This is a genomic window from Pseudomonas sp. ADPe (genome assembly GCF_014843515.1).
Taxonomy (GTDB): Bacteria; Pseudomonadota; Gammaproteobacteria; order Pseudomonadales; family Pseudomonadaceae; genus Pseudomonas; species Pseudomonas citronellolis.
On record NZ_CP062122.1, the window covers coordinates 1245569 to 1300745 of the forward strand.

At 66.8% G+C, this 55177-nt stretch carries 53 protein-coding genes, 1 tRNA gene and 2 pseudogenes (2 of these 56 cut by a window edge); 23 read left to right on the forward strand and 33 right to left on the reverse strand.

What is annotated here, in order from left to right; genetic code table 11:
* On the reverse strand, positions 1 to 406 hold the start of the coding sequence (locus IG194_RS05665) for an ABC transporter ATP-binding protein (protein WP_058490833.1). 422 nt of this gene lie to the left of the window's left edge; the window shows 406 of its 828 coding nt (coding positions 1–406); it begins with the start codon at positions 404 to 406; its stop codon lies off the left edge, out of view.
* Positions 403 to 2007, reverse strand: coding sequence for an ABC transporter permease (locus IG194_RS05670; RefSeq protein ID WP_058490835.1), 1605 nt, complete (start codon positions 2005 to 2007; stop codon positions 403 to 405). The genes IG194_RS05665 and IG194_RS05670 overlap by 4 nt, the downstream gene beginning before the upstream one ends.
* Before the next feature lie 241 nt (positions 2008 to 2248).
* Here IG194_RS05670 and IG194_RS05675 point away from each other — a divergent pair, with 241 nt between their 5' ends.
* Positions 2249 to 3310, forward strand: coding sequence for an ABC transporter substrate-binding protein (locus tag IG194_RS05675; protein WP_058490837.1), 1062 nt, complete (start codon positions 2249 to 2251; stop codon positions 3308 to 3310).
* A 184-nt stretch (positions 3311 to 3494) separates the two neighbouring features.
* Here IG194_RS05675 and IG194_RS05680 read toward each other — a convergent pair whose 3' ends face one another.
* A complete protein-coding gene (locus IG194_RS05680) occupies positions 3495 to 4415 on the reverse strand; it encodes a LysR family transcriptional regulator (protein ID WP_043267523.1) in 921 nt (306 codons plus the stop codon).
* Positions 4416 to 4761: 346 nt separating this feature from the next.
* On the opposite strand from IG194_RS05680, the gene IG194_RS05685 reads away from it, so the two are divergent.
* The 3 genes from IG194_RS05685 (at position 4762) to IG194_RS05695 (ending at position 9214) form a co-directional block, all read left to right on the forward strand.
* On the forward strand, positions 4762 to 7158 hold the full coding sequence (locus tag IG194_RS05685; protein ID WP_141679791.1) for a TonB-dependent receptor: 2397 nt from the start codon (positions 4762 to 4764) through the stop codon (positions 7156 to 7158).
* 70 nt (positions 7159 to 7228) lie between these two features.
* Positions 7229 to 8131 (forward strand): TauD/TfdA dioxygenase family protein, encoded by a 903-nt coding sequence (locus IG194_RS05690; RefSeq protein ID WP_058490839.1) that lies wholly within the window; start codon positions 7229 to 7231, stop codon positions 8129 to 8131.
* 198 nt (positions 8132 to 8329) lie between these two features.
* The gene (locus IG194_RS05695; protein WP_192353642.1) at positions 8330 to 9214 is read left to right on the forward strand and encodes a TauD/TfdA dioxygenase family protein; all 885 of its coding nucleotides are present in this window, start codon (positions 8330 to 8332) and stop codon (positions 9212 to 9214) included.
* A gap of 54 nt (positions 9215 to 9268) precedes the next feature.
* Here IG194_RS05695 and IG194_RS05700 read toward each other — a convergent pair.
* From IG194_RS05700 to queE, 3 genes are all read right to left on the reverse strand, one after another.
* Positions 9269 to 9344, reverse strand: a tRNA-Lys gene (locus tag IG194_RS05700).
* A gap of 59 nt (positions 9345 to 9403) precedes the next feature.
* Positions 9404 to 10078 carry a 7-cyano-7-deazaguanine synthase QueC gene (queC, locus tag IG194_RS05705; protein WP_058490843.1) on the reverse strand — a complete coding sequence of 225 codons (675 nt, stop codon included), beginning with the start codon at positions 10076 to 10078 and terminating at the stop codon, positions 9404 to 9406.
* A 24-nt stretch (positions 10079 to 10102) separates the two neighbouring features.
* Entirely contained in the window at positions 10103 to 10750 is a 648-nt protein-coding gene (gene queE, locus IG194_RS05710) for a 7-carboxy-7-deazaguanine synthase QueE (protein ID WP_024128550.1), read from the reverse strand.
* A 488-nt stretch (positions 10751 to 11238) separates the two neighbouring features.
* Between queE and IG194_RS05715 the strand changes: the two genes are divergently transcribed.
* Entirely contained in the window at positions 11239 to 12255 is a 1017-nt protein-coding gene (locus tag IG194_RS05715; protein WP_153010646.1) for an IS4 family transposase, read from the forward strand.
* A gap of 722 nt (positions 12256 to 12977) precedes the next feature.
* On the opposite strand, the gene ybgF is transcribed toward IG194_RS05715, so the two are convergent.
* The 13 genes and pseudogenes from ybgF to IG194_RS05780 all read right to left on the reverse strand — a co-directional run bounded on the left by ybgF (position 12978) and on the right by IG194_RS05780 (position 23535).
* Positions 12978 to 13802 (reverse strand): tol-pal system protein YbgF, encoded by an 825-nt coding sequence (ybgF, locus tag IG194_RS05720; protein ID WP_009616944.1) that lies wholly within the window; start codon positions 13800 to 13802, stop codon positions 12978 to 12980.
* 6 nt (positions 13803 to 13808) lie between these two features.
* Positions 13809 to 14315, reverse strand: coding sequence for a peptidoglycan-associated lipoprotein Pal (gene pal, locus IG194_RS05725; RefSeq protein ID WP_009616943.1), 507 nt, complete (start codon positions 14313 to 14315; stop codon positions 13809 to 13811).
* Between the two features lie 52 nt (positions 14316 to 14367).
* Positions 14368 to 15612, reverse strand: a complete 1245-nt coding sequence (tolB, locus tag IG194_RS05730; protein WP_218585322.1) for a Tol-Pal system beta propeller repeat protein TolB — start codon at positions 15610 to 15612, stop codon at positions 14368 to 14370.
* Positions 15613 to 15665: 53 nt separating this feature from the next.
* Positions 15666 to 16641, reverse strand: a pseudogene (gene tolA / locus IG194_RS05735) (cell envelope integrity protein TolA).
* A 1-nt stretch (position 16642) separates the two neighbouring features.
* The gene (gene tolR / locus IG194_RS05740) at positions 16643 to 17107 is read right to left on the reverse strand and encodes a protein TolR (protein ID WP_009616940.1); all 465 of its coding nucleotides are present in this window, start codon (positions 17105 to 17107) and stop codon (positions 16643 to 16645) included.
* 18 nt (positions 17108 to 17125) lie between these two features.
* A complete protein-coding gene (gene tolQ / locus IG194_RS05745; protein ID WP_009616939.1) occupies positions 17126 to 17821 on the reverse strand; it encodes a protein TolQ in 696 nt (231 codons plus the stop codon).
* Position 17822: 1 nt separating this feature from the next.
* Positions 17823 to 18269: a tol-pal system-associated acyl-CoA thioesterase gene (ybgC, locus tag IG194_RS05750; protein WP_009616938.1), complete on the reverse strand. Its 447-nt coding sequence runs from the start codon at positions 18267 to 18269 to the stop codon at positions 17823 to 17825.
* Positions 18270 to 18321: 52 nt separating this feature from the next.
* Complete coding sequence (ruvB, locus tag IG194_RS05755) at positions 18322 to 19386, reverse strand: Holliday junction branch migration DNA helicase RuvB (RefSeq protein ID WP_009616937.1); 1065 nt, start codon at positions 19384 to 19386, stop codon at positions 18322 to 18324.
* A gap of 10 nt (positions 19387 to 19396) precedes the next feature.
* Positions 19397 to 20002, reverse strand: coding sequence for a Holliday junction branch migration protein RuvA (ruvA, locus tag IG194_RS05760; RefSeq protein WP_009616936.1), 606 nt, complete (start codon positions 20000 to 20002; stop codon positions 19397 to 19399).
* A gap of 26 nt (positions 20003 to 20028) precedes the next feature.
* The gene (gene ruvC, locus IG194_RS05765) at positions 20029 to 20553 is read right to left on the reverse strand and encodes a crossover junction endodeoxyribonuclease RuvC (protein ID WP_009616931.1); all 525 of its coding nucleotides are present in this window, start codon (positions 20551 to 20553) and stop codon (positions 20029 to 20031) included.
* An 84-nt stretch (positions 20554 to 20637) separates the two neighbouring features.
* The gene (locus tag IG194_RS05770) at positions 20638 to 21384 is read right to left on the reverse strand and encodes a YebC/PmpR family DNA-binding transcriptional regulator (RefSeq protein WP_009616929.1); all 747 of its coding nucleotides are present in this window, start codon (positions 21382 to 21384) and stop codon (positions 20638 to 20640) included.
* 65 nt (positions 21385 to 21449) lie between these two features.
* On the reverse strand, positions 21450 to 23228 hold the full coding sequence (aspS, locus tag IG194_RS05775; RefSeq protein ID WP_099049038.1) for an aspartate--tRNA ligase: 1779 nt from the start codon (positions 23226 to 23228) through the stop codon (positions 21450 to 21452).
* 43 nt (positions 23229 to 23271) lie between these two features.
* Complete coding sequence (locus tag IG194_RS05780; protein ID WP_043267539.1) at positions 23272 to 23535, reverse strand: FmdB family zinc ribbon protein; 264 nt, start codon at positions 23533 to 23535, stop codon at positions 23272 to 23274.
* A gap of 216 nt (positions 23536 to 23751) precedes the next feature.
* On the opposite strand from IG194_RS05780, the gene IG194_RS05785 reads away from it, so the two are divergent.
* The 3 genes and pseudogenes from IG194_RS05785 to IG194_RS05790 all read left to right on the forward strand — a co-directional run bounded on the left by IG194_RS05785 (position 23752) and on the right by IG194_RS05790 (position 25036).
* Entirely contained in the window at positions 23752 to 24222 is a 471-nt protein-coding gene (locus IG194_RS05785; protein WP_009616923.1) for a Dps family protein, read from the forward strand.
* Between the two features lie 217 nt (positions 24223 to 24439).
* A pseudogene (locus tag IG194_RS33145) lies at positions 24440 to 24697 on the forward strand (cold shock domain-containing protein membrane protein); the annotation flags it as partial.
* Between the two features lie 108 nt (positions 24698 to 24805).
* Positions 24806 to 25036, forward strand: coding sequence for a cold-shock protein (locus IG194_RS05790; protein WP_134163507.1), 231 nt, complete (start codon positions 24806 to 24808; stop codon positions 25034 to 25036).
* A 632-nt stretch (positions 25037 to 25668) separates the two neighbouring features.
* Here IG194_RS05790 and IG194_RS05795 read toward each other — a convergent pair.
* Together IG194_RS05795 and IG194_RS05800 are read right to left on the reverse strand one after the other, a co-directional pair.
* Positions 25669 to 25875: a SlyX family protein gene (locus tag IG194_RS05795; protein WP_009616920.1), complete on the reverse strand. Its 207-nt coding sequence runs from the start codon at positions 25873 to 25875 to the stop codon at positions 25669 to 25671.
* Positions 25876 to 25880: 5 nt separating this feature from the next.
* Positions 25881 to 26303, reverse strand: a complete 423-nt coding sequence (locus IG194_RS05800; RefSeq protein WP_009616918.1) for an HIT family protein — start codon at positions 26301 to 26303, stop codon at positions 25881 to 25883.
* Between the two features lie 708 nt (positions 26304 to 27011).
* Here IG194_RS05800 and IG194_RS05805 point away from each other — a divergent pair.
* The 3 genes from IG194_RS05805 to IG194_RS05815 all read left to right on the forward strand — a co-directional run bounded on the left by IG194_RS05805 (position 27012) and on the right by IG194_RS05815 (position 31172).
* Complete coding sequence (locus IG194_RS05805; protein WP_009616916.1) at positions 27012 to 28334, forward strand: OprD family porin; 1323 nt, start codon at positions 27012 to 27014, stop codon at positions 28332 to 28334.
* Positions 28335 to 28494: 160 nt separating this feature from the next.
* Positions 28495 to 30210, forward strand: a complete 1716-nt coding sequence (locus IG194_RS05810) for a proline--tRNA ligase (RefSeq protein ID WP_043317744.1) — start codon at positions 28495 to 28497, stop codon at positions 30208 to 30210.
* 8 nt (positions 30211 to 30218) lie between these two features.
* Positions 30219 to 31172 (forward strand): hypothetical protein, encoded by a 954-nt coding sequence (locus IG194_RS05815; protein ID WP_043317746.1) that lies wholly within the window; start codon positions 30219 to 30221, stop codon positions 31170 to 31172.
* A gap of 23 nt (positions 31173 to 31195) precedes the next feature.
* Here IG194_RS05815 and IG194_RS05820 read toward each other — a convergent pair whose 3' ends face one another.
* Entirely contained in the window at positions 31196 to 31471 is a 276-nt protein-coding gene (locus IG194_RS05820; protein ID WP_043317748.1) for an acylphosphatase, read from the reverse strand.
* Entirely contained in the window at positions 31471 to 31941 is a 471-nt protein-coding gene (locus IG194_RS05825) for a TlpA disulfide reductase family protein (RefSeq protein ID WP_043317750.1), read from the reverse strand. Before IG194_RS05825 ends, IG194_RS05820 begins: the two co-directional genes overlap by 1 nt.
* Before the next feature lie 30 nt (positions 31942 to 31971).
* On the opposite strand from IG194_RS05825, the gene IG194_RS05830 reads away from it, so the two are divergent.
* Positions 31972 to 33384: a PilZ domain-containing protein gene (locus IG194_RS05830; RefSeq protein ID WP_043267549.1), complete on the forward strand. Its 1413-nt coding sequence runs from the start codon at positions 31972 to 31974 to the stop codon at positions 33382 to 33384.
* A gap of 177 nt (positions 33385 to 33561) precedes the next feature.
* The gene (locus IG194_RS05835; protein ID WP_009616910.1) at positions 33562 to 33960 is read left to right on the forward strand and encodes a hypothetical protein; all 399 of its coding nucleotides are present in this window, start codon (positions 33562 to 33564) and stop codon (positions 33958 to 33960) included.
* Between the two features lie 3 nt (positions 33961 to 33963).
* Here IG194_RS05835 and IG194_RS05840 read toward each other — a convergent pair whose 3' ends face one another.
* Entirely contained in the window at positions 33964 to 34161 is a 198-nt protein-coding gene (locus IG194_RS05840; RefSeq protein ID WP_024128548.1) for a hypothetical protein, read from the reverse strand.
* A gap of 158 nt (positions 34162 to 34319) precedes the next feature.
* Positions 34320 to 35549, reverse strand: coding sequence for a YihY family inner membrane protein (locus IG194_RS05845; RefSeq protein WP_009616908.1), 1230 nt, complete (start codon positions 35547 to 35549; stop codon positions 34320 to 34322).
* Positions 35550 to 35662: 113 nt separating this feature from the next.
* On the opposite strand from IG194_RS05845, the gene arsC reads away from it, so the two are divergent.
* The 4 genes from arsC to IG194_RS05865 all read left to right on the forward strand — a co-directional run bounded on the left by arsC (position 35663) and on the right by IG194_RS05865 (position 38677).
* Positions 35663 to 36016: an arsenate reductase (glutaredoxin) gene (gene arsC / locus IG194_RS05850; RefSeq protein WP_043267555.1), complete on the forward strand. Its 354-nt coding sequence runs from the start codon at positions 35663 to 35665 to the stop codon at positions 36014 to 36016.
* Positions 36013 to 36609, forward strand: a complete 597-nt coding sequence (gene wrbA, locus IG194_RS05855; protein WP_058490847.1) for an NAD(P)H:quinone oxidoreductase — start codon at positions 36013 to 36015, stop codon at positions 36607 to 36609. Before arsC ends, wrbA begins: the two co-directional genes overlap by 4 nt.
* Positions 36610 to 37029, forward strand: a complete 420-nt coding sequence (locus IG194_RS05860) for a DUF2069 domain-containing protein (protein ID WP_009616905.1) — start codon at positions 36610 to 36612, stop codon at positions 37027 to 37029.
* A gap of 562 nt (positions 37030 to 37591) precedes the next feature.
* A complete protein-coding gene (locus IG194_RS05865) occupies positions 37592 to 38677 on the forward strand; it encodes an IS110 family transposase (protein WP_083540414.1) in 1086 nt (361 codons plus the stop codon).
* A gap of 294 nt (positions 38678 to 38971) precedes the next feature.
* Here the strand turns inward: IG194_RS05865 and IG194_RS05870 are convergent, their stop codons facing one another.
* Positions 38972 to 39832 (reverse strand): AraC family transcriptional regulator, encoded by an 861-nt coding sequence (locus IG194_RS05870; RefSeq protein ID WP_058490851.1) that lies wholly within the window; start codon positions 39830 to 39832, stop codon positions 38972 to 38974.
* Between the two features lie 9 nt (positions 39833 to 39841).
* The gene (locus tag IG194_RS05875) at positions 39842 to 40411 is read right to left on the reverse strand and encodes a GNAT family N-acetyltransferase (protein ID WP_009620564.1); all 570 of its coding nucleotides are present in this window, start codon (positions 40409 to 40411) and stop codon (positions 39842 to 39844) included.
* A 250-nt stretch (positions 40412 to 40661) separates the two neighbouring features.
* On the opposite strand from IG194_RS05875, the gene IG194_RS05880 reads away from it, so the two are divergent.
* The gene (locus IG194_RS05880) at positions 40662 to 44138 is read left to right on the forward strand and encodes a hybrid sensor histidine kinase/response regulator (protein ID WP_058490853.1); all 3477 of its coding nucleotides are present in this window, start codon (positions 40662 to 40664) and stop codon (positions 44136 to 44138) included.
* Between the two features lie 479 nt (positions 44139 to 44617).
* Positions 44618 to 45877 (forward strand): MgtC/SapB family protein, encoded by a 1260-nt coding sequence (locus tag IG194_RS05885; RefSeq protein ID WP_058490855.1) that lies wholly within the window; start codon positions 44618 to 44620, stop codon positions 45875 to 45877.
* Positions 45878 to 45996: 119 nt separating this feature from the next.
* On the opposite strand, the gene IG194_RS05890 is transcribed toward IG194_RS05885, so the two are convergent.
* Positions 45997 to 46752 (reverse strand): MerR family transcriptional regulator, encoded by a 756-nt coding sequence (locus tag IG194_RS05890; RefSeq protein ID WP_141679741.1) that lies wholly within the window; start codon positions 46750 to 46752, stop codon positions 45997 to 45999.
* Between the two features lie 403 nt (positions 46753 to 47155).
* Here IG194_RS05890 and IG194_RS05895 point away from each other — a divergent pair, with 403 nt between their 5' ends.
* Positions 47156 to 48943: an SDR family oxidoreductase gene (locus IG194_RS05895; protein ID WP_058490857.1), complete on the forward strand. Its 1788-nt coding sequence runs from the start codon at positions 47156 to 47158 to the stop codon at positions 48941 to 48943.
* Positions 48940 to 49827 carry a metal-dependent hydrolase gene (locus tag IG194_RS05900; protein WP_009620572.1) on the forward strand — a complete coding sequence of 296 codons (888 nt, stop codon included), beginning with the start codon at positions 48940 to 48942 and terminating at the stop codon, positions 49825 to 49827. Before IG194_RS05895 ends, IG194_RS05900 begins: the two co-directional genes overlap by 4 nt.
* Before the next feature lie 314 nt (positions 49828 to 50141).
* Here IG194_RS05900 and rmuC read toward each other — a convergent pair whose 3' ends face one another.
* The 4 genes from rmuC to IG194_RS05920 all read right to left on the reverse strand — a co-directional run bounded on the left by rmuC (position 50142) and on the right by IG194_RS05920 (position 53452).
* The gene (rmuC, locus tag IG194_RS05905; protein WP_176707153.1) at positions 50142 to 51506 is read right to left on the reverse strand and encodes a DNA recombination protein RmuC; all 1365 of its coding nucleotides are present in this window, start codon (positions 51504 to 51506) and stop codon (positions 50142 to 50144) included.
* Positions 51507 to 52030: 524 nt separating this feature from the next.
* Positions 52031 to 52237 (reverse strand): hypothetical protein, encoded by a 207-nt coding sequence (locus IG194_RS05910; protein ID WP_058490861.1) that lies wholly within the window; start codon positions 52235 to 52237, stop codon positions 52031 to 52033.
* A gap of 75 nt (positions 52238 to 52312) precedes the next feature.
* Positions 52313 to 53083: an RES family NAD+ phosphorylase gene (locus IG194_RS05915; protein ID WP_058490863.1), complete on the reverse strand. Its 771-nt coding sequence runs from the start codon at positions 53081 to 53083 to the stop codon at positions 52313 to 52315.
* Positions 53084 to 53452, reverse strand: a complete 369-nt coding sequence (locus IG194_RS05920) for an antitoxin Xre/MbcA/ParS toxin-binding domain-containing protein (protein ID WP_043271094.1) — start codon at positions 53450 to 53452, stop codon at positions 53084 to 53086.
* Positions 53453 to 53730: 278 nt separating this feature from the next.
* Between IG194_RS05920 and IG194_RS05925 the strand changes: the two genes are divergently transcribed.
* Complete coding sequence (locus IG194_RS05925) at positions 53731 to 54165, forward strand: RcnB family protein (RefSeq protein WP_043315712.1); 435 nt, start codon at positions 53731 to 53733, stop codon at positions 54163 to 54165.
* Between the two features lie 6 nt (positions 54166 to 54171).
* Here the strand turns inward: IG194_RS05925 and IG194_RS05930 are convergent, their stop codons facing one another.
* Positions 54172 to 54603 carry a hypothetical protein gene (locus tag IG194_RS05930; RefSeq protein WP_058490864.1) on the reverse strand — a complete coding sequence of 144 codons (432 nt, stop codon included), beginning with the start codon at positions 54601 to 54603 and terminating at the stop codon, positions 54172 to 54174.
* A gap of 128 nt (positions 54604 to 54731) precedes the next feature.
* On the opposite strand from IG194_RS05930, the gene IG194_RS05935 reads away from it, so the two are divergent.
* Positions 54732 to 55177, forward strand: the 5' portion of a protein-coding gene (locus IG194_RS05935) for a GreA/GreB family elongation factor (protein ID WP_058490866.1). It continues 37 nt past the right edge of the window; only the first 446 of its 483 coding nucleotides appear in the window; it begins with the start codon at positions 54732 to 54734; the stop codon falls past the right edge of the window.

Sequence of the window (55177 nt, forward strand, 5' to 3'; positions counted from 1 at the left end):
CGCGGTTGAACGCGGACAGGCCGACCAGTTCGAGGTACTCGGCGACCTTGCGCGCCCTGCCCGCCTCGCTCAGCGGCTCGTTGACCAGGCCCAGGGCGACGTTCTGCTCCACCGTCAGCCAGGGGAACAGGCGGTGTTCCTGGAACACGATGCCACGCTCGCCGCCGATGCCGTCGATGGCCTTGTCGCCGATGCGGATCTCGCCGCGGTACTCGCGGTCCAGGCCCACCAGCAGGCGCAGCAGGGTGGACTTGCCGCAGCCGCTGGCGCCGACGATGGCGATGAACTCGCCCGTGGCGATGTCCAGGTCGAAGCGCTGGATGGCCTCCAGTTGCCGGCCGTCCACCGGGAAGCTCTTGCCGACCTGGCGGAAGCTCACCAGCGGCACGGAAGTGAAAGCGTTCATGTGTGTCTCCAGCGCGTGGCGCGCGCTTCGATGCGTTGTCCGAGGGCGCCGAGCAGGGCGCCGGTGAGGCCGACCAGGAGCATCCCGGCGCTGACCAGGTCCATGCGGAACAGCTGCTGGGCGCCAATCATCAGGCTGCCGATGCCGCCGTCCGAGGGCATGAAGTACTCGGCGCCGATGGTGCCCAGCCAGGCGTAGATCAGGCCCAGGCGCAGGCCGGCGAAGATCGACGGCGCCGCGCCCGGCAGGACCAGGCGGCGCAGGCGCTGCCAGGGCGACAGGCGCAGCACGCGGGCGGCCTCGCCCAGTTGCGCCGGCAGGCTGGCGATGCCGCGCTGGGTGGCCAGCAGCAGCGGGAAGAAACTGGCCAGGGCGACGAACACCACCTTGGCCGCCTCGCCCAGGCCGAACCAGGCGGTGAGCAGCGGCACCCAGGCGAAGATTGCCACCTGGCGCAGGGCCGAGAACGACGGGCCGAGCAGGCGCTCCGCCGGGCGCCACAGCCCCAGGGCCAGGCCCAGCAGGAAGCCGGCGCCGCCGCCCAGCAGCAGGCCCAGCAGGGAACGCTGCAGGCTGGCCAGCAGGGCCGTCGGCAGGCTGCCGTCGAGCAAGCCGTGCCAGGTAGCCTCGACCACCGCGGCGGGGCTGGCGAGGATCGCCGGGTCGACCCACTGGCCGACGCTCACCGCCTGCCACAGGCCGACCAGCGCCAGCGGCAACAACCACGGCTGCAGGCGCTGCCAGCCCTGGCCACGGACGCCACGGCGGAACTCGCCGACGGCCTGCTGCGGCCAGTGCACCAGGCGCCGCTCCAGGGCCTGGATGCCCTGGTCCATGGCCGCGCCCACCAGGCCGATGACGAGGATGCAGACGAACACCACGTCGAGCATGAACAGTTGGCGGCTCTGCACCATCAGGTAGCCGATGCCTTCGCTGGAGGCCAGCAGCTCCACCGCCAGCAGCGAGGTCCAACCCTGGGCCAGGGCCAGGCGCACGCCGGTGAGGAAGGCCGGCAGCGCCGCCGGCAACAGCAACCGGCGCACCAGCAGCGGCGGCGGCAGGCGCAGCACGGCGGCGGCCTCGCGCAGCCTGGGCTGGGCATCGCGCACGCCGACCAGGGTATGCAGCGCCACCGGGACTATCACCGCCTTGACCAGCACCACCAGCTTGAGCAGTTCGCCGATGCCGAAGAACAGCATGAACAGCGGAATCCAGGCCAGCGTGGGGACCTGCGCCAGGGCCAGGAAGGTCGGCAGCACGAAGCGCTCGGCGCGGCGGCTGAAGCCCAGCCAGGCGCCCAGCGCCGCGCCGCTGGCGATGCCGGCGAGCAGGCCCCAGAACAGCCGCTGCAGGCTGATCCACAGCTGCTGCCAGAGTTCGCCGGCGAACAGCTCGCGAGCGCTCTGCCAGACCAGCGACGGCGCCGGCAGTATCTGCGCCGACATCCAGTGCTGGTCGGCAGCCAGCCACCAGAGGACGAACAGGGCCACCGGAAACAGCCAGGGCAGCAAGCGCGGAGCGATCAGCGCCAGCCGCTGCGAGGCGGCGGCGCTTGCGGTGGGGTACACAGGCAAGGCGAGTGCCTTAGAAATATTCTTCATTGGAATATGAAAAAATCTATCAATGCATTTATGAGCTAAGAGTCCCCATTTAAGGGAAGCCTCCCCAGCGCAGCCAATGCATTCGACGAATATTTTTTATGCCTTGCATGCATTCGCCCGGCAGCACGGATGCGGGCTGACTTATCTCTATAAATTATTAAAAAATAAATTTTTATTATTTTATTAATCAGCCATGACCTGCCTTAGTGCCTTTTCCATTCCCCCGCAGGAGGCAGGCGCCATGAAGGCCCTCACCCACCAGTTGCTGTCGCTCTTCGCCGCCCCGGTGCTCGCCGGGCTGCTCGGCGCTTATGCTCCGTTCACCAGCGCCGCCGAAGCGCCGAAGGAAATCCGCATCGCCGTGCCCGACGTGGGCGCCGGGCAGAACCATTCCGGCGGCGGCCTCGTCGACGTGCTCTACACCCGCAAGCTGCTGGAGAAGGAGTTCGCCAACGACGGCATCCAGATCAAGTGGACCTACTTCAAGGGCGCCGGCCCGGTGATCAACGAGGCCTTCGCCAACGGCCAGGTGGACTTCGCCTACCTCGGCGACCTGGCGGCCATCATCGGCAAGGCCAGCGGCCTGGACACCCGCCTGCTGGCCGCCACCGGGCGCGGCGTCAACCACTACCTGGGCGTGCAGCCGGGCTCGGGGATCAAGACCCTGGCCGACCTCAAGGGCAAGCGCGTGGGCATCTTCCGCGGCACCGCCAGCCAACTGTCGTTCGACAACGCCCTGGCCAGCGTGGGCCTGAACGAGAAGGACCTGAAAGTCATCAGCCTGGACTTCAACGCCGCCCTGGCGGCTCTGGCAGCCAAGCAGATCGACGCCACCTGGGGCCTGGCCGGCCTCTTCGCCCTGCGCGAGAAGGGCCTGGCGGAAATCCCCCTGAGCACCCGCGACCTCGGCGGCGCCGGCACCCTGCAAGCCGTGCTGGTAGGCAACGGCGCCTTCGTCGACGCCCACCCGGAAATCACCCAGCGCCTGCTCAAGGTGGAACTGCAGGCCCTGGCCTGGGCCGGCGCCGAGGAAAACCACGCGGCCTTCATCGACCTGGTGTCGAACCAGGCCGGCTACCCGCCGATCATCCTGCAGACCGAATACAAGGACCGCCCGCTGGCCGAGGCCCTGTCGCCGCAACTGGACGCCGGCTTCCTCGGCAAGCTCGACGCCTCGATCCAGGCGGCCAGGCAGTACGGCCTGATCCGCCGCGACTTCAAGGCCGCCGACTGGGCCAAGCCGGACTACCTGGCGGCCGCCGCCAAGCTGGCTGCGGCGCAGCCGGTGGCGCAGGTGCAGTGATTGAGCCCGTAGCAGCCTGCGAACTCGATCGCGGATAACGCCCAGGTCAACCCCGGCGCCGCCTGGAACCAAGGCCAAACGGCGGATAACGCGGAGCGTTATTCGCCCTACGCCAAGCCCACCGTAGGGCGTATAACCGTTCGCGGTTATCCGCCGCCTCACCCAACCCCCTCCCCGCAAACCTTCACGCCACCGCACTCCGCTCTTCCTCATCCAACTCCACCAACATCTCGATCAACGCCCGCGCCGCCGCCGAAAGGCGATAGCCGGTACGGCTGACGATCCCACAGCGCGCCTGCAGACTGTCGATGTTATGCGGCAGGTTACGCAGATGCAGGCGCGCCACCTCGCCATTGGCCAGCGCATGGCGCAAACCATCCTCGCTGCCCACGCCAATGGCATCGGTCTGGCTGACGATGCGCACCAGCGAGCCCAGGTGCTCGCACTGGATGTTCGCCTGCAGGTCGCTCTTGCCGCTGAGGTTGGCCAGCAACTTGCGGATGCCCGGCGGCATCCGCGCCGAGGCCAGCGGGTAGGCGAACAGGTCGTTGGTGGACAGGCTCTCCTTGGCCAGCAACGGGTGCCCGCTGCGGCAGAAGAAGAAGCCCCGGCGCGGGCTCAGCGGCCGCGTCTGGAAGCCGGGGTCGGCCTCGAAGTGGCGGATGTCGGCGATGAAGAATTCGATCTCGTCGCGCAGCAGGCTGCGCGACAGGCGCTCCCAGTTGTCCACCTGGAAATCGATCTGCAGCCGCGGGTGGCGCCGGATCAGCCGCGCCACCGCATCGGGCACCAGTTTCTGCGCCGGCGCCGGCCCGCAGCCGAAGTGCAGCTCGCCGGCATCCAGCTTGTTCAGTTGGGTGATTTCCTGGGTCAGGTTGGCCGCGCCCTGCACCAGGCGCAGCGCGTGCTGCAGCACCACCTGGCCTTCCGGCGTGGGGCGCAGCTCCTTGCTGCCGCGGTCCACCAGCTGGCAGCCCAGCTCCTGCTCCAGGCCCTGGATGCTGCGGCTGAAGGCCGGCTGGGTGATGCCCATGGCATCGGCCGCGCGGACGAAACTGCGGTGTTCGGTGAGGGCGATGAAGTAACGCAGTTGGCGCAGATCCATGATGCTTTACCGGCATTGAAAATATTGGACAAAGGCATTTGCCCTCGGGGATGCGCTGGTTTTAAATGCAAGCTCTTATTCCGTCAACGAAGAATAAAACTTAAATTTATTCTTTTAAGAAATAAGAATATGCCCCTCGACCAGGAGCCCCCAATGGCCTTGCACCCTTTCGCCCCACGCCTGTTGCCGGCACGAATGCTTCCCTCTCGCGGCTGTAGCCGCTGAGCCCCGGCGTCGCCGGACGACGCCCACCGATTAGAAGAGAGCCGTTTTCGCCATGCCCCGCATGGCGCGGCCCCCTGTTGCCCGCGATCCGCCGGGCAGTGCCTGATGCAAGGAAAAGACGATGAGCCAGAGTGCTTCGCTGCAAACCCCGTTCACGCTGCGCCCCAGCCGATCCCGGCCCGGAGCCCCCGATTATGCCCTGGCCCTGCTGCTCGCCCTGGGCGGCGCGCTGCCGCTGCAGGCCGCCGAGCAGGACGAGGCCAGCGCCACGCCCGAGGCCGCCAGCGCCGCCGACAAGGGCACCAGCACCCAGGCCACCGCCCTGGGCAAGGTCACGGTCACCGCCCGGCGCCGCGAGGAAGACTCGCAGAAGGTGCCCACGCCGATCACCGTGCTCGACGGCGCCACCCTGGAGAACCAACGCATCACCAAGGTGCAGGACCTGCAGCAGGTGCTGCCCAGCGTCAACGTCGCCTACATCCACGCCCGCCAGTCGAGCATCGCCGTGCGCGGCATCGGCAACAACCCGGCCAGCGACGGCCTGGAGGGCTCCGCCGGGGTCTACCTGGACAACGTCTACCTGGGCCGCCCGGGCATGGCGGTGTTCGACCTGCTGGACATCGAGCAGCTGGAGCTGCTGCGCGGCCCGCAGGGCACGCTGTTCGGCAAGAACACCACCGCCGGCGTGCTGAACATCAGCACCCGCGCGCCGACCTTCACCCCCGAGCGCACGGTGGAGGTCTCCGGCGGCCAGGAAGGCTACTTCCAGGGCCGCGGCACGGTCTCCGGGCCACTCACCGACGAACTGGCCGGGCGCGTTTCCGCCTACCGCACGCGCAGCGACGGCTACATCACCAACATCCACGACGACAACAAGCTCAACGGCGGCGAGCGCCAGGGCATCCGCGGCCAGCTGCTGTACAAGCCCGGCGAGGACTTCAGCCTGCGCTGGATCAGCGAGTACAACGAGGAGGACTCCAGCAACGGCAGCATGGTGGTCTACGGCGCCGCCCCGCGCTTCTGGCAGCGTGCCGCGCTGGTCGGCGCCTCGCCGATCGCCGATCCGGACCGGCACAAGGTCAACATCGACAGCCGCCAGCACGTCAGCGTGCACCAGGGCGGCAGCTCGGTGGAGGCCAACTGGAAGCTGGCCAACGACTTCACCCTGACCTCCATCAGCGCCTACCGCTTCTGGAACTTCACCCCGGCCAACGACGAGCAGCTGAACGTCTCGGCGATCCGCAATACCGGGGTGGCGGTGCGCGACCGCCAGTTCTCCCAGGAAATCCGCCTGGCCTCGCCCACCGGCGGCGCCTTCGACTACGTGGTCGGCGCCTACGCGTTCACCCAGAACCTGGGCAACAAGACCTTCACCGACTATGGCCCGCTGGCCGACAGCTACCTGCTGGGGAACAACCTCAACGCCCTGAACGACACCTCCAGCAAGGCCAACGGCAAGATCGAGACGGACAGCTTCGCGCTTTTCTCCCAGGGCACCTGGCACCTCACCGACAAGCTCGACTTCACCGCCGGCCTGCGCGGCACCTATGAGGAAAAGGACGCCAAGGTGAAGCGCTACGCGCCGGTGGGCGGCGCGCCCGTGAGCGGCGCTGGCGCGGTGGTACGCAACGGGCAGCTGGGCGCCTACGATTCCGGCGACCTCAGCGTCTACAGCTTCGCCCCCTCGGCGCTGCTCAGCCTGAGCTACCAGTTCAGCGACGAGCTGCTGGGCTATGCCTCGCTGTCCCACGGCGAGAAGTCCGGCGGGGTGAACCTGGCGGTGGCCAGCGCGCCGAGCGCCGGCGCCGACTCGCTGCTGGTCGGCCCGGAACGCGCCAACGATGCCGAACTGGGGATCAAGTCGACGCTGCTCGACCGCCGCCTGCAACTCAATGCCAACATTTTCTGGACCGGCATCCACGGCTACCAGGCCACCACCCTGTACCAGCCGGCCGGCTCCACCCAACTGGTGCAGGTGCTGTCCAACGCCGGCAGCGTGCGCTCCCGCGGCCTGGAGCTGGAGGCCACCGCCCTGCCGCTGCGCGGCCTGACGCTGAACTTCAACGGCTCCTACAACGACGTCAGCTACCTGTCGTTCAAGGACGCCCCGTGCCCGGCCGAGATCAGCACCCAGCCCGGCGCCCCGGCCAGCTGCGACCTCACCGGCAAGCGCGTGGTCGGCGCCTCGAAATGGATCGCCAACCTCAACGGCGAATACAAGTGGCAGTTGGCCAACCGCTTCGAGCCCTACGTCAACGCCAGCTATTCGTACCGCTCCGAGGCCGAGGGCACCCTGGACGATTCCGATCTCTCGAAGATCCCCGGCTACGGCCTGGCGAACTTCTCCGTGGGCGTGCGCCACGACCTGGGCGACGGCCAGCTGGACGCCTCGGTCTGGCTGAAGAACGCCTTCGACAAGGACTACTACCTGGCCGCCTTCGCCAGCATCAACGGCTCCTACACCGCCTCGGTGGGCCAGCCGCGCACCCTGGGCGCCTCGGTCCGCTACGACTTCTGATCCCACTCGCCGCGCGGCGCAGTCCCGCGCGGCCCCTTGCAGTACCACCTACAGCAATGAGGAACACGAGATGAGCAACGCAGCACAAGCCATTCGACCCGCCGTACAACTCGACATCCACCCGGTGGCCGGGCGCATCGGCGCCGAGATCCGCGGGGTGACGCTTTCCGGCCAGCTGGACGCGGCCCCGGTCGAGGCCATCCAGGCCGCCCTGGTGAAGCACAAGGTGATCTTCTTCCGCGGCCAGAGCCAGCTCGACGACCAGGGCCAGGAAGCCTTCGCCAAGCTGCTCGGCGAGCCGGTGGCGCACCCGACGGTGCCGGTGCGCGACGGCACCGAATACCTGCTCGAACTGGACGGCGCCGAAGGCCGCCGGGCCAACTCCTGGCACACCGACGTGACCTTCGTCGAGGCCTACCCGAAGGCCTCGATCCTGCGCAACGTGGTGGCCCCGGAGGCCGGCGGCGACACCGTCTGGGCCAACACCGCGACCGCCTACGACGACCTCAGCGACGAACTCAAGGCCCTGGCCGACAAGCTCTGGGCGGTGCACAGCAACGAATACGACTACGCCGCCATCAAACCCAACGCCGACCCGGCGCGCCTGGAGCAGTACCGCAAGGTGTTCACCTCCACCGTCTACGAGACCGAGCACCCGGTGGTGCGCGTGCACCCCGTCAGCGGCGAACGCAACCTGCTGCTGGGGCACTTCGTGAAGCGCCTGAAAGGCCTGTCGCAACACGACTCCCAGCATCTCTTCGCGGTGCTGCAGAGCCACGTCACCCGCCTGGAAAACACCGTGCGCTGGCGCTGGCAGGCCGGCGACGTGGCCATCTGGGACAACCGCGCCACCCAGCACTACGCGGTGGACGACTACGGCACCCAGCCGCGCATCGTGCGGCGCGTGACGCTGGCCGGTGAGGTACCGGTGGGGGTGGATGGGCAGCGGAGTCGGACTGTCAGGAAAGCCTGAAAGCACAGCAAGAGCCCCTCTCCCTAACCCTCTCCCTGAAGGGAGAGGGGACTGGATCGGCATCAAGCGGAACAACCTCTCTCGCCTGCAAGCATGCAGCAGGAAGACAGCAAGGTCCGCTTCACACGGATACCCCCTCTCCCTTCAGGGAGAGGGCTGGGGAGAAGGCAACCCAAACCCGATACGGAGCACCCAAGCATGAGCCAATCCACCGCCCTGAAGATCGCCCCCGAACCCTTCGCCATCATCCCCCTCGACGCCCCGCTGGGCGCCGAGGTGCGCGGCCTGGACGCCCGCCAGCCGCTGACGCCCGAGCAGATCCTGGCGATCAAGCAGGCCCACCGCGACCACCACATCCTCATCTTCAGGAACCAGCAACTGGACGATCGGCAGTACCTGAATTTCGCCACCCTGTTCGGCGCGGTGTTCCAGCCGCCGGCGGACGTGCCGGTGCTGTCTTCCGGCGTCGACGGCAGGGCTCCGGACATCGTCAAGGTGGCCAATACCGGCGATGGCGAACTGGGCAACTTCGCCCTGCCCGCGCACATCGACCACCAGTGGACGCCGCTGCCCTCCTCCGGCTCCTTCCTCTACGCGCTGGAAGTGCCGAGCCAGGGCGGCGAAACCCTGTTCACCAACCTGGCGCTCGCCTACCAGAGCCTGGACGCAGCCACGCGCAAGGAAATCGACGACCTGCGGCTGATCAGCTACAACCCCTTCGCGCGCCTGAAGAACGGCTATTCGGGCGGCTTCGTCACCTACCGCACCCCCGACATCGAGCCGATCCAGGGCACCGAGCACCCGCTGGTGCGCACCCATCCGGAAAGCGGCAAGCGCGTGCTCTACCTCAGCGTCCACACCGAAGTGGAAATCCCCGGCCATGAGCCGCAGCAGGGCAAGGCCCTGGTCGAGCGCCTGCGCGCCCACCTGCAGAAGCCGGAGCTGATCTACAGCCACAAATGGCAGGTCGGCGACATCGTCTGGTGGGACAACCAGGCCACCCTGCACGGCCGCAACGCCTTCCCGGCCAGCGAGCGGCGCCGCCTGAAGCGCATCAGCCTGGGCGGCAGCCGGCCGTTCTGAGTTTCCCGCGGGCAAAGAAAAAGCCCCTGGCCGATGGCCAGGGGCTTTGCGAAGTGGTGGGTCGTGTAGGATTCGAACCTACGACCAATTGGTTAAAAGCCAACTGCTCTACCGACTGAGCTAACGACCCAACGCGAGGCGTATAATACTGATTTCTAACGCAAAAACAACACCTTTACGAAAAATTTTTCAGAAATATCGCGTAGGGTCTGAAATTCCCGCCGCGGCGAAGCCTTCGGCGCGCAGGCGGCAACTGTCGCACTTGCCGCAGGCGCGGCCTGCGTCGTCCGCCTGGTAGCAGCTCACGGTGAGCGCGTAGTCCACGCCGCGGGCCACGCCGGCCTGGATGATCTGCGCCTTGGAGAGGAACTGCAGCGGCGCCTGGATGCGGAAACCATCACCTTCCACCCCGGCCTTGGTGGCCAGGTTGGCCATGCGCTCGAAGGCCTCGACGAAGTCGGGGCGGCAGTCCGGGTAGCCGGAATAGTCCACGGCGTTGACGCCGATGAAGATGTCCCGCGCACCGAGCACCTCGGCCCAGCCCAGGGCCAGGGAAAGGAATACGGTGTTGCGCGCTGGCACATAGGTCACCGGGATGCCCTCACTGGGCGCCTCGGGCACGGCGATGCTGCTGTCGGTCAGCGCCGAGCCGCCGATGCCGTCGAGGTTCAGGCCGATGACCTTGTGCTCGACCACGCCCAGCTGGCGGGCCACGCGTTCGGCGGCCTGGAGTTCGGCGCGGTGGCGCTGGCCATAGTCGAAGCTCATGCTGTAGCAGGCGTAGCCCTCGGCCTTGGCCATGGCTACCACGGTGGCGGAGTCGAGCCCGCCGGAGAGCAGGATGACGGCTTTCTTCTGAGTCATGTGGTTACCCTTCCCGTCCGCGTCTCAGCGGCCCGGTTCGTCGTTCCAGAGGATCTTGTGCAGTTGCATCTGGAAGCGCACCGGCAGGTTGTCGGCGACTATCCAGTCGGCCAGCTCGCGCGGCGCCAGCTGGTGATGGCTCGGCGAGAACAGCACTTCGCCGGCGCGCTCGTCGAGGCGGTATTCGATCAGCTTGGACACCGCCCAGTCGTAGTCCTCGCGGGAGCAGAGGACGAACTTGACCTGGTCGTTGCCGGTGAGCTCGGCGATGTTCTCGTAGCGGTTGCGGCGCACCTCGCCGGAGCCCGGGGTCTTCAGGTCGAGCACCCGGCTGACGCGGCGGTCGGTGGCGGAGATGTCCAGCGCGCCGCTGGTCTCCAGGGATACCGAGTAACCGGCGTCGCACAGGCGCTGCAGCAGCGGCAGGCAGTTGGGCTGCGCCAGCGGCTCGCCGCCGGTGACGCAGACGTAGCGCGGCCGGTAGCCGGCGACGGTTTCGAGGATGCTGTCCAGGCTGCGGATCTCGCCGCCACTGAAGGCGTAGGCGGAGTCGCAGTACTGGCAACGCAGGGGGCAGCCGGTCAGGCGCACGAACACGGTCGGCAATCCGACGGTGCGCGCTTCCCCCTGCAACGAGTAGAAGATCTCGGTGATTCGCAGGGTCTGTTGCATATCAGCCACGGGCGTGACGGCTACACAGGCCATCCGCCTCCGTTGCGGTGTAATCGAACGAACGCCAGGCGTTCGGGAATTCCCGGGCGGGCAGACATCAGCCGAGCTGAAACCGCTCCGCGGCTCCGGGTGGCGGCGATTCTAACGGAAAACCAGGTGTTCGGCGCGTGGTGTCGTTCGTTCGGGCGGTAGCTGGGTGGGCGCGGCTTTTCGTAGGAGCGAGCTTGCTCGCGAACAGTAGTTACCGGTGACGTAGGTGTTGGGTTCAAGAGCGCCCTCTCCCCAGCCCTCTCCCTGAAGGGAGAGGGGGCTGTTCTGAGCTGCTGGAGAGTTCGGAGTCATCCTGATACTCCTAATCCCACCCTGTCATTCCCGCGAACGCGCACTACTGTCCGGAATATTTTCGAGGGGGCGTCTGGAGGGCTTGCGGGGGCTGAAGGCACGGGTTAAACCGTTGAGCGCCAACTCAACCTCACAGCCCCCGCAAGATGTTCAGGATAAGCCGTTTTCACGATGTACTAAAAGCGCTGCCTCGCGGCGTCTTCGATCGACTGGTCGCCGAACACGGCGCCGACAAGCACAGCAAGCGCTTTGGCAGTTGGGATCACCTGGTCGCCATGGTGTATGCCCAACTGGCCGGCGTGAGCAGCCTGCGGGCGCTTGAAACCAGCTTCAACAGCCATCCCCATCAGCACTATCACCTGGGTACGGGCCCGATCCGGCGTTCCACCCTGGCCGACGCCAACGAACGCCGTAATACCGAGGTCTTCGCCCAGGTTGCGCACTACCTGATGGCGGGCGTCTGCCGGCAGTTACGCCGTGACGGGAAGGAACTGCTGTACCTGCTGGACTCCACCACGATCACCCTCAAGGGCCCTGGCTTCGACGAATGGACGCTGTCCAATCGAACCCGCTCCCAGGGGCTGAAAGTCCATGTGCTGTATGCCGAGCAGGCGGCAGCACCGGTGCATTGCAGCTTCAGCGCAGCCAACGTCAACGACATCGACGAAGGCCGGACGCTGGGTATCGAGCCACAGGCCACCTACGTATTCGACAAGGGCTATTACGACTTCAACTGGTGGGCGAGCCTGGATGCCCAGAAGGCCCGCTTCGTCACACGATTCAAGTCCAATGTGCGGCTCAAGGTCCTGGCCCAGCGCGAGGTTCCCCAGCAAGACCGGGAAACGATCCTGCGAGACGAAGAGGTGAACTTCTCCAACCGCAACCCAGGTGGCCGACGGCGTAATCACTACACCCAGCCCCTGCGGCGGATCCTGGTGAACCGCCCAGGCGATGAGCCGCCTCTAAGCCTGGCGACCAACGACCTGAGCAGCCCGGCGGCAGAAATCGCCGAGCGCTATCGGGATCGCTGGCGGATCGAGCTGTTTTTCAAATGGATCAAACAACACCTGAAGGTCAGGCGTTTCCTGGGCCGTAGCGAGAATGCCGTGCGCATCCAGATTCTCTGTGCGCTGATCAGCTACTTGCTGCTGAACCTTTACTAACGCAGGACGGGAACGCGGCAAAGCCTATGGATGCTGATGGTGGAGGTACAGGCGACGCTGTTTCAGCGTCCTGGCCTGGAGGCCGAACGTTACCGACGACGGCAGGAGCGAATACGCGAGATCAGCCTGCGTCAGGGGCAGCTGTTAATAGCATAAGGCGTGCCGGACAGTAGTGCGCGAACGCGGAAACCCAGTGACTGCGGGGTTCGCGAGCAAGCTCGCTCCTACGAAAAGCAAAAGCGCGTTTGCTCTTGGGATTTCCAGAGAAATATCCGAGCGCACCGGAACGCCCCTTCAGAAGGCCGAGCGAAACCCGCGCTCAGGAGGTCATGCGACATGGATGTCGCGAGAGCCCCGATGGGCTACAGGGACGTACCCTCGGGGCGGGCCTCCGTGGCGGGGGAATTCGCGAGGGTAGCCCGGCTCCATCGGGCCCGTATGTCGGGGCAAGCCTTTTTGGTTCCTTTTGTGGCGATTGACAAAAGGGACTCGCCCGAGGGGGCGAAACAAAAAATCTCCGCAGACTCGGTGCGGCGCGCTACACCGAGCAAGAAGGCAGCTGGGTTCCCGCGTTCGCGGGAATGACGAGGGTGAGGATTGGAGCGCGGGATAAAGGTTCGCGAGCAAGCTCGCGCCTACAGGAAGGACATGCCCGGCAGGAATGAAAAACGCCGTTTCCCCCTGCTGGAAGAAACGGCGTTTTCAGATGAACGACAAGAGGCTTACTTGAGGCTCTTCAGATCCCGCTGGGCCAGTTGGGCGGCGGAGCTGCCCGGGTACTGGGCGACCACCTGCTGGAGGATGCCACGGGCCTTGTCGTTGTTACCCAGGCGACGCTCCACGTCGGCCAGCTTGTACAGCGAGTCCGGCACCTTGGGGCTGCTCGGGTAGGCCTGGCTGACCTTGGCGAAGGCCTGGCCAGCGCCCTGCAGGTCGCCCTTGGCCAGGTTCACCTCGCCCAGCCAGTACTGCGCGTTGCCGGCGTACTGGCTGCTGGGGTATTTGCGCAGGAAGGCGCCGAAGGCCTGGCTGGCCTTGTCGAAGTCCTTGGCCTTGATCAGGTCGAAAGCCGCATCGTAGTAGAGCTTCTCTTTCGCCGGATCGCCCGGCTCGCTGCTCGCGGGCTGGGCCTGTTGCTGCTGGGCGGCAGCGGCGCCGGCCGCTGCGCCCGCACCGGCGGCGCTGCCGTCGGTGGAGGGGTTCTGGGCTGCCGGAGCGGAGGAAAGGCGGCGGTCGAGGTCCTGATAACGCTCGAGGCTTTCCTGCTTCAGCTGCTGGATCTGGTTCTGCTGCTCTTCGAGGGTGCCGCGCAGGCGGGCGATCTCGTCCTGCATCTGCTGCAGTTGCAGGAACAGCTGGGCTTGCCCGGAGACGGGAGCGGCCGAAGCCGCCCCGCCACCGGCATAAGCACCATCAGCACCTGCGGTGCCGTACCCCGCGGGCGGCGCGCTGGCGTAACCGCCATCGTTACCATCCACCACCGGAACCGCGGCCGCCGCCATCAGCGGCAGGCCGCAGACCATCAAGGTCAGGAGTCGCAGGCGCATAGGGTCTTACTTCTTCAGCTCAACGCGACGGTTCTGAGCCCAGGACTGTTCGTCGTGGCCGGTGGCAACCGGACGCTCTTTACCGTAGGAAACCAGTTCCAGCTGAGCCGGGGACACGCCCTGCAGCACCAGATAGCGCTGAACGGCCTTGGCGCGACGCTCACCCAGAGCCATGTTGTACTCGCGGGTGCCGCGTTCGTCGGTGTGGCCTTCCAGGACGACGTGCTGGCCGCTGCCTTTCAGGTCTTTGGCGTGTACGTCCAGAGCGCGCATGGCTTCCGGCTTCAGGTCGGAGCTGTCGTACTCGAAGTAGAAGGTGGTGATCGCACGCAGAGCGGCTTCGTCGCTCAGGCTGCCGTCAACGGCACCGCTGTTGGCGCCGTAGCCAGCGTTCGGGTCAACGCCGCCATTGGCGCCTTCACCAGTAGCATCGCCTTTCTTGGACGAGCAACCTACGGCTACGGCCATGGCGAGGGCGATAACGGCAAATTTGCCGAATTTCAGCATTTCCATCATGTAACTCCTAATGAACCCCAGTGTATAAGTTTGGAACAGTTGGCAACCGTCAGTTCAGGTAAGGGGACCAGGATGGCTCGCGCACGTCGCCCTGAGCGGTGGGTAGCGGTAACCGAACACGTCCGTTGATGCTGGCGAGCATCAACACGCCCCGGTCCTGCTGGCGGGTGGCGTATATTAGCATCGTGCCATTTGGCGCAACAGTGGGCGAATCGTTCAGCGTGGTGTTCGAAAGCACCCGCAGATTGCCGCGTTGCAGGTCCTGGGCGGCGATCTGGAAGTTGGTGAAACCTTCCTGGCGGTGGACCATCACCAGGGTCTTCTCGTCGGCCGAGAGTTTCGGGTTGGCGTTGTAGTTGCCGGTGAAGGTCACGCGGTCGGTGGCGCCGCTGTTGACGTTCATCTTGTAGATCTGCGGCTTGCCGCCACGGTCCGAGGTGAAGTACAGGGTCGAGCCGTCCTTGCCCCAGAAGGGTTCGGTGTCGATGGCCGCGTTGTTGGTCAGGCGGCGCAGCTGGCGCGAGCCCAGGTCCATCAGGTAGATCTCCGGGTTGCCGTCGCGCGACAGCACCAGGGCCAGGCGGTTGCCGTCCGGGGAGAACGCCGGGGCGCCGTTGAGGCCTTCGAAGTTGGTCAGCTGCTCGCGGCGGCCGGTATCCACGTACTGCATGAAGATGCGCGGGCGCTTCTGCTCGAAGGACACGTAGGCGATGCGCCGGCCGTCCGGCGAGAAGCGCGGCGAGAGGATCGGCTCGCGCGACTGCAGCAGGGTCACCGGGCGGGCGCCGTCGTAGTCGGCGCGCTGCAGGGTGAAGCGGGTGTTGTCGGCGGAGAAGCGCTCGGCGGTCACGTAGAGCAGCTTGGTGGAGAAGGCGCCCTTGATGCCGGTGAGCTTCTCGAACGACTGGTCGGCGATGAAGTGCGACATGTCGCGCAGTTGCTCGACGCTGCCGCCGACGCTGCCGGTGACGATCTGCTGCTGGGTGGCGACGTTGAACAGGCCGTACTGCACCTGCAGGCGGCCGCCGGCCGGGGTGATGTTGCCGATCAGCACGTATTGCGCGCCCAAGGCCTGCCAGTCGCGGTAGATCACCTCGCTGGCCTGGGCCGGCAGGCTGATCATGTTCTGCCGCGGGATCGGCTCGAAGTAGCCGGAGTTGCGCAGGTCGTTGCCGATGATGTTGGCCATGTCGTCGGGCAGGACGTTGCCGCCCTGCCAGCCGAAGGGCACCACGGCGATCGGCACGGCGCGATCAGCGCCGCTGGTCACCAGAATGTTCTTCTCATCTGCCATCGCCACGCCTGCCACGCAGAGCAGGGCGACGAGCAATCCTCTGAAAATCTTGATCACAGCGTGAGGTCCTCAGGCGTGAAGGTCATCTTGAAGGAACGGTAGGGATTGAAGTCCTTGGGACTCAGGCCCTGCATTTCAGTAATGCGACCGACGTTCCTCACGGCGTTCACCGCGGAACTGTCGAACGCCTTGTCGCCGCTGGAGCGGACGACGGTCGCATTGGTGATGGTGCCATCGGGCAGCATGTTGATCTGCACGGTAACACTCATGCCGTTACGGGCCGATGGCGGACGCGACCAGCCCTCGGATACCCGGGAGCGGATCAGGTCGTCGAAGTTGCCTGCCACCTCGTTGCCCTGTTCGTCGGCCAGGGCCTGCTGCCGCTGCGTGTCGTCGGACAGCAGTTCGGCCAGGGCCTGGGCCTTCTTGTCTTCCTGAGCCTTCTTCGCTGCAGCTTGGGCCGCGGCCTTCTTCTTCGCGGCGTCGGCGGCCGCCTTCTTCTTGGCGTCCTCCGGCGGCTTGGCCTTCTTCTTCTTCCTTCCGGCCTTCTTCTTCTTCCTCGGCTTGTTTCTTGGCTTCTTCCTCGGCTTCTTCGGCCGGTTGCTGTTTCTTCTCGGCCGCCTTCTTGGCGGCGTCCGCGGCCTTCTTCGCCTCGGCGGCCTTGGCTGCTTCCGCAGCTTTCTCGGCCTCCGAAGCCTTTCGAGCCTCATCGGCTTTCTTTTGTTCCGCAGCTTTCGCTTCGGCTATGGCTTGCTGCTCGACCTTCTTTTGCTCCAGCTGTTCCTGCTCGTACTGCTTGGCAGAGGTCTTCTTCGCCTCCCCGGCGATCTTCTGGTTGGTCTGCTGCGTGGCCTGGCTCTTGGACTTGAGCTGGTAGAGCGTGGCCTGGACGATCGGACGCGCAGGCGGCAGCTCGGGCGTCATGGCCCAGCTGACGAAGAGCATCGCGAAAATCAGGACGTGCAGCGCTACCGCCAGTACGACCGGCCAGAAGTAGCTTTCCGATGGAGAGCGTTCGAGTTGGTGCATATCAGCTTCCGGGCGCCTCGGTGATCAGCCCGACGTTACCCACACCGGCCTTCTGCAACCCGCCCATGACGGCCATGACGGAGCCGTAGTCGACAGCCTTGTCGCCACGCACGAAGACCTGCACTTTCTTACCCTGACGGCTGTTCTCGGCCATGATGCCGGTGGCTGCGCTCACCAACTGGTCGAGATTGATCGCGGTCTGACTGCCCTTGCCCTGGTCGGGATCGACTTCCGAACCCATGTTCCAGTAGTAGGTCTTGTCGGCCTTGATCGAAATGGTCAGCACCCGCGAATCGTTGTCCTGCGGGAGCACTTCGCTGGAAACCTTGGGCAGGTCGACCTTGACCCCCTGGTTCAGCATCGGTGCGGTCACCATGAAAATGACCAGCAGTACCAGCATCACGTCGATGTATGGCACCACGTTCATTTCCGCGACCGGCTTGCGTTTATGACGGACCCTTGCCATGTCGGCTTACCTCTCTGGTCAATCGTCGCTGGCGTGGACTTTGCGGTGCAGGATGGCCTGGAACTCGTCGGCGAAGGTGTAGTAGCGGCCGATCAGCATTTCCGAACGCGCGGCGAAGCGGTTGTAGGCGATGACCGCGGGGATCGCGGCGAACAGGCCGATGGCGGTGGCGACCAGGGCCTCGGCGATGCCGGGGGCGACGGTGGCCAGGGTGGCCTGCTGCACGGCGGCCAGGCCGCGGAAGGAGTTCATGATGCCCCAGACGGTGCCGAACAGACCGATGTACGGGCTGGTGGAACCGACGGTGGCGAGGAACGGCAGGCTGGTTTCCAGCTTCTCTTCCTCACGGGAGATGGCCACGCGCATGGAACGGGCCACGCCTTCCATCACCGCGTCCGGGTCGACGCCGGGCTGCTGGCGCAGGCGCGAGAATTCCTTGAAGCCGGCGCGGAAGATCTGCTCCACGCCCGAATCCGGGTCGGGGTTGCTGCCGGCCTGGCGGTACAGCTTGGACAGGTCGATGCCCGACCAGAAGCGTTCTTCGAAGCCATCCAGGGCTTTCTTGGCCGAGCGCATCATGTTGCTGCGCTGGAAGATCATGATCCAAGAAGTGACCGAGGCGGCCACCAGGGTGAGCATGACCAGCTGCACCACGATACTGGCGTTGCTGATCAGGCTCCACATGGAGGTATGGTCGACGACGTTCGGTTCCACGTTATTCTCCTGCTGAAAGGGTGTCCGGAGTGCCGGCAAATGCCGCACGCAACGCTTCGGGGATGGCGCGGGGCTTCAGGTTGTCGGCCCGCACGCACGCCACCAGGAAGCGGCCCTCGCATAACAGGGCCGAATCCGACGCTCGACGAACCTGTTGACGGAACCGCAGGCTCGCACGGTTCAACTCCTCGACCTCGGCGCTGACGACCAGTTCGTCGTCCAGGCGAGCCGGCGCGTGGTAGCGCGCTTCGGCCGAATGAACGACGAAAAGCAGGTTCTCACCTGCCAGCTGGGATTGGGCGAAGCCCAAAGCCCGCAGCCGCTCGGTGCGAGCCCGCTCCATGAACTTGAGGTAGTTGACGTAGTAGACGATGCCGCCTGCATCGGTGTCCTCGTAATAGACCCGGAATCGATGCTCGAACGGCTGACCCCCGTGTTGCGCGCGCATACTCTAGAACCAAGTTGGGGCTTTGCCAATCGGCAATCAGCCACAAATGCAATTAATTACCATCTTCAGGGGAGAAAAGATCCGGCATCGCCCCCTCGCCCATCCGCTTCGGCAGTTTCAGGCCGAAATGCAGGTATGCATGCCGGGTGACCACCCGTCCCCGCGGCGTGCGCATGATATAGCCTTGCTGGATCAAATAGGGCTCCAGCACGTCCTCGATCGTATGTTTTTCTTCGCCGATGGCCGCGGCGATGTTGTCCAGCCCCACCGGCCCGCCGTCGAACTTGTCGATCATGGTCAGCAGTAGACGCCGGTCCTGGTGGTCGAAGCCACGTTCGTCGACGTCCAGCAGGTTCAGCGCCTTGTCCGCCACCTCGCTGCTGATCGCCCCGCTGGCGCGCACCTCGGCGAAATCGCGCACGCGGCGCAGCAGGCGGTTGGCGATGCGCGGCGTGCCACGGGCGCGGCGGGCGATCTCGAAGGCGCCGGCCGGGTCCATGTCCAGGCCGAGGATGCCGGCCGAACGGGCGACGATGGTCGCCAGGTCGTCGACGCTGTAGAACTCCAGGCGCTGGACGATGCCGAAGCGGTCGCGCAGCGGGTTGGTCAGCATGCCGGCGCGAGTGGTCGCGCCGACCAGGGTGAAGGGCGGCAGGTCGAGCTTGATGGAGCGCGCCGCCGGCCCTTCGCCGATCATGATGTCGAGCTGGAAGTCTTCCATCGCCGGGTACAGCACTTCTTCGACGATGGGCGAGAGGCGATGGATCTCGTCGACGAAGAGCACGTCGCCCGGCTCGAGATTCGTCAGCAGCGCGGCGAGATCGCCCGGGCGCTCCAGCACCGGGCCGGAGGTACTCTTGATGGCCACGCCCATCTCCTGGGCGATGATGTTCGCCAGGGTGGTCTTGCCCAGGCCCGGCGGGCCGAAGATCAGCGTGTGGTCCAGGGCCTCCTTGCGGCCGCGGGCGGCGCTGATGAACAGCTCCATCTGCTCGCGCACGCTGGGCTGGCCGATGTAGTCGGACAGGCTCAGCGGGCGGATGGCGCGGTCCAGCTGCTCCTCGCGCTCGCGAGGGCCGGCGGTGGCGGCCGAGATCAGGCGATCGGTCTCGATCATGCGCGGCTACCTAGACCATGCCCTTGAGCGAGCGGCGGATGAGTTCTTCGCTGGACAAATCTTTTTCCTCCACGGCGGCCACGGCGCGGCTCGCCTCCTGGGGCTTGAAGCCTAGCGCGATCAGCGCGCTGACGGCATCGGCCTCGGCGCTTGAGACTGTTGCGGCCAGTTTCGGTTCCGCCACCAGGGGGGCGATGGTCGGCATGTTCTCCCAGGCCTTGAAGCGGTCCTTGAGCTCCACCAGCAGGCGCTCGGCGGTCTTCTTGCCGACCCCGGGGATCTTCACCAGAGTGGAAGTATCCTGCGCCTGCACGCAACGCACCAGCTCATCCACTTCCAGGCCCGACATCAGGGCCAGGGCCAGCTTGGGGCCGACGCCGTTGAGGCGGATCAGCTCGCGGAACAGCTCGCGCTCGCGCTTTTCGGCGAAGCCGTAGAGCAGGTGGGCATCTTCGCGCACCACCAGGTGCGTGTGCAGGGTCACCGGTTCGCCGAGGGCGGGCAGGCGATAAAGGGTGGTCATCGGCACTTCCAGCTCGTAGCCGATGCCATTGACGTCGAGGATCAGGTGCGGCGGCTGCTTTTCCGCCAGGGTGCCACGCAGGCGTCCAATCACGGCTCAGGGTCCTTGCAGGTTGTCGGTCAAAGGCGCAGGCGCCCGCCGCGGCGGCGCGCGGTGGACAGGCCATGGGGCACCAGGCTCTGCCGGGTGTGGGCGTGGCACAGGGCGATGGCCAGGGCGTCGGAGGCGTCGATCTGCGGTTTCTGCGTCAGTTTCAGCAGGTGCATGACCATCATCTGGACCTGCAGCTTGTCGGCCCCGCCGGTGCCGGCGATGGCCTGCTTGACCTGGCTGGCGGTGTATTCGGCGATCTCCAGCCCCTCCTCCGCCGCCGCGACTATGGCCGCGCCGCGGGCCTGGCCGAGCTTGAGCGCGGAGTCGGCGTTGCGCGCCATGAACACCTGCTCGATGCCCATCATGCTCGGGTGGTAGGTCTGGATGACCTCGCGCACGCCGCGGAAGACGATCTGCAGGCGTTCGTGCAGGGCGCCGCTGCCGGTGCGGATGCAGCCGGAGGCGACGTATTCGCAGCCGCGGCCGGTGTCCCTCACCACGCCGAAGCCGGTGATGCGCGAGCCGGGGTCGATGCCTAGGATCAGGGTCATGTGCCGGAAACCAAAAGCCGGAAGCCGGAGCGGTCGAATCCGACGGCTCCGGCTTCCGGCGCGAGGCCCATGTCGGGGATGGCGTCAGCCAAGCTGGGCCATCACCTCTTCGGGGATGTCCGCGTTGGAGTAGACGTTCTGTACGTCGTCCAGGTCCTCGAGCATGTCGATCAGCTTGAGCACCTTCTGCGCGGTCTCCAGGTCCAGGGTCGCGGTGGTCGAGGGGATCATCGAGATCTCCGCTTCCTCGCCCTTGAAGCCGGCGGCGGTCAGCGCCTCGTTCACCGCGATGAAGTCGGCGAAGCTGGTGAAGACGTCGATGGAACCGTCGTCATTGGTCACCACGTCGTCGGCGCCGGCCTCCAGGGCCGCTTCCATCAGGGCATCCTCGTCGACGCCGGGGGCGAAGCTGATCTGCCCCTTGCGGTCGAACATGTAGGCCACCGAGCCATCAGTGCCGAGGTTGCCGCCGCACTTGCTGAAGGCATGGCGCACTTCCGCCGCGGTGCGGTTGCGGTTGTCGGTCATGGCCTCGACGATGATCGCCACGCCGCTGGGCGCGTAACCTTCGTAGGTCAGTTCTTCCATGTTGTCCGCGTCGTTCGAGCCGGCGCCACGGGCGATGGCGCGATCGATGGTGTCGCGGGTCATGTTGGCGGTCAGCGCCTTGTCCACGGCCAGGCGCAGACGTGGGTTGTCAGCCGGGTTGCCGCCGCCCTGCTTGGCGGCGACCGTCAGTTCGCGGATCAGCTTGGTGAAGATCTTCCCGCGCTTGGCGTCCTGACGCTCCTTGCGGTGCTTGATGTTGGCCCATTTGGAATGACCAGCCATAACTCACTCCGTCTAGCTTGTTGCGGCGGCGGCGCAGGCTGTGCGCCGCCGCGGTTCATCTGGAATTACTCGGCGGCCTTCTGCTGCTCGCGCAGGCGGATGTGCAGCTCGCGCAGGGCCTTGCCGTCCACGGTGCCCGGAGCCTGGGTCATGACGTCGCCGGCGCTCTGGGTTTTCGGGAAGGCGATCACTTCGCGGATCGACGCGGCGCCGGTCATCAGCATCACCAGGCGGTCCAGGCCGAAGGCCAGGCCACCGTGCGGCGGGGCACCGTACTTGAGGGCGTCGAGGAGGAAGCCGAACTTCTCTTCCTGCTCCGCATCGTCGATGCCCAGCACGCGGAACACCGCCTGCTGCATGGCCTTGTCGTGGATACGGATGGAACCGCCGCCCAGCTCGGTGCCGTTGAGCACCATGTCGTAGGCGCGGGACAGCGCAGCGGCCGGGTTGGCCTCCAGCTCTTGCGGGCTGCACTTGGGCGAGGTGAACGGGTGGTGCAGCGAAGTCAGGCTGCCGTCGTCGTTCTCTTCGAACATCGGGAAGTCCACGACCCACATCGGCGCCCACTCCTTGGTGAGCAGCTTGAGGTCATGGCCCACCTTGATGCGCAGCGCGCCCAGGGCGTCGCAGACGACCTTGGCCTTGTCGGCGCCGAAGAACACGATGTCGCCATCGACCGCACCGACGCGATCGAGGATCACGTTCAGGTTCGGCTCGGCGATGTTCTTGACGATCGGCGACTGCAGGCCTTCCACGCCCTTGGCGCGTTCGTTGACCTTGATGTAGGCCAGGCCCTTGGCGCCGTAGATGCCGACGAACTTGGTGTAGTCGTCGATCTGCTTGCGCGGCATGCTCGCCCCGCCCGGAACGCGCAGGGCGGCGACGCGGCCCTTGGGATCGTTGGCCGGGCCGGAGAAGACCTTGAACTCGACATCCTTCAGCTGGTCGGCGACGTCGACCAGTTCCAGCGGGATGCGCAGGTCCGGCTTGTCCGAACCGTAGCGGCGCATGGCTTCTTCGAAGGGCATGTGCGGGAATTCGTCGAACTCCACGTCCAGCACTTCCTTGAACAGCTGGCGCACCATCTTCTCGGTGATGGCGATGATGTCGCTCTCGTCGAGGAAGCTGGTCTCGATGTCGATCTGGGTGAATTCCGGCTGGCGGTCGGCGCGCAGGTCCTCGTCGCGGAAGCACTTGGCGATCTGGTAGTAGCGGTCGAAGCCGGCGACCATCAGCAGTTGCTTGAACAGCTGCGGCGACTGCGGCAGGGCGAAGAAGTGGCCCGGGTAGGTGCGGCTGGGCACCAGGTAGTCGCGCGCGCCCTCGGGGGTCGGGCGGCCGAGGATCGGCGTCTCGACATCGAGGAAGCCGTTGTCGTCCAGGTAGCGGCGGATGCTGCTGGTGATGCGCGCGCGCAGCTTCAGCTTGGCGGCCATTTCCGGACGGCGCAGGTCGATGAAGCGGTAGCGCAGGCGGGTTTCCTCGCCCACATCGGAATATTCGTCCAGCGGGAACGGCGGAGTCTCAGCCTGGTTCAGCACGTCCAACTCGTAGCCCAGCACCTCGATGGCGCCGGAGGCCATGTTGGCGTTGCGCGCGCCTTCCGGACGCATGCGCACCTTGCCGGTGACCTTGACCACGTACTCGCTGCGCACGCGGTCGGCCTTGGCGAAGGTCTCGGCGCGATCCGGGTCGAACACCACCTGAGCCAGGCCTTCGCGGTCACGGATGTCGAGGAAGATCACCCCGCCGTGGTCGCGGCGGCGGTGCACCCAACCGCAAAGCGTGACTTCCTGGCCGTCCAGGCTCTCGTTCAATTGGCCGCAATAGTGGCTGCGCATCATGGTGTGTTTCGCTTCTCGCAAGTCTTGGATTCGAGGGAACCGCTCATTCGCCGGCGGCACAGGCGCCCGAGCCGCAGCCCGTGGCGGGGCAGGCGGACTCGGCGGACGCCAGGTTCTTCTTCGCGCCGGTCTTGAAGTCGGTTTCGTACCAGCCGCCGCCGCTCAGGCGGAAGCCGGGGGCGGAGACCATCTTCTTCAATTCCGGGGCCTGGCAGGCCGGGCAATCGACCAGCGGCGCATCGCTGAGCTTCCGCATGGCTTCCAGCTGATGGCCGCAGGAACGGCATTGGTATTCGTAAATCGGCATCGGGACACCTTGGCTGCTACATGGCCGCGGGCCCGCATCCCGCGGCAAAGGCGCGGATTATAGCCTGAAAAAACCATGACTTGCAGCCGCCCTCCAGCGGCCCCCGCGGCGGGCAGTCGATAGAAATCCACTATCGGAAGCTTTGATTCAAACCAAAAGGCTCCCGTCAAAGCCCGTGCTAGCCTGACCGGGAATTTTCATCAAGAGGAAGACGCCATGGAAATCGACATCGGCATCGCCGAACAGGACCGCGCCGCCATCGCCGAAGGGCTCTCGCGCCTGCTGGCCGATACCTACACCCTCTACCTGAAGACCCACAACTTCCACTGGAACGTCACCGGGCCGATGTTCAACACCCTGCACCTGATGTTCGAGGGGCAGTACACCGAGCTGGCCCTGGCGGTGGACAGCATCGCCGAGCGCATCCGCGCCCTCGGCTTCCCGGCGCCGGGCACCTACGCCGCCTACGCCCGCCTCTCCTCTATAAAGGAAGAGCAGGACGTGCCGGACGCCCAGGAAATGATCCGCCTGCTGGTCCAGGGCCAGGAAGCCGTGGTGCGCACCGCGCGCAGCATCTTCCCGCTGGCCGACAAGGCAGCCGACGAGCCCACCGCCGACCTGCTGACGCAGCGTATGCAGGTCCACGAGAAGACCGCGTGGATGCTGCGCAGCCTGCTCGCCCACTGACACCTCCCCGCCGGGCCCGGCATCATGCCGGGTCCCCCTCTGCTCGCCCAGGCGCTAAGCGGTTGATTTGAGAAGGCTATCGGTTTGCTGTTAAATACCGCCCGTGCGCCTCGCGCATAGGCCGCCGGCTTCTTTCAGGTCATTTTCATCGCTGCGAACCAGACCGCACGACCGGCTGCTTCTCTTTACGCTTATCGCTCAAGGTGAATCCATAACCATGCTGAAAATCGTCCACCTGCTGACGGGCGTTGCCGCCCTCGTGCTGTCATTCGCACCCTCGCTGCGCACCGATGCCATCCCCTACCTGCAGAACCCCGACGCCGTCTACCTGGCCCTGCTCGGCCTGACCGCCCTGCTGCTCACCCCCGCCAGCCAGCGGGTGCAACAGCTGCAGAGCCTGGTATCGGCGCTGATCGCCCTGGCCGTGGTCCTGCAGATTCTCATCCTGCTGGCGCCGCTGCCGTCCATCGGCGACCAGCCGGCCATCGTCCTGCCCCTGCTGATCCTGGCCGTCGCCGTGGTCCTGCAACTCGCCAGCGGCCTGCAGAAGCGCCCCAGCGCCGGCGCAGCCCCCGAAGCCCCGATCAGCGACGAGAACCGCGAGACCGGCACCGTGAAGTGGTTCAACACTTCCAAGGGCTTCGGCTTCATCTCCCGCGATACCGGCGAGGACATCTTCGTGCACTTCCGGGCCATCCGTGGCGAAGGCCACCGCATCCTCATCGAAGGCCAGCGCGTGGAGTTCTCCGTGGTGCAACGCGACAAGGGCCTGCAGGCGGAGGATGTGATCGCCGCCCTGCCCGGCCGCCGCTGAGGAACGAGCCGAAGCGCCGATCGGCGCAATGCCGGTTGCTTGAGACAGATGCCGTTTCCCTCCATGGGGAAACGGCATTTTTCATTTTTGGCTCAAGAGCGCCCTCTCCCAACCCCCGGCTGCGCGCCCTGCCTGGAAGGGAGAGCGGGCTGTTCGTGCCACCGGAGTGTCCGGCGTGGCCGGGGAGTCCAATCGCGGACAAGTCCTACGCCCGCGCTTCCCTGTAACCGTAGGAGCAACTGCCTTGCAAGCCGCGCCGGGGTGCTCTTCGTAGGATGGGTTGAGCTTGCGAACCCCATGCGGTCATGGCGATGGGTATCGCTTCGCTCAACACCATCCTACGGGTCTTGTGCTTGCCGGAGGGTGTAGGAGCGGACTCTGTCCGCGATTCGGCGGATAACGCCGTAGGCGTTATGCGCCCTACGGATTTCCAGAGAAACCTCCGCGCACGCCGAAACGCCCCTTCAGAAGGCCGAGCGAAACCCGCGCTCGCGGAAATGACGAGGGCAGGAGGATGGCGCCAAACCAAGAAGCCGCTCAGAACACCCCCCCTCTCCCTTCGGGAGAGGGGCCTCTTAAACGCCACCGGCAGACACCAGCCCCGTAAACGACGCTGCCTCTACCACCACCACTCAATAATGCGGCGGCGGCACATCATCCTCAGCAATACCGACCTGCCCCTGCAGGTCTTCCAGGCGCTTGAGCAGCACCTGCATCTGCAGGCGCAGGCGCTCGATCAACCGCTCCTGCTCATAGACCACGTCGCTCAGCGTCTGCAGAGCGTCATCCTGGAACGCCAGACGGCTCTCCAGATCGGTTACCCGTTCCTCCAGGCTCATGGCATTCACTCCTCGAAACGAAAGGCGTCGCCCAGGGCCATGCGCAGCTTGCCGCGCACCGCCAGCAACTCCTCGGGCGTGTAGGGGCGCGCCGGATGCCGGCCCCAGACGGGGCCCGGCCAGGCCGCGTCGTCGCGGCGCCGCACGATGACGTGCATGTGCAATTGGCTGACCACGTTGCCCAGGTTGGCGACGTTCATCTTGTCGGCCTTGAAGGTGTCCTTGAGCACTTCCGCCAGATGGGTCGCCTCGCGCCACAGCTCCTGCTGCTCGTCCGGCGCCAGTTGGAAGATCTCGCTGACATCGTCGCGGCGCGGCACGAGGATGAGCCAGGGATATTGCGCATCGTTCATCAGCAGCAGGCGGCTCAGGGGAAAGTCGCCCAGCGCGATGGTGTCCTGCTGCAGGCGGGAATCCAAGACGAACATCTGACTTCTCCTGTTCGACCAGTCTTGAAATAGAAGCTTAGCCCCCTCGGGGGAGCGCTGGGCGCGGAGGATACTAGAGGCAGGCGGGGAACGGCAGCCGTCCCGCGGCGGCGCGGCACCCTATTCGTGCACTGCGCCAAATCGGGGCACTTTCCGACAACAGGGAAGCAGGGGCATCTGCTGCCTACGGAAAGGAACCTGGCAGGAAAACCCCGGCTTCTCGAACGAACCTGCAACCCCGGGCGAGCACCAAGGGAGTAAGGCAAGCCGCAAATATTCTCGCAACATCTTGAAATCTGCGCGCCAACGGCATACACCGTGCAGCATCCGGGACGATGGCGAAACCTTCGAGGGGACGAATCGGGTTTTGAGCACGGATGTTGCTAGATGCTCGCCACCGGGAAGAACAAACAAAAGCGCGGATCGCAACTGAGCAAAAAACAACCAGAAGATACGCGACATCACCAAGGGGAAATAAAAGAAACGAGTGTCAAGTGGTCGCGTAACCAGATTCTCAAGATGAGACCTACTTGGAAGCGACACTTGTCATACATGTTTGCGACAGTGCCATAAAGAAACCGTTTGAAGTTTCCGGCAACTATCGCCAAGACAACACGCGTGCTATAAGTTAGCGCCGACAAGAAGAACGAGCCGTCACCGCGGCACATAGTGATGGCAAATAATTTCAAAACCAAAGGAGCAATCACGATGAAAGTGATGAAGTGGAGCGCCATTGCCCTGGCGATTTCTGCAGCCACCTCGCAACTGGCCATGGCCGAAGCCTTCGTCAGCGACCAAGCGGAATCCAAAGGCTTTGTCGAAGACAGCAGCCTGAACTTCCTGGTTCGCAACTACTACTTCAACCGCAACAAGAAAGATGGCGCCGCTGACGCCCGTGACTGGACCCAAGGTTTCTGGGCCAACTACAACTCCGGCTTCACTCAGGGTACTGTCGGTTTCGGCGTTGACGCCTTCGGCTACCTGGGCCTGAAACTGGATGGCGGCAGCGGTTATGGCGCCACCGGCAACCTGCCGGTCCACGACGACGGCGACAAGGCCGACGACTACGGCAAAGCCGGTGCAGCCGTCAAAGTCCGCGTATCCAAGACCGAGCTGAAATTCGGCGACATGCAGCCCACCGCACCGGTATTCGCCGTTGGCGGTACCCGCCTGCTGCCGCAGACCGCTACTGGCTTCAGCCTGATGAGCAGCGAGATCGCAGGTCTGGACGTCGAGGCAGGTCACTACTATTCCGGCACTGGCCAGACCACCACCAACCGCGATGGTGACATCTGGGCCACCTATGCCGGCATCGACGCCAGCTCCGCCGATTTCGTCGGCGGCAAGTACGCCTTCAACGACAACTTCAGCGCATCGCTGTACGGCGCCAAGCTGGAAGACATCTGGAAGCAGTACTACGTCAACCTGAACTACACCCTGCCGATCGCCGACTCCCAGTCCCTGGGCTTCGACTTCAACTACTACAACACCAAGGATGAAGGCAGCGCGAAAGCTGGCGACATCAGCAACAACACCTTCTCCCTGGCCGCCGCCTACACCCTGAGTGCCCACACCTTCACCCTGGCCTTCCAGAAGGTGAACGGCAACACTCCGTTCGACTACATCGGTATCGGTGACAACAACGAAGCGGCGGACTCGATCTTCCTCGCCAACTCCGTCCAATACTCCGACTTCAACGGCCCGGGCGAAAAATCCTGGCAGGCTCGTTACGACCTGAACATGGCCGAGTACGGCGTACCTGGCCTGACCTTCATGGCTCGCTACATCAACGGTAAGGACATCGACGGCACCAAGATCGATCCGACCAGCGCCTACGCTGCCTACGGCTACGGCGAAGATGGCAAGCACCACGAAACCAACGTGGAAGCCAAGTACGTCGTCCAGAGCGGCCCGGCGAAGGACCTGTCCTTCCGCATCCGCCAAGCCTGGCACCGCGCCAACTCCGACCAGGCCGAAGGCGATATCGACGAGTTCCGCCTGATCGTCGACTACCCGCTGTCCGTTCTGTAACCGGAACGACCGCAGGTCAAGGAAAGCCCGGCCCCGCGCCGGGCTTTTCCTTTTCCGCGTTCCGCGGCATCCGGCTCCCCCGGCCGCGCCCTGTACGGCGCCAGGCACGCACCGTACAATGCCCGCCTACCTCTGTCTCGCAATCGAATAACGGCCAACCATGCGTACCAGTCAGTACCTGCTGTCCACCCTGAAAGAAACCCCTGCCGATGCCGTGGTGATCAGCCACCAGTTGCTGCTGCGCGCCGGCATGATCCGCAAGCTGGCCTCGGGTCTCTACACCTGGCTGCCGATGGGCCTGCGGGTGCTGCGCAAGGCCGAGACCATCGTCCGCGAAGAAATGAACGCCGCCGGCGCCCTGGAAGTGCTGATGCCGGCCGTGCAGCCCGCCGAGCTGTGGCAGGAATCCGGCCGCTGGCAGCAGTACGGCCCCGAGCTGCTGCGCCTGAAGGACCGCCACGACCGCGAGTTCTGCGTCGGCCCGACCCATGAAGAGGTCATCACCGACCTGGCGCGCAACGAGCTGTCCAGCTACAAGCAGCTGCCGATCAACTTCTACCAGATCCAGACCAAGTTCCGTGACGAGATCCGTCCGCGCTTCGGCCTGATGCGCGGCCGCGAGTTCATCATGAAGGACGCCTACTCCTTCCACATGAACCAGGAGTCGCTGCAGCAGACCTACGACGGCATGTACACGGCCTATTGCAAGATCTTCACCCGCCTGGGCCTGGATTTCCGTCCCGTGCAGGCCGACAACGGCTCCATCGGCGGCAGCGGCTCCCACGAATTCCACGTGCTGGCCAACTCCGGCGAGGACGACATCGTCTTCAGCGACAGCTCCGACTACGCCGCCAACATCGAGAAGGCCGAGGCCGTACCGCGTGAAACCGCGCGCGGCGCCGCCACCGAGGAACTGCGCCTGGTCGATACCCCGGACACCAAGACCATCGCCGACCTGGTGGAGAAGTTCGGCCTGCCCATCGAGAAGACCATCAAGACCCTGGTGGTGCGCGGCGCCGAGGAAGGCAAGCTGGTCGCCCTGGTGGTCCGCGGCGACCACGAGCTGAACGAGATCAAGGCCGCCAACCAGCCCCTGGTCGCCAGCCCCCTGCAGATGGCCAGCGAAGCCGAGATCAAGGCCGCCATCGGCGCTGCCCCCGGCTCCCTCGGCCCGCTGAACCTGCCGCTGCCCTGCATCGTCGACCGCTCGGTGGCCCTGATGAGCGACTTCGCCATCGGCGCCAACCTCGACGACAAGCACTACTTCGGCGTGAACTGGGAACGCGACCTGCCGCTGCCGGAAGTCGCCGACCTGCGCAACGTCGTCGCCGGCGACCCCAGCCCCGACGGCAAGGGCACCCTGGTGATCCGCCGCGGCATCGAGGTCGGCCACATCTTCCAGCTCGGCACCAAGTACAGCGAGGCGATGGGCCTTTCCGTGCTCAGCGAACAGGGCAAGCCGGTCACCCTGATCATGGGCTGCTACGGCATCGGCGTATCCCGCGTGGTCGCCGCCGCCATCGAGCAGAACAACGACGAGCGCGGCATCCTCTGGCCGGCCGCCCTGGCGCCTTTCCAGGTCGCCATCGTGCCGCTGAAGTACGAGACCGAAAGCGTGCGCGAGGCCACCGACAAGCTCTACGCCGAGCTGACCGCCGCCGGCTACGAAGTGCTGCTGGACGACCGCGACAAGAAGACCAGCCCCGGCGTGAAGTTCGCCGACATGGAGCTGATCGGCATCCCGCACCGCATCGTGGTCAGCGACCGCGGCCTGGGCGAAGGCACCCTGGAGTACAAGGGCCGTCGCGACAGCGAGTCGCAGAACATCGCCGTGGCCGACGTGATGAGCTTCCTCAAGGCGAAGATCGGCAACTGAGCAGCGCGATGTCCCGAAGCACTACCCGCCTCAAGGTTGCCGCCCTGTGCGGCAGCCTTGTCTTGAGCGGCTGCGCCAACCAGATGTCGCAGCGCAGCGAACACGAGGAGCGCGTCGAGCGCAAGCTGCTCGACCACAGCCTGCAGATCGACGTCGGCGAGCCCGGCGTCCTGCAGCTGCCGCAGCGCCGCGTCCGCGTGCAGGAGCAGAAGACCTTCGAAGTCACCACCTTCGAGGTCACCCGCCGCTACGACCGCTACACGCCCTACCAGGGCTGGCGCGAGTTCTACGAAGTGCCGCTGGGTGCGCTGACCTTCGTCGCCGGCATCGGCGCCAACGTGGTCAACGTGTTCGCCCTGGGCAACCTGCCGGAAAGCGTCACCCGCGGCTGGATCAGCTACGGCATCGACGGCATGAACCCGTTCATGAACGTGCAATCCAACGGCCGCGCCGAGCAGAACCTGGCCAACATCGACGAACAGCGGCGCAACAGGCACACCGAGTACTCCAGCCTGCCCTGGGCCGAGCGCCCGGTGCAGGTGAGCGTCGGCAAGGAGACCCAGGAACTGCTGACCGACCGTCACGGCATCCTGCGCCTGAACCTGCTGGACAGCCCCTTCAGCGACGACGCCGTGTACCGCGCCGGCCGCCTGCAGCTGAGCGTGCGCGATGCCCAGGACAGCGCCCACGCCGAGGCCAGCCTGCTGGTCAGCCCGACGCTGCGGGGCAAGCTGCACGAAGCTCATGCGCTGATCTACGACGACCTCGAAGGCGAGGACGTGCAGCACTGGGTGCACCGCGTCAAGCGCCTGTCCGACCTCGGCCTGGAAGAGGAAGCCAGCGAGCTGGAACAGAGCCTGATCGAACTGACGCGCAACGATCCGGAGCTGCAGAAGGAATTCCTCCAGCGCCTGCTGAGCGACGCCGGCCGCCTGGCCGCGGACCCCGGCGCCAGCAACTGAGCCCGGGCCGACACCGCCGGGGCTCAGCGCCGCACGATGAAGCCGGTGATGCCCTGGGCCGGCATGTCCTGCAACGCCACGTCCGTCACCAGGGCCTTCTCCGGGCCCTGGTGCAGCCACTCGCGCAGCGCGTGGACGGCGCTCTCCTCCCCTTCCATCAGCACCTCGACCCGCCCATCGGGCAGGTTGCGCACCCAGCCGTCGACGCCCAGCCGGTCGGCCTGCTCCTGGGTACCCTGGCGGTAGTAGACGCCCTGCACGCGCCCACTGACGAAGCCGTGCATGCAGATTCTCGCCATCAGCGTTTCTCCCCTTGCAGGGCCAGCAGGCGCGCCTGTACGCCGCTGGCCGTCTGTTCGCCCAGCATGCGCTCGCGCACCTGGCCCTTGGCGTCGACGATGTAGGTCACCGGCAACGCCTCGCTGCGCGGCAGCTTGAAGCGCGGCGCCGGGTCGTCGGCCAGCACCGTGTAGCGGATCCCCAGGTCTTGCGCGGCCTTGCTCAGCTCGGCGTCACGCAGGCCATCGTAGTTGACCCCCAGCACCCGCACGCCCTTGTCCCGGCTGTCCTCCGCCAGGCGGTTGAACTCGGGCACTTCCTTGCGGCAAGGCACGCACCAGTCGGCCCAGTAATTGATGACTAGCCACTGGCCATCTAGGCTTGCTGTAGGTACCTTCTTTCCATGCTGATCGACGCCGTAATCCGCCGAGCAGCCGGCCAGGATCAGGCCGGCCAATAGTCCACTGACAAAACGGAGCCGTACTCCCATGCCTTCAGTCCTCGTGTATGCGGGGTGGTCATGATGCTCTCTGCCCTGCGCCTGGAAGTGCCGGACATTCTCGAAGACAACGGCGACGCGGCGAGCAACCTGTCGGCAGGACTGCTGCAGGCCCGGCGGCTGCCCCTGCACGAAGGCCTGCAGCACTGCCTGGGCGTCCTCTTCAGGCTCAACCGTTGCGCACTGACCTTACTGGAAAGGCAGCGCGCGCTGCAAAGCCTCGCCGAAGAATATCGCCATTACACCCGGCTGATCCGCGCCGAGAAAACGCCGCCGGCTCTCTTCGTGCACCTGTGCGGCGAACTGGCCGCCGGCTTCAAGCGCCTGCTGCTGCAGATACTCAACGGCCACAAGCCCTCGCGCCCGCACCTGGCGTGGTGCCTGTACATGGCCGAGCACTTCCTCGCCCAGGCCCTGCTGCGCCATTACCAGCAGTACCAGCAGCCGCCGGGCTCGCTGTGGCGCGACAGCCACCTGCTGTACTGGATAGGCGAATACCAGCAGTGCCTGGACGAACCCATCGCCGCTGCCTTCGAACCCACCCCGGCCGGAACCCTGCGGGGCCTGTACCAGCAATCCCTGCTGCTGGCGCTGAGCAACCCCTTCCACCTCACCGAAGGCGAGGCGCCGCACCTGTTCAGCGCCCTCGCACCGCTGGCCGGCCTGGCCCGGCTGCAGGACTGGGACGACGAGGAAGAGGAGCAGGAAGGCTACCTGGTCGACCTCGGCGACGACCGCCCCTGCCTGGGCTTCGACCAGAAGCCCGAGGCACCGCCCGAACGCCTGCGCCGCCTGGAACTGGGCGCGCTGCTGATCGCCCTGCACGACCCGGCACCGCTGCGCCCGGCGGCCGAGAGCCTGCTGCTGGAGCGTGTCCGCCCGCACTGGCTGGGCCACCAGCCGCGCCGTCATACGCGCGCCGAGAAGCATGCGAGCTGCCAGCTGGTGATCGGCCTGACGGCCATCCAGGCCCACCTGCTGGCCAGCGCCGCCGGCAGCTGCGAGGCGCAGATGGCCGACGCCAGCCCCGGCGGGGCGCGCATCGTCTGCCAGGGCAGCCAGGCACAGCGCCTGCCGGTCGGGCAACTGCTGCTGATCCTCGACAAGCCGGGCTCGCCGATCCTGGCGATGGTGCGCTGGCGTCACCTCAACGGCGACGGCCTGCACCTGGGCCTGCGCTTCCTCAAGGGCCTGCCGCGGCCGGCCTGGCTGCGCCGCACGCCTGACGCACAGCGGCACCCGGCGGTCCTGCAGAGCACCCCGGAACCGGGCAACGGCTGGTACCACGGCATCTGGCTGCCCCAGGGGCAATTCGTCGAGGGCGAGAATCTCTGGCTGCAACTGGCCAGCTTCGACAACCAGACCATCCTCCCGCTGCCCACGGCCAACCTGGCCACGCCCCTGGTCAGCCGGCATCCGCTGCGGCTGGGCTGATGATGTCATTTGGGAAACAGGTCACAGCCAGGATCGCTAACACGCACGTTTTGTGGGCCTGTTGCTCCCTATAATGCGGGGCTTGCGGAAGTTTTCCTTCCGCCAGGCCCTACATCCTGTCAGAACACGCAGGCGCCAAGTACGCCGGCCGAACCCATTCACGGAAGCGACAGACATATGCAGCCCACGGATCAGATCGTCAGCCGGGTGCCCGAACACATAGTGGCCAATGCCAGGCCCCTCGGTACCAGCAACGGTGGGCGGGCTTGCGACTACAACGTCGCCGCCTGGCTGCTGGTGCCGGGCATGGCCCAGTTGCCGGTGACGCTGCTGGCCAGCTACGGCGACGGCGAGCGGCAGCACGAGGTGGTGATCGATCACGGCACCCTCAACGCCAGCGGACGCATACTGCTGTCCGGCATCGCGCGGCTGCCGTATCGCTACAGGATCGACAATCTGCAGATCAGATTGCGTTCGGCGGTGGGACTTTCGCGCCTGACGGTGGAAGAACTCTTCGTCCAGGCGGTGGAACAGATCGCCAGCGACCAGCGGATCAACGCCGGCCAGCTGTCGTAGCGCTCAACCCAGCTGGCGGGCGGGTTCGCCGACGGGCTCGGCGGTGCTGGCAGCCCGCTCGTCGAGCGCGGCATGCACGCTGGGCAGCAGCGACTCCGGCCAGCTGCTGAACTGCAGACCGGTGATTCTATTCAGCCGCTCCAGGGCGCTCTGCGGGTCGCGCTGGTGCAGGTGTACGACTTTGTTCAGGTCTTTGTTCATGAAGATGCGGGCCTTCTCGGAACTTCTGGGGAACACCACTGTCCTGAACCGGCTATAGCCAGAAGCGTGCCAAACTTTCGAGGCCCGCGATTCCACGCATTTTCATCTTCGCCCGGCCGCTTCCAGCATTCCGTTTCGCCGCAAACTGACCTTTTACGTCACCTGGAATGTGACGGACTCAACCATTCTGCGAGACTGCCGCCGAACAGCACCTCCCGCTCCGCCTGGTAGCGCTGCAGGGCCTCGCGCAGGGGCGGGTACCAGTCCTCCGCCAGGCTGTCCGGCAGCGTCTCCAGGCACGGCAGCGGCCAGGGGCAGCGGTTCAGCAGGCGATGCAGGCTGTAGCTGCCCAGGTCGCGGCAGAGCACCCAGGTATCGTCGCTGCCGCCCGAACGGCAGACCATCTGCTCGCGTTCGAGGAAGGCCAGCAGCTCCTCCCATTCGTCCTCCGGCAGCATCCAGCCGGCGCGGTGCAGATGCGCCAGGCGCGTCGCCTCGCCCTGGCGCTGGCGCTCGTAGAACACCCGCAGCACGCCCAGCAGCACCAGCAGCCGCGGCAACGCCCTGCGCCGCCACAGGCGCGTCGAGGACAGGTTGCAGACCAGTTCGGCGCCGAACAGCACGATCAGCCAGGACAGGTAGATCCACAGCAGGAACAGCGGCACCGTGGCGAAGGCGCCGTAGATCAGCTTGTAGCCGGGGAACAGGCCGACGTAGAGGCCGAACAGCGACTTGGCCGCCTCGAACAGGAAGGCCGTCAGCGCGCCGCCGGCCAGGGCGTGCAGCGGCGGCACGCGGGCGTTGGGCACCGCGGCGTAGATGAGGGTGAAGGCCGCCACGCTGAACAGCAGCGGCATGAACTTCAGCAACATGCCGGCGCCGGGCAGCGCATGGGGCCCGGACAGCAGCGACAGCGAAGTGACGTAGGTCGACACCGCGAAGCCGGCGCCCAGCAGCAGCGGCCCCAGGCTGAGGATCGCCCAGTACAGCAGGAAGCGCGTCACCCCGCGGCGCGGCTTGCGCACCCGCCAGATCTCGTTGAACACCCGCTCGATGGTCACCAGCATGCTGAACGCGGTGACCGCCAGGAAGGCCACCCCCAGCCAGGTCAGGTGGCGCGCCTGGACGATGAAGGCGCGCAGGTAGGTTTCCACCGCCTCGCCGGTGGACGGCACGAAGTTGTGGAAGATGAACAGCTGGATGCGCTCGCCCATGCCTTCGAAGGTGGGAATGGCCGAGACGATGGCGAAGGTCACGGTCATCATCGGCACTACGGCGAACAGCGTGGTGTAGGTCAGCGCGGCGGCGTGGCTGCTGACGCGGTCGGCATGGAAACGCTGGAGCAGATAACGCCAGAACTCGATCAGGTTCCGCAAGCGCGGGTGCATGCTGTGTCCTTAAGTCGCAGGGCCGCCGGCCCGGCCGAACGCCGATGGTTCAGCCAACCCTCGGGAGGCGGTTAGAATAGCCGCCACTTTAACGGCCCAGCGAGCCCATGGATATGAGCCAACTGACACTTTTCCACAACCCGCGCTGCTCCAAGTCCCGCGGTGCCCTCGAACTGCTCGAGGCGCGCGGCCTGGCCCCGACCATCGTGCGCTACCTGGAAACGCCGCCCAGCGCCGCCGAACTGCAGGCGCTGCTCGGCAAGCTGGGCATCAGCGCGCGCCAGCTGCTGCGCACCGGCGAGGAGGAATACAAGGCCCTCGGCCTGGCTGACCCGCAGCTCAGCGACGCCCAGCTGATCGAGGCCATGGCCACCCATCCGAAGCTGATCGAACGGCCCATCCTGGTGGCCGGCGACAAGGCGGTGATCGGCCGGCCGCCGGAGAAGGTGCTGGAGATCCTGCCTTGAGCGCGCCCTACATCCTGGTGCTCTACTACAGCCGTCATGGTGCCACCGCCGAGATGGCCCGGCAGATCGCCCGCGGCATCGAGCAGGGCGGCCTGGAGGCGCGCCTGCGCACGGTGCCGGCGGTGTCCACCGAGTGCGAGGCGGTGGCCCCGGACCTGCCCGAGGAAGGCGCGCTCTACGCCACCCTCGACGACCTCAAGGACTGCGCCGGCCTGGCCATGGGCAGCCCGACGCGCTTCGGCAACATGGCCGCGCCGCTGAAGTACTTCCTCGACGGCACCAGCAGCCTGTGGCTGACCGGCGCCCTGGTCGGCAAGCCGGCGGCGGTGTTCACCTCCACCGCCAGCCTGCACGGCGGCCAGGAGACCACCCAGCTGTCCATGCTGCTGCCGCTGCTGCACCACGGCATGCTGGTCACCGGCATCCCCTACAGCGAACCGGCCCTGCTGGAGACCCGCGGCGGCGGCACGCCCTATGGCGCCAGCCACTTCGCCGGCGCCGACGGCAAGCGCGCCCTGGACGAACACGAGATCACCCTGTGCCGCGCGCTGGGCAAGCGCCTGGCCGAGATCGCCGGCAAACTGGAGCGCTGAATGGCCCGCAAGAAGAAACCCCTGCCCACCCTCGAGCACCTGCGCCCGCGCCTGGCCGCGAGCCGCGCGGTGAGCCTGGGCAGCCTGCTGGGCCTGGTCCTGCTGATCCTCACCTGGGGCCTGCTGTTCACCGACGCCCGCGGCGCCCCGGACTGGGTGCCGAAGGTGTGGACCGCGCTCAAGCTGCTGCCGCTGCTGATCATCGCCCCGGGCATGCTGATCGGCAGCGCCCGCGGCCACGCCTGGGCCTGCTACGTGGTCAACCTGTACTTCATCACCGGCGTGCTCAACACCTTCGAGCCGGGCCAGCGCATCTACGGCTGGGCCGAGGTGCTGCTCAGCGTGAGTCTGTTCTGCGCGGCGCTGCTGTACACCCGCTGGCGCTTCCAGTACGAGCGCAAGCTGGCGGGGGAGGATTAGACCCTGCGCGCGAATCGCGGGCAGGGCCCGCTCCTACAGGTTGCACGGTATTCCTCTCCCCGTAGGAGCGGACCTTGTCCGCGATAGCCGGAACCCCCGGCGCGATTCGCGGATGAGATCTCCTACGCTGCCCCACCCGCACCATTCCCTGTAGGAGCGCGCCCTGCGCGCGAATCGCGGGCAGGGCCCGCTACAGGTTGCACGGTATTCCTCCCCCGTAGGAGCAGACCTTGTCCGCGATAGCCGGAACCCCCGGCGCGATTCGCGGATAAGATCCGCTACGCCGCCCCACCCGCACCATTCCATGTAGGAGCGCGCCCTGCGCGCGAAATCGCGGGCAGGGCCCGCTCCTACAGGTTGCACGGTATTCCTCCCCCGTAGGAGCGGACCTTGTCCGCGATAGCCGGAACCTCCGGCGCGATTCGCGGATGAGATCCGCTGCCCCACCCGCACCATTCCATGTAATTGGATGGACTCACCCTCACCGAGGCGTCGAGGCGCCACGGTGGCGGTCTAAGAAGCCACCGACAGTGAGGGTGAGTCCATGAAAAAGCATACGACGATGAATAAGCCGGTGTCTGCAACCGATGTATCGGTGTGCACGACAGTCGCCGTGGATCTGGCGAAAAAGGTCTTCCAGGTGGCGGGGGAAGACGCCCTGGGTCAACTGGCGTACGAACAGCGAATCAAGTCGCGTGAAGCGTTTCAGGTGTTTCTGCAGAAGCTGCCGGAGGGCGTGACGGTGCTGATGGAGACCGGCCCTGGAGCACAAGCCTGGGCCCGGCTGCTGCAGGCGCAGGGCAACCTGGTGCGTATCCTGCCGGCTCAGCGGGTGGCCGAGCACCGGAGCGGAGCGAAGAATGATCGCAATGATGCCCACGCCATTCTGCGGGCGGGCCGGGATAGCAGTATCGCGTCGGTGCCGGTGAAGAGCGTCGCGGCACTGGCGATGCAGGCCTGGCACCGTGTCCGGCGGGGCTATGTGCGGCGGCGCACCGCCATGGGTAATCAGATCCGCGGGCTGCTGCTGGAGCAGGGTATCGCCCTGGCGCAGGGGGATGTGGGCTTGAAGCAAGGTGTCACCCGGGTGCTGGAAGACGCTAGACAGCCGTTGCCGGCGCTGCTGCGCGAGCTGATCGACGAGATGCTGAACGAATGGCAACGGCTGGGCGAGCGTATCGCCGCGCTGACCGGGCGTCTGGAAGCCTGTGCCGCCGCCGACCCGACAGCCAAACGGCTGATGACGGTACGTGGTATCGGTCCGATCACGGCTACGGCCTTACTGGCCAAACAGGTCGAGCCGGAACGTTTCGCCAATGCACGTCAGTTCGCTGCCTACTTCGGCATCGTACCCGACCAGCACAGCAGCGGGCAGAAGGTACGGCTGGGCAAGATGACCAAACGTGGCGACGCCTATGTGCGCAGCCTGATGGTCGTGGGCTCGCATGCGGTGTTGAAGCAACTGCGGCCCGATTCCGAACACCCGGACGATCGGCGCCTGCAGCGCTGGCTACAACGTCTGGGGCGCAAGGGCGCGGCAGTGCGACTGGCCAACCGTAACCTGCGTATTGCCTGGGTGCTGCTGTGCAGCGAACAGACCTACCAGCGCAAGCCGAATGCTTGCCGGGAGATGGAAATGAGCCACTGATCAACGAGTTCCCGCCAACGGGGCGCCAAGTCGCTCCAACCCTTGCTGAAGAACATTGACCCCTGGTCAGACCGTCGCGGATCGATGCCTACGCTCCTACCGGCCTTCGAGGCCTCTTTGTAATCGGCATTCCGCGGGCTTACCCAATGTTGGCCAGAAGCCCGACGTGGCTTCCTCGAACAGGCCTAATACATAGATGCAGTCGGGTTTTCATGTTCAAAAGCGGGTTGACGGTGGGGGTGAGTCCATACATAGGAGCGCGCCCTGCGCGCGAATCGCGGGCAGGGCCCGCTCCTACAGGTTGCCGGGTGGCAGGCCGGAGCGTCCGCAAGCCTGGCGGTATTCCCCCGGCGCCACGCCGTAGGCCTGCTTGAACTGGCGGCTCAGGTGACTCTGGTCGGCGTAGCCCAGTTGCGCCGCCACCGAGGCCGGCGCGCAGCCGCCCTTGAGCAGGGCGCGGGCCTGTTCCAGGCGGCGTTGCTTGATCCAGGCGTGGGGCGGCAGGCCGGTGGCCTTGCGGAACACCCGGGCGAAGTGGAAGGGCGACAGGTTCACCGCCGCCGCCAGTTCTTCCAGCGATGGCGGCTCGACCAGCCGGGCGGCCAGCAGCTCGCGGGCGCGGGCCACCGCCTGGGGTTCCTGTCCGGCCGGGCGCGCTTCGGGCACCCGCGCGTGGCGCTGGAACAGCAACAGCAATGCCTCGCGCCAGCAGGTCTGGCGCTCCAGGCTGCTGGCATTGGATTCCAGCAGGCGGTGCACGTGCAGGAAGGCACGGCTCAGCTCGGGATCGTGCAACACGCTGGCGTCGAAGGTCGGCAGGCCGCGGCCGCCCAGCTCCAGCTCGTCGAGCACGCTGCCGACCTGCCCGATCTCCGGATAGAACCCCCGGTACAACCAGCCCGCCTCATGGGCCTTGGAGCCGGTGTGCACCTCATCGGGATTGATCAGCACCAGGCTGCCGCTGGGCGCCAGGTGCTCGGCGCCGCGGTGGCGGAAGCGCTGGGCGCCCTGCTCGATCAGCACCAGGGCGAAGCCCTCGTGGACGTGGGGGGCGAAGCGCTGCTCGATGAAGCGCGCGTGCAGCAACTCCAGCCCGCCCAGTTCCTGGGCCCGCCAGAAGCGCGTGCGCTCGCCATGGGCGCTGTCGAGGGGCATACCGCGGCCTCAGCCGATGAAGCCGGCTTCCAGGGCGGCCTTCACCTGCGGCCACTCCAGGTCGGTGATGCTGTAGAGAACGCTGTCGTCCAGGCGCCCGCCGGCCAGGCGCCGGTGGTTGCGCAGCACGCCCTCGCGCACCGCGCCGAGCTTCTCGATGGCGCGCTGCGAGCGCAGGTTGCTGGCGGCGGTCTTCAGCTGCACGCGGACCATCTTCCAGTTGTCGAAGGCCTGGCGCAGCATCAGGTACTTGATGCTGGCGTTCAGCCCGGTGCCGTGCTGCGCCGCATCCAGCCAGGTGCCGCCGATCTCGCAGGCCGGCAGCGCCGGGAGGAAGTCCATGAAGCGGGTGGTGCCCACCAGCTGGTTGCCCAGGCGCACCACCAGCGGCAGGGCGCGGCCCTCGCGCTGCTCGGCGAGGCTGTTGCGGTACCAGTCCGGGCGCTGCGGCGCGCTCATGAACTTCAGCGCCTCGCGATTGGCCTCGGCCAGCGCCACCAGGTCCGGCACGTCGGCCTCGACCATGGGCTCCAGGCGCAGCGCACCGCGCTGCAGGGTGATGGGTGACGGTCTGAACATGGCCCCTCCTCGTACCTCGACTTTCCGCCGGCTCCTATCGGAACCCGGCGCCCGGCAATAGTGCCACAGCCGCGCCAGGGCGCGACGGGCGGGGGCCGGGCGAAAGGCCGGCAAAGCTACCAGCGCTTTCCCAGTGCGGCAAGCGGCCTCTGAGACCTTGGTCGCAGGGGTTCTGACAGCATCGGACTTTGGTGCGAAACTGCATCCCAGCAGCTCCTGCGGGGGAGCGAGTCGATTTGTCGGAGTTCGCATGTCGTTGTCCAGTGGGCTGATCGCCACGGTCGCCCTTCTCTACATGGCCATCCTGTTCGCCATCGCCTTCTATGGCGACCGCCGCCGCGCGCCCCTGTCGCCGCGCCTGCGCGCCTGGGTCTACAGCCTGTCGCTGGCGGTGTACTGCACCAGCTGGACCTTCTTCGGCGCCGTCGGCCAGGCCGCCGGCCAGCTCTGGTCATTCCTGCCGATCTACCTCGGCCCGGTGTTGCTGATGCTCTTCGCGCCCTGGGTGCTGCAGAAGATGATCATGATCAGCAAGCAGGAGAACATCACCTCCATCGCCGACTTCATCGCCGCGCGCTACGGCAAGTCCCAGGCCCTGGCGGTGGTGGTGGCGCTGATCTGCGTGGTCTGCGTGCTGCCCTACATCGCCCTGCAGCTCAAGGGCATCGTCCTGGGCGTGAACCTCCTGATCGGCGCCGGCGCCGACTCCGGCGGCAGCCGCGCCCAGGACACGGCGCTGATCGTCTCGCTGGTGCTGGCGCTGTTCACCATCGTCTTCGGCACCCGCAGCCTGGACGTCACCGAGCACCACCGCGGCATGGTGCTGGCCATCGCCTTCGAGTCGCTGGTCAAGCTCACCGCCTTCCTCGCCGTGGGCATCTTCGTCACCTTCGGCCTCTACGACGGCTTCGGCGACCTGTTCGACAGGGCCCGCGACGCCCCGCAACTGGCCGAGTACTGGCAGGAGACCGTGCACTGGCCGGCCATGCTGCTGCAGACCGGCGTGGCCATGACCGCCATCATGTGCCTGCCGCGGCAGTTCCACGTGCTGGTGGTGGAGAACATCGAGCCGCGCGACCTCAACCTGGCGCGCTGGGTGTTCCCCGCCTACCTGGTGCTGGCCGCGCTCTTCGTGGTGCCCATCGCCCTGGCCGGGCAGATGCAGCTGCCGGCGGGGGTCATCCCCGACTCCTTCGTGATCAGCCTGCCGCTGGCCGAGGCGCACCCGGCGCTGGCGCTGCTGGCCTTCATCGGCGGCGCCTCGGCGGCCACCGGCATGGTTATCGTGGCCAGCGTGGCGCTGTCCACCATGGTCTCCAACGACATGCTGCTGCCCTGGCTGCTGCGCCGCAAGGGCACGGACGCCGAGCAGCCGTTCGAGGTGTTCCGCCACTGGCTGCTGACCGTGCGCCGGGTGAGCATCGCGCTGATCCTCCTGCTGGCCTACGTCAGCTACCGCCTGCTGGGCTCCACCGCGAGCCTGGCGACCATCGGCCAGATCGCCTTCGCCGCCATCGCCCAGCTGGGCCCGGCGATGATCGGCGCGCTGTACTGGAAACAGGCCAACCGCCGCGGCGTGTTCGCCGGCCTGGCCGCCGGCGCCGCGCTCTGGGCCTACACCCTGGTGCTGCCGGTGATCGCCCGCAGCCTGGGCTGGCCGCTGGAGCACTTCCCCGGGCTGACCTGGCTGGCCACCCACCCCTTCGGCATCAACATCGAGCCGCTGACCCTCGGCGTGCTGCTCTCGCTGATCGGCAACTTCGCCCTGTTCGGCCTGGTCTCGGTGTTCTCCCGCACCCGCGTCTCCGAGCACTGGCAGGCCAGCCGCTTCATCGGCCAGGAAATCTCCCAGCGGCTCAGCTCGCGCTCGATGCTGGCGGTGCAGCTGGAAGACCTGCTGATGCTCGCCGCGCGCTTCGTCGGCGAGGAGCGCGCGCGGCAGAGCTTCATCCGCTTCGCCTACCGCCAGGGCAAGGGCTTCGTGCCCAGCCAGAACGCCAACGACGAGTGGATCGCCCACACCGAGCGCCTGCTCGCCGGCGTGCTCGGCGCCTCCTCGGCGCGCGCGGTGGTGAAGGCCGCCATCGAGGGCCGCGAGATGCAGGTGGAGGACGTGGTGAAGATCGCCGACGAAGCCTCCGAGGTGCTGCAGTTCAACCGCGCGCTGCTGCAGGGCGCCATCGAGAACATCACCCAGGGCATCAGCGTGGTCGACCAGTCGCTGCGCCTGGTGGCCTGGAACCACCGCTACATCGAGCTGTTCGACTACCCCGAGGGGCTGATCCACGTCGGCCGGCCGATCGCCGACATCATCCGCTACAACGCCGAGCGCGGCCTGTGCGGGCCCGGCGACCCCGACCTGCACGTGGCCAAGCGCCTGTACTGGATGCGCCAGGGCACCCCGCACACCTCCGAGCGGCTGTTCCCCAACGGCCGCGTCATCGAGCTGATCGGCAACCCCATGCCCGGCGGCGGCTTCGTCATGAGCTTCACCGACATCACCGCGTTCCGCGACGCCGAGCACGGCCTCAAGGAGGCCAACGAGAGCCTGGAGCAGCGCGTCGAGGAACGCACCCAGGAACTCTCCCAACTGAACCAGGCGCTGACCGAGGCCAAGGGCACCGCCGAGGCCGCCAACCAGTCGAAGACGCGCTTCCTCGCCGCGGTCAGCCACGACCTGATGCAGCCGCTGAACGCCGCGCGGCTGTTCTCCGCGGCGCTGGCGCAGAGCGAACTGCCCGGCGAGTCCAGCGACCTGGTGCGCCACCTGGACTCCTCGCTGCGTTCGGCCGAGGACCTGATCACCGACCTGCTGGACATCTCGCGCCTGGAAAGCGGCCGCGTCAGCGCCGAGCGCGCGGCCTTCCCGCTCAGCGCCCTGCTCGACCCGCTGGGCGCCGAGTTCCGCGCCCTGGCCCAGGAACAGGGCATCGACTTCCACCTGCGCGGCAGCAAGCTGCGGGTGGACAGCGACATCAAGCTGCTGCGCCGGGTGCTGCAGAACTTCCTGACCAACGCCTTCCGCTATGCCAAGGGCCGCGTGCTGCTGGGCGTGCGCCGCGAGGACGGGCACCTGCGCCTGGAAGTGTGGGACCGCGGCCCGGGCATCCCCGAGGACAAGCTCAGCGTGATCTTCGAGGAATTCAAGCGCCTGGACAGCCACCAGACCCGCGCCGAGAAGGGCCTGGGCCTGGGCCTGGCGATCGCCGACCGGCTGTGCAAGGTGCTCGGCCACCGCCTGCAGGTGCGCTCCTGGCCGGGCAAGGGCAGCGTGTTCAGCGTCAGCGTGCCGCTGGCGCGGCAGCCGGCGCCGGCCGAGCTCAACGGCCACAAGGCCGAGGTACCCACCGAGCTGAACGGCGCCCAGGTGCTGTGCGTGGACAACGAGGACAGCATCCTGGTGGGCATGAACAGCCTGCTCAGCCGCTGGGGCTGCCGCGTGCTCACCGCGCGCAGCAAGGCCGAGTGCGAGCGACTGCTGGACAGCGACGCGCGCCCGGAACTGGCGCTGATCGACTACCACCTGGACAACGGCGAGACCGGCGCCGAGCTGATGGCCTGGCTGCGCACCCGCCTGGGCGAGCCGGTGCCCGGCGTGGTGATCAGCGCCGACGCCCGCCCCGAACTGGTGGCGCAGATCCACGCAGCCGGCCTGGAATTCCTCGCCAAGCCGGTGAAACCGGCGGCGCTGCGGGCGCTGCTGAGCCGGCACCTGAGCCTGCGCTGAGGCGACGTCGTAGGGCGCATAACGCCTACGGCGTTATCCGCCGCCTGGCCTTGCTTGCCGGCGGCCCCGGGGTTGGCCTTGGCGTTGGCTGTGGCCCCGGTGTATCGGCGGATAACCGCGAACGGTTATCCGCCCTACGGTTCCGGGAGGCACGGTATTCCTCCCCCGTAGGAGCAACTGTCTTGCAAGCCGCACCAGAGTGCTTTGCGTAGGATGGGTTGAGCTTGCGAAACCCATGCGGTTGCGCTGATGGGTATCGCTTCGCTCAACACCATCCTACGGGTCTTGTGCCTGTCGGAGGGGTAGGACCTTGTCCGCGATAGCCGGAACCACCGGCGCGATTCGCGGATAAGATCCGCTACGCCACCCCAGCCGCGCCATTCCCTTGTAACGAATGGCATCCCCGCCTTGACCTGGAACACCCCCTCCACGCCGGCAGCTTCTAGACTCCCAGCATCCCCGCACGGAGCCGCCCCGCGATGCTGGACCACATGGAACTCGTCCTCGACCTCACCACCGCCCTGGCCATCGGCCTGCTGGTCGGCACCGAGCGCGGCTGGCGCGAGCGCGACTTCGAGGACATCCGCCAGGTCGCCGGCATCCGCACCTTCACCCTGGCCGGCCTGCTGGGCGGCTTGAGCGCCCTGCTGGCCGGGCACTTCGGCGTCTGGGCCTGGGCGGTGATGGCGCTGCTGGTGGGCCTGCTGGCGGTGGCCGGCTATCTGGCCGACGTGGGCCGCAGCGGCGACCAGGGCATGACCAGCGAGGTCGCCCTGCTCGCCACCTTCCTGCTGGGCAGCCTGGCGGTGGCCGACAGCCGCCTGCTGGCCGCCGGCGGCGGCGTGGTGGTGGCGCTGCTGCTGAGCCTGAAGGAATCCCTGCATGCCGCGCTGAAGCACCTGGACGCCCGCGAACTCTCGGCGGCCTTCAAGCTGCTGTTCATCTCGGTGGTGATGCTGCCGGTGCTGCCCAACCAGGGCTACGGTCCCTGGCAGGTGTTCAACCCCTACGCCAGCTGGTGGATGGTGGTGCTGATCGCCGGCCTGGGCTTCGCCGCCTACGTCGCCGTGCGCCTCACCGGCACCCGCCACGGCCTGCTGATCACCGCGCTGCTCGGCGGCCTGGTGTCGTCCACGGCGATGACCCTCACCCTCGCCGGCATGCATGGGCAACGCCGCCTGCAACCGCTGCTGGCCGCCGGCCTGCTGGCCACCTCGGCGCTGATGTTCCCGCGGGTGGCCCTGGAGGTCGGCCTGGTCAACGTCGAGCTGCTGCCGGACCTGCTGCCGCCGCTGATCGTCGCCACCCTGGTCTATGCCGGCGGCGCGCTGCTGTATTGGCAGCGCGCCAGCCGGGACGAGACGCCCGCCACCAGCGAACCGCCGCTGAAGAACCCCTTCGAACTGGGCCCGGCCCTGCGCTTCGCCGCCCTGCTGGCGCTGATCCTGTTCCTGGTCGAGGCCGGGCACCGCTACCTGGGCGACGTCGGCGTGTACCTGGTGGCGCTGCTCTCGGGCCTGGCCGACGTCGACGCCATCACCCTATCCCTGGCCAGCAACGCCCTGGGCGGGCTGGACGCCGAAGTGGCCGGGCACGGCATCGTCCTCGCCGTGGTCAGCAACAGCCTGGTCAAGGCCGCCCTGATCGCCCTGGTCGGCGGCGCCCGGCTGGCCCTGCGCTGCGTACCGGTGATGGTCGCCGGCCTCGCCGCGGGGGCGCTGACGCTGCTCTTCGTGTAGATCAGACGAGCCAATGCAACGCCCGTAGGATGGGTGGAGCGAAGCGATACCCATCGCCATGACCGCATGGGTTTCGCAAGCTCAACCCATCCTACGAAAAGCACCTTGCAGAAGCGGCGTCAGCGCGGCTGCTCGAACTGGCGGAGGATCTCCCCCACCCGCTCGCCGAGCATTTCGTTGGCCGACCGCTTCAGGCCCCGCGCCAGCTCCACCAGCACCACCTGCTCGGCCAGCGGACGCAGGCGCATGAACACCTCGGCCAGTTGCTTCAGGTCGGCCGCGCCGGGCAGCAGCTCGGTGCCGCGCTTGTCCACCAGGTGGGTGACCACCAGGCGCACGATGCCGGCGGCCAGGTGCTCGGTGTCGCCGCGTAGCACCGCCAGGTGCTCCAGCAGCGCGGCCAGGGGAATGCCCGAGCGGTACAGCTCGACGCCGGCGTTGAACAGCCGCGGGCTGGGAATGCTGATGCGCTCGCCGTCGAATTGCAGCAGGCCCTGCTGCAGGGCGCGGTCGATGACCTCGTCGTCGAGTTCGTCGCCGAAGATCGCCTGCAGTTCGTCGAAGCCGATCTGCCCCGGCGTCTCCAGGTTCCAGGCGCCGAGGATGGCCTGGTCCAGGCCCAGCACGTGGTCGAGGTCGTGGCCGCGCTCCCAGCTTTCCAGCAGCTCCTTGATGTTCGACAGGCCGTAGCCGCGCTCCAGCAGGCCGCCGATCAGGCGCAGGCGGCGCAGGTGGCTGGCGAAGTACACGCCACTGCGGCCGCGCCGCTCCGGCGACGGCAGCAGGCCGCGGTCCTGGTAGGCGCGGATGTTGCGCACCGTGCTGCCGGCCTCGCGGGCCAGCTCGTCGACGCTGAATTCGCGCTCGTCCTCCATCTCCGCCGGGCTTTGCTCGGGGCGCTGGAGCAGGCGCTGCAGAAGGCTCAGGGGCGTGCTCATGGCGGCGATCATAGCCAGCGCCCGGCGCCGGCCACAACCGCAAGGCATCGATACCCAAGCGCTTGCGAAGCCCATCACAACGCCCAACCAAAGGCGGGACTTCATCGCCCCGCGTACCCTGCCCTTTCTGCCAAACCCGCATGACAACTGGGCTGCGCGCCGCTGCCCGCATTGGTAACAGCGCCGCCGGGCATGGCGCGGGCGGGGCGAATGGGTCAGCATCCACTGTGACATCGACCAATGTCATGGTCGCTCCGTACAACAACAATGGCCTGGAGAACGTCATGCCCCGAGGCACCCCGTCCGTCCATCCGCTCCCGCCACTGCCACGGGAGGCCGCATGAACGCCATGCTCGAGAACCCCGGCCTGCCGCCGGCCGAACGCCTCGACGTGCAATCCGGCGCGGTGCGCCTGGCGGTGTACCGCTGGGGCGATGCGAACAAGCCGATGCTGCTGTTCGTCCACGGCTACCCGGACAACCACGAGGTCTGGCTGCCGCTGATCGCCCGCCTGCTCGGCCGCTACCAGGTGGTGGCCTACGACGTGCGCGGCGCCGGCGCCTCGGACAAACCACGGCGCACCCGCGACTACCGCCTGGAGCTGCTCAGCCAGGACCTGAAAGCCGTGCTCGACGCCGTCAGCCCCGAACGCGCGGTGCACCTGGTGGCCCACGACTGGGGCTCGATCCAGACCTGGGAGAGCGTCACCGACCCGGCGCTGCGCCAGCGCATCGCCTCCTACACCAGCATTTCCGGGCCCTGCCTGGACCACGTCGGCCACTGGATGCGCGACCGATTGCGGCGCAGGCGCCCGGCCGCGCTGCTGCAGATGCTCAGCCAGCTGCTGCACTCCTGGTACATCTACTACTTCCACCTGCCGCTGCTCCCGGCGCTGTCCTGGCGCTTGGGCGCCGCGCGCCTGTGGCCGCAGTACCTGCGCAAGGTCGAGGGCATCCGCAACCCCGGGCGCAACCCGCACCAGGCCAGCGACGGCGAGCACGGCGTGAAGCTGTACCGGGCCAACTTCATCGGTTCGATCTTCAAGCCGCGCAAGCGCCATACCGAGGTGCCGGTGCAACTGGTGGTGCCGACCCGCGACCGCTACGTCGGCCAGCAGCTGTTCCAGCAGCTTTCGCTATGGGCGCCGCGACTGTGGCGCCGCGAGGTGGCCGCCGGGCACTGGCAACTGCTCGCCAAGCCGGAGCAGCTGGCCGGCTGGATCGACGAATTCGCCCGCCACATCGACGGCGGCGAGGCCAGCCAACCGCTGCAACGCGCCCAGCAGAAACCCGGCGCCGGGCCCTTCGCCGGCAAGCTGGTGGTGGTCACCGGCGCCGGCGGCGGCATCGGCCGTTCCACGCTGCTGCGCTTCGCCGAACAGGGTGCCAGCGTGCTCGCCGCGGACATCGACCCGGCCGCCGCCGAAGCCAGCGCCGCCCAGGCCCGCAGCCTTGGCGCCACGGCCTTCAGCTATTGCGTGGACGTCGGCGACAGCATCGCCATGGAACGCTTCGCCACCTGGGTGAAGGGCAGCCTGGGCGTGCCCGACGTGGTAGTCAGCAACGCCGGCATCGGCCTGGCCGGAGCCATGCTCGACACCAGCGCCCAGGACTGGGAGCGCCTGCTGCGCGTCAACCTGTGGAGCGTCATCGACGGCTGCCGCCTGTTCGGCCGGCAGATGGTCGAGGCCGGCAAGCCCGGGCACCTGGTCAACGTCGCCTCCGGCGTGGCCTTCGCGCCCTCGCGCAACTACCCGGCCTACGCCACCAGCAAGGCGGCGGTGCTGATGCTCAGCGAATGCCTGCGCGCCGAACTGGCCGGGCACGGCATCGGCGTCAGCGCGGCCTGCCCCGGCTTCGTCGACACCGGCATCGTCCAGGCCACCCGCTTCGCCGGCCTCAGCGAGGAGCAGCAGGCCCGCCGCCGCGCCAAGGTGCAGCGCTTCTACCGCCGGCGCCGGCTGAGCCCGGACAGGGTGGGCGAGAAGATCGTCCAGGCCGTGCAGCGCAACCAGCCGGTGGTCGCCGCCGGCGCCGAGGTGCACCTGGCGCGCTGGCAGTGGCGCCTGCTGCCCGGCCTGTCGCGCCTGTTCGCCCGTTTCGACCTGACTTCCCGAGGCCAACCATGACCGACCATCATCACCGCCTGGTGCAGCGCAAGGTGCAGTTCGACTACAGCGCCTCGCCACTGCACTGGATCCCCGGGCAGGCCGAGGCCTCCCACGTCATCAATGTCATCCACATGATGCTGCCGGCCGGCGAGCTGTGGTTCTGCCGCCTGTACAACAAGGCCCTGCCCTTCGTGAAGGACGCGCGCATGCGCGACGACGTGCAGGGCTTCATCCGCCAGGAAGCGATGCACGCCCGCGCCCACTCCGGCGCCGTGGAGCGCTACCTGACGGTGCACGGCATCGACTCCAGCCGCTACCTGAAGGCCATGGACTACCTGTTCGAGCAGTTGCTCAGCGACACCCCGCTGGGGCTGCAGTTGTTCAACAGAACGCCCTGGCTGCGCCGCTGGTGGATCGGCCAGCGCTGCGCCATAGTCGCAGCGGTCGAGCACTTCACCTGTGTGCTGGGCAAATGGGTGCTGGAAGCCGAGGCGCTGGACCGCGCCGGCTCCGATCCGGTGCTGCTGGACCTGTTCCGCTGGCACGGCGCCGAGGAAGTGGAGCACCGCAACGTCGCCCACGACCTGCACGTGCACCTGGGCGGCAGCTTCGTCAGCCGCCAGTTGTGGATGTTCGTGGTCTGGCCGCTGATCATCTGGCTGTTCGCCTTCGGCACCCGCACCCTAGCCCGCCAGGACCCGAGCCTGGGCAGGCCGCGGCCCTTCTGGCGCATCTGGCGCGACAGCGAAAAACGCGGCCTGCTGCCGCGGCGAGCCTCGCTGGCCGGAAGCTTCCTGCGCTACTTCAAGCCCTGGTACCACCCGGACCACGAGGCCAACACCCAGGAGGCCCTGGACTACCTGGCGCGCTCGCCGGCGGCGAGTCGGGCGGCGCGGGGTTGAGGGGAATTTCGGGTAAGAGCAAGAGCATCCTCTCCCTAACCCTCTCCCTGAAGGGAGAGGGGACCGTTCGGAGTGCTCAGGTATTTCGGCGTTGGCCGGCTAGCACAGAGGCTACCGGCTGAAACCAAGTCTTCTCTCGGCACGGACAAGCCCCCTCTCCCTTCAGGGAGAGGGCTGGGGAGAGGGAACGGGGTCCACCTCAAGCACAACAGCCGCCGGGAAACACGGTTCGCGAGCAAGCTCGCTCCTACGAAAAGCGCAGCATCGTACGGCGGATAACCGCGAACGGTTATGTGCCCTACAGCGCGGTAGGACTATTTGTCCTCTTCCAGAACCTGCGGCTCATCACCCAACGCCCGCTCCAACCAGTCGCCCGGCAGGCTCTTGCTGGCCCGCGCCCCGAGCAGCTTGACCTGTTCCGCACGGCTGATCAGGTTGCCGCGCCCCTCGCAGAGCTTGTTGCGCGCCGCCGCGTAGGCCTTGTCCAACTGCTGCAGGCGCGAGCCCATCTCGTCCAGGTCCTGGACGAAGAGCACGAACTTGTCGTACAGCGCGCCGGCGCGCTCGGCGATTTCGCGGGCGTTCTGCGTCTGCCGCTCCTGGCGCCAGAGGCTGTCGATCACCCGCAGGGTGGCCAGCAGGGTGGTCGGGCTGACGATCACGATATTGCGCTCGAAGGCCTCCTGGAACAGGTTCGGCTCGGCCTGCAGGGCCACCGAGAAGGCCGCCTCCACCGGCATGAACAGCAGCACGAAGTCCAGGCTGTGCAGGCCTTCCAGGCGCCGGTAGTCCTTGCCGGAAAGACCCTTCACGTGGCTGCGCAGGGACAGCACGTGCTGTTTCAGCGCCTGCTGGCGGATCACCTCGTCGTCACTGGCGACGAACTGCTGGTAAGCGGTGAGGCTGACCTTCGCGTCCACCACCACCTGCTTGTCGCCGGGCAGGCGGATCAGCACATCGGGCTGGAAGCGCTCGCCGTCGGCGGCGCGCAGGCTCACCTGGGTCTCGTACTCGCGGCCCTTCTCCAGGCCGGCGTGTTCCAGCACCCGCTCCAGCACCAGCTCACCCCAGTTGCCCTGGGTCTTCTGGCCCTTGAGCGCGCGGGTCAGGTTGGTCGCCTCCTCGCCCAGGCGCAGGTTGAGCTGCTGCAGGCGCTCCAGTTCCTTGCCCAGGGAGAAGCGCTCGCGGGCTTCCTGTTGATAACTCTCTTCCACGCGCTTCTCGAAGGCCTGGATGCGCTCCTTCAGCGGGTCGAGCAACTGCCCCAGGCGCTGCTGGCTGGCCTCGGCGAAGCGTTGCTCGCGCTCCTCGAAGATCTTCCCGGCCAGCTCGGCGAACTGCGCGCGCAGCTCGTCCCGCGCCGCCTGCAGGTCGCCCAGGCGCTGCTGGTGGCCTTCCTGCTGCTCGCGCAGTTCGGCGGCCAGCGCGGCGCGTTCGGCGGACAGCCGGCGCAGTTCCTCCTCGCGGCTCTCGCGCTCGGCCTGCCAGCTACGCTCGGCCTGCTGCTGGCGCTCGCGCTCGGCGCGGCCCAGGTCCACCTCGCGGCGCAGAGCCGCGGCCTCGCCGGCCAGCTCGCCGTGTCGGCCGCTCAGGCGCTGGAAGGCTTCACGCTCGGCCTCCAGTTGCGCGCCCAGGCCATCCTGGGCCAGTTGCGCGGTGGTCAGGCGTTCGCGCAACAGCGCCAGTTCGCTCTCCTGCCGCGCCGCGCGCTCGCGCAGGTGCCAGGCCAACCAGCCCAGCGGCAGCGTGGCGGCCAGCAGTCCGATCAGCAGGTTGGGCAAGTCGACGGGCATGGGCGCTCCAGGGCGGGTGGTCGCAGGAAAATTCGCGCCATGGTAGCAGCCGCGAATAGGAATTCAGTGCGGCTTTTGCCGTCAGGGCTCTTGACAATGCGGAAGGAAAGCAAGCGCTTGGGACAATCCACAGAAGCTGTGGATAACTGCGTGGATAAGGTGATGAAAACGTCTTATACGCCTTGCCCGCTGGGGCTGCCGCTTAGATTGGTGCTTTTTTCACCAATAAATAAAGCCATTAAAAATCAATAATTTACAAACGCTCAACGAAAAATCAAGCGCTTACGGAGGAATGTTTCCAGCGCTTGACAACAGCCACCAACATTGTGCACAAGTCCGCGCCGGACAGGGGCGGACCGCCTCATTTCAGGGCAATCCGAAGGGATTTTCAGGCAAGCTTCAGCAGCGAATCAGACGCATTCGCGGGCTCTGCGCCGACGTTCCTGGCTAGGAATACTGCCCGCCCCGGCAACAGGCGCGGCCTGGCCCAACGACTCCAGCACGCGCTCGTACATGCGTTGCGCGGTGGGCTTGTCGGGGTACTGGAAGAAGTACTGGTTGAGGTAGACGCGCCACTGTCGGCGGTCATGGGGATGGGCTTCCAGGCGAATGTCCATGGCGCACTCCATTGCTTGGCCAGCGCAATAAGCTAGCGCGTTCGCCCCACCCCGCGCGGGCAGGACGACGGACGGTCACGCCGGGTGCGGCAGGTCGCCCTCGACCAGGAATCCCGCGCGCGGGAACAGCCGCGGCGCCCCCGGCACCTGGGCATGCTTGAAGGCCACGTAGTCGGCGGTGGTCTCGCACAGCCAGGGCATGAGGTTGCGCGGGCGCTTGTCGACAAAGGCCGAAGGCACGAAGAGCGCGGCATTCAGCCCACCTTCCGGGCAGCGCGCCGAGCGGTATTCGAAGGCCTCCACCGCGGCAGCGCGCATCGCGCTGCCCAGCGCCTGGGTCAGGCGGTAGTCCTGCGGGTCCTGCAGGCGCTCGGCATAGCTGTCGAAGGGCGGCGCCTGCAGGCGTATGCCCCGTTGCACCTGGAAACGCGCCTCGAAGGAAGCGTGCTCGGAAAGGATGCGCCCGCTGGGCGGCGGGCTGGCCATGCCCTCCCAGAGCACGAAGCGGTAATAGGCCGCCTCGGCCATGGCCGTCTCCAGGCGCAACGCGGCGTAGAACAGGCTGGGTTCGTGGCGGCGGCCGAAGCGCGAGCCCCAACGCAGCGGCGGGTAGCGGAACGGCGTCTTGAGCAGGTAGTGCAGGGTTTCGGTGGACGGCGGCAGGTGCGGCTTGCTGGTCTCGATCAGCTCTTCCAGCAGGGCCTGCTCCTCCAGGGTATCCACCAGTTGCAGGGTCGCGACCTGCTCCTGGCTCTCCACCAGGCGCACCAGCTTGCCCCGCAGCGGGGCGATGGCCTGCTCGCCCCGGCATTCGCGCCACAGTTCGGCGCCGGCGTCGAGGGCCATTCAGATCTTGCCCCGGATGGCGTCGAGGTACTCGACCACCTGCACCAGGCCCTGCACCTGCTCCATCCGCTGCAGCGGCACACCGCTCAGGTGGCGGTTGGGGGTGCGCAGGAAGTGGCGCATGTCCTCCAGGTTGCCGCCGAACAGGGCGAAGAGCGCGCGGTATACCCGCACCAGCAGCAGCGCCAGCTCGCCGGTCTTGCTGCCCACCCGCAGGCCGCCGCTCTTCCAGCGGCTCACCGCGCTGCGATCGACGCCGACGATGGCGGCCAGCTCCTGCTGCGTCATGCCCAGTTGCTCACGGGCAGCCAGTACCGCCTTGGCCAGGACCAGATCGGCCGACGGAGTTTCCCGGATCAGTGCGCTCATGCCGTACCTCTTTCGTGCATTTGATGCAAACATACCATCAAATGTGAAAACCGCACAAAGCACTTCCCCTTTTCCGGCAGAGTGCCGGACGCTGTTCGGGCGGCCATGTATCAGCGCCCTGACGAAAGCGACGAATTCTTTACCGGACCTTTACCCCACATTGGCGTTTCTTGACCTGGACGCACGGTCTCATGAAGTACCCGAACCGGCTGCGCCCGGTGGCGGGATCGACCGATAGCAGCGCGCGCCGCAACCGCCGGCCGCGCCAGGAGAACACCATGAAGAAGACCGTCGCCCTGCTCTGTGCCGCCCTGATGCTCGGCAGCCCGCTGGCGAGTTTCGCCCAGCAGGGCCCCGGCCCGGACCACGGCCCGAACCGCCCGGACAATCGCCCGCAGCAGCACCAGCAATACCAACAGCAGAAAGGCTCCCAGGGCGGCCACTACCAGGGTCGCCAGGGCCACGCCGACCCGCGCTACTACCGCGACCCGCACTTCCGCCCACAGGCCGGCATGCCGGTGCCGCACCGCGAATGGCGCCGCGGCGTGGTGGTGCAGCCGGTCTACCGCAGCGACCGCTACTGGGTCACCGACTGGCGCGCCCGTCACCTCTATGCGCCGCCGCGCGACCATCGCTGGCTGTACGTCAACGGCGACTACGTGCTGGTGGCCATCGCCACCGGGGTGATCGTCAACATCCTGGCCGGCTATTGAGGCGCCTCAGGCGCTGGTGCTGAGCAAGGCACCGGCGCCACCGCCGCCATTGCGGATCGCCTCGGCCAGCGCCGCCGCCGTGGCCTGCATGGCGGCGCTGGTGCTGGCGATGCGGCTCTGCAGAGCCATGATGATCGCAGTGCGCTCGTTTTCCGAGGAATATTGCCGCTCCTGCGCGGCCGCCAGTTCCTGCTGTTCCTGCTGCAACTGCTTCTGCAGCTGCTGCAGGCGCTTCTGCAACTGCTCGACGGCGACGCTGGAGCTGCCGCCGCTTTCGGCGCCGGCGCCAGCCGCGCCCTGGCTTCCGGCCTTCGCGCCACGACTGGCCACGGCGCCGTCGTCCTGGGTGGCATCGGCCGCCGTGCCGCCATCGCCATTGGCAACTATCCGCAATTGACCGGCGAAGGCCTGGCTGGAAGGCGTCAGGGAAAGGTTCATGCCCGAGGTTCCTTTTTCCGGGTGTTCTGCCGCTCTATCGACTGCCGTAGGAAAAACTTGAAAGACCATTCGCCGATGCCAGGCAAAGGCCCTAGGATAGGCCCCTTCATGCCCAGGCAGCCGTCACCATGGACAAGCAACGCGCCCACCAGTTGATCCTCCAGCGCCTCGACGCCGACCTCGATGTCGCCGTCCGCGCCGCGCGCACCGCCCACGAGGCCGCCACCCACGAGGAAAACATCGCCGAGAACAAGTACGACACCCTCGGCCTGGAAGCGGCCTACCTGGCCGCCGGGCAATCGCGCCGGGTGGAGGAGATCCGCCAGGCGCTCGCCTCGTTCCAGGGCCTGGTGCTGCGCGACTTCGACGCCGACCTGGGCATCCAGACCAGCGCCCTGGTCGAACTGGCAGACCATGAGGACCGCCGCCGCTGGCTGTTCCTGGGTCCGGACGCCGCCGGCCTGAAGATCGAACTGGACGGCCACGAGGTCCTGGTCATCACCCCGCGCTCGCCGCTGGGCGGCGCCCTGCTCGGCCACCACCCCGGCGACGAGATCGAGGTCGGCCTGGGCTC

Excerpts from the sequence above, each read along its gene's own strand:
- ybgF (WP_009616944.1), bottom strand. The coding sequence starts at position 13,802 with ATGCGCCTGCGACTCCTGACCTTGATGGTCTGCGGCCTGCCGCTGATG.
- IG194_RS05715 (WP_153010646.1), top strand. The coding sequence starts at position 11,239 with ATGTTCAGGATAAGCCGTTTTCACGATGTACTAAAAGCGCTGCCTCGC.
- IG194_RS05695 (WP_192353642.1), top strand. The coding sequence starts at position 8,330 with ATGAGCCAATCCACCGCCCTGAAGATCGCCCCCGAACCCTTCGCCATC.
- IG194_RS05785 (WP_009616923.1), top strand. The coding sequence starts at position 23,752 with ATGGAAATCGACATCGGCATCGCCGAACAGGACCGCGCCGCCATCGCC.
- IG194_RS05690 (WP_058490839.1), top strand. The coding sequence starts at position 7,229 with ATGAGCAACGCAGCACAAGCCATTCGACCCGCCGTACAACTCGACATC.
- IG194_RS05920 (WP_043271094.1), bottom strand. The coding sequence starts at position 53,452 with ATGAGCGCACTGATCCGGGAAACTCCGTCGGCCGATCTGGTCCTGGCC.
- IG194_RS05675 (WP_058490837.1), top strand. The coding sequence starts at position 2,249 with ATGAAGGCCCTCACCCACCAGTTGCTGTCGCTCTTCGCCGCCCCGGTG.
- IG194_RS05875 (WP_009620564.1), bottom strand. The coding sequence starts at position 40,411 with ATGTTCAGACCGTCACCCATCACCCTGCAGCGCGGTGCGCTGCGCCTG.
- IG194_RS05840 (WP_024128548.1), bottom strand. The coding sequence starts at position 34,161 with ATGAACAAAGACCTGAACAAAGTCGTACACCTGCACCAGCGCGACCCG.
- IG194_RS05770 (WP_009616929.1), bottom strand. The coding sequence starts at position 21,384 with ATGGCTGGTCATTCCAAATGGGCCAACATCAAGCACCGCAAGGAGCGT.
- IG194_RS05670 (WP_058490835.1), bottom strand. The coding sequence starts at position 2,007 with ATGAAGAATATTTCTAAGGCACTCGCCTTGCCTGTGTACCCCACCGCA.
- IG194_RS05915 (WP_058490863.1), bottom strand. The coding sequence starts at position 53,083 with ATGGCCCTCGACGCCGGCGCCGAACTGTGGCGCGAATGCCGGGGCGAG.
- IG194_RS05810 (WP_043317744.1), top strand. The coding sequence starts at position 28,495 with ATGCGTACCAGTCAGTACCTGCTGTCCACCCTGAAAGAAACCCCTGCC.
- queE (WP_024128550.1), bottom strand. The coding sequence starts at position 10,750 with ATGCAACAGACCCTGCGAATCACCGAGATCTTCTACTCGTTGCAGGGG.
- IG194_RS05865 (WP_083540414.1), top strand. The coding sequence starts at position 37,592 with ATGAATAAGCCGGTGTCTGCAACCGATGTATCGGTGTGCACGACAGTC.
- IG194_RS05895 (WP_058490857.1), top strand. The coding sequence starts at position 47,156 with ATGAACGCCATGCTCGAGAACCCCGGCCTGCCGCCGGCCGAACGCCTC.
- queC (WP_058490843.1), bottom strand. The coding sequence starts at position 10,078 with ATGACTCAGAAGAAAGCCGTCATCCTGCTCTCCGGCGGGCTCGACTCC.
- IG194_RS05780 (WP_043267539.1), bottom strand. The coding sequence starts at position 23,535 with ATGCCGATTTACGAATACCAATGCCGTTCCTGCGGCCATCAGCTGGAA.
- IG194_RS05910 (WP_058490861.1), bottom strand. The coding sequence starts at position 52,237 with ATGGACATTCGCCTGGAAGCCCATCCCCATGACCGCCGACAGTGGCGC.
- IG194_RS05800 (WP_009616918.1), bottom strand. The coding sequence starts at position 26,303 with ATGTTCGTCTTGGATTCCCGCCTGCAGCAGGACACCATCGCGCTGGGC.
- IG194_RS05830 (WP_043267549.1), top strand. The coding sequence starts at position 31,972 with ATGATGCTCTCTGCCCTGCGCCTGGAAGTGCCGGACATTCTCGAAGAC.
- IG194_RS05925 (WP_043315712.1), top strand. The coding sequence starts at position 53,731 with ATGAAGAAGACCGTCGCCCTGCTCTGTGCCGCCCTGATGCTCGGCAGC.
- ybgC (WP_009616938.1), bottom strand. The coding sequence starts at position 18,269 with ATGCGCGCGCAACACGGGGGTCAGCCGTTCGAGCATCGATTCCGGGTC.
- IG194_RS05820 (WP_043317748.1), bottom strand. The coding sequence starts at position 31,471 with ATGGCGAGAATCTGCATGCACGGCTTCGTCAGTGGGCGCGTGCAGGGC.
- IG194_RS05885 (WP_058490855.1), top strand. The coding sequence starts at position 44,618 with ATGCTGGACCACATGGAACTCGTCCTCGACCTCACCACCGCCCTGGCC.
- IG194_RS05880 (WP_058490853.1), top strand. The coding sequence starts at position 40,662 with ATGTCGTTGTCCAGTGGGCTGATCGCCACGGTCGCCCTTCTCTACATG.
- IG194_RS05890 (WP_141679741.1), bottom strand. The coding sequence starts at position 46,752 with ATGGAGGACGAGCGCGAATTCAGCGTCGACGAGCTGGCCCGCGAGGCC.
- aspS (WP_099049038.1), bottom strand. The coding sequence starts at position 23,228 with ATGATGCGCAGCCACTATTGCGGCCAATTGAACGAGAGCCTGGACGGC.
- IG194_RS05930 (WP_058490864.1), bottom strand. The coding sequence starts at position 54,603 with ATGAACCTTTCCCTGACGCCTTCCAGCCAGGCCTTCGCCGGTCAATTG.
- IG194_RS05870 (WP_058490851.1), bottom strand. The coding sequence starts at position 39,832 with ATGCCCCTCGACAGCGCCCATGGCGAGCGCACGCGCTTCTGGCGGGCC.
- IG194_RS05835 (WP_009616910.1), top strand. The coding sequence starts at position 33,562 with ATGCAGCCCACGGATCAGATCGTCAGCCGGGTGCCCGAACACATAGTG.
- IG194_RS05685 (WP_141679791.1), top strand. The coding sequence starts at position 4,762 with ATGAGCCAGAGTGCTTCGCTGCAAACCCCGTTCACGCTGCGCCCCAGC.
- IG194_RS05845 (WP_009616908.1), bottom strand. The coding sequence starts at position 35,549 with ATGCACCCGCGCTTGCGGAACCTGATCGAGTTCTGGCGTTATCTGCTC.
- pal (WP_009616943.1), bottom strand. The coding sequence starts at position 14,315 with ATGGAAATGCTGAAATTCGGCAAATTTGCCGTTATCGCCCTCGCCATG.
- IG194_RS05900 (WP_009620572.1), top strand. The coding sequence starts at position 48,940 with ATGACCGACCATCATCACCGCCTGGTGCAGCGCAAGGTGCAGTTCGAC.
- tolB (WP_218585322.1), bottom strand. The coding sequence starts at position 15,612 with ATGGCAGATGAGAAGAACATTCTGGTGACCAGCGGCGCTGATCGCGCC.
- arsC (WP_043267555.1), top strand. The coding sequence starts at position 35,663 with ATGAGCCAACTGACACTTTTCCACAACCCGCGCTGCTCCAAGTCCCGC.
- ruvB (WP_009616937.1), bottom strand. The coding sequence starts at position 19,386 with ATGATCGAGACCGATCGCCTGATCTCGGCCGCCACCGCCGGCCCTCGC.
- tolR (WP_009616940.1), bottom strand. The coding sequence starts at position 17,107 with ATGGCAAGGGTCCGTCATAAACGCAAGCCGGTCGCGGAAATGAACGTG.
- IG194_RS05805 (WP_009616916.1), top strand. The coding sequence starts at position 27,012 with ATGAAAGTGATGAAGTGGAGCGCCATTGCCCTGGCGATTTCTGCAGCC.
- IG194_RS05815 (WP_043317746.1), top strand. The coding sequence starts at position 30,219 with ATGTCCCGAAGCACTACCCGCCTCAAGGTTGCCGCCCTGTGCGGCAGC.
- ruvC (WP_009616931.1), bottom strand. The coding sequence starts at position 20,553 with ATGACCCTGATCCTAGGCATCGACCCCGGCTCGCGCATCACCGGCTTC.
- IG194_RS05860 (WP_009616905.1), top strand. The coding sequence starts at position 36,610 with ATGGCCCGCAAGAAGAAACCCCTGCCCACCCTCGAGCACCTGCGCCCG.
- IG194_RS05680 (WP_043267523.1), bottom strand. The coding sequence starts at position 4,415 with ATGGATCTGCGCCAACTGCGTTACTTCATCGCCCTCACCGAACACCGC.
- IG194_RS05825 (WP_043317750.1), bottom strand. The coding sequence starts at position 31,941 with ATGGGAGTACGGCTCCGTTTTGTCAGTGGACTATTGGCCGGCCTGATC.
- IG194_RS05795 (WP_009616920.1), bottom strand. The coding sequence starts at position 25,875 with ATGAGCCTGGAGGAACGGGTAACCGATCTGGAGAGCCGTCTGGCGTTC.